At 39.5% G+C, this 54,657-nt stretch carries 40 protein-coding genes; 28 read left to right on the forward strand and 12 right to left on the reverse strand.

Features of this window, described 5'->3' with window-relative positions; translation table 11 throughout:
• Window positions 1-41 precede the first annotated feature (41 nt).
• Entirely contained in the window at window positions 42-1,031 is a 990-nt protein-coding gene (locus tag B2107_RS21625; protein WP_293957825.1) for a hypothetical protein, read from the reverse strand.
• 600 nt (window positions 1,032-1,631) lie between these two features.
• Between B2107_RS21625 and B2107_RS21630 the strand changes: the two genes are divergently transcribed.
• From B2107_RS21630 to B2107_RS21640, 3 genes are all read left to right on the forward strand, one after another.
• Window positions 1,632-2,525: a cation diffusion facilitator family transporter gene (locus B2107_RS21630; RefSeq protein ID WP_293957827.1), complete on the forward strand. Its 894-nt coding sequence runs from the start codon at window positions 1,632-1,634 to the stop codon at window positions 2,523-2,525.
• Window positions 2,526-3,379: 854 nt separating this feature from the next.
• Window positions 3,380-4,156, forward strand: a complete 777-nt coding sequence (locus B2107_RS21635; RefSeq protein ID WP_293957829.1) for a GLPGLI family protein — start codon at window positions 3,380-3,382, stop codon at window positions 4,154-4,156.
• Window positions 4,137-6,827 carry a TonB-dependent receptor gene (locus tag B2107_RS21640; RefSeq protein WP_293957831.1) on the forward strand — a complete coding sequence of 897 codons (2,691 nt, stop codon included), beginning with the start codon at window positions 4,137-4,139 and terminating at the stop codon, window positions 6,825-6,827. The genes B2107_RS21635 and B2107_RS21640 overlap by 20 nt, the downstream gene beginning before the upstream one ends.
• A 40-nt stretch (window positions 6,828-6,867) precedes the next feature.
• Here B2107_RS21640 and B2107_RS21645 read toward each other — a convergent pair whose 3' ends face one another.
• Window positions 6,868-8,409, reverse strand: a complete 1,542-nt coding sequence (locus tag B2107_RS21645; protein WP_293957833.1) for a protein adenylyltransferase SelO — start codon at window positions 8,407-8,409, stop codon at window positions 6,868-6,870.
• A gap of 223 nt (window positions 8,410-8,632) precedes the next feature.
• On the opposite strand from B2107_RS21645, the gene B2107_RS21650 reads away from it, so the two are divergent.
• From B2107_RS21650 to B2107_RS21675, 6 genes are all read left to right on the forward strand, one after another.
• Window positions 8,633-9,616, forward strand: a complete 984-nt coding sequence (locus B2107_RS21650; RefSeq protein ID WP_293957835.1) for an L-histidine N(alpha)-methyltransferase — start codon at window positions 8,633-8,635, stop codon at window positions 9,614-9,616.
• Window positions 9,617-9,628: 12 nt separating this feature from the next.
• Window positions 9,629-10,822 carry an ergothioneine biosynthesis protein EgtB gene (egtB, locus tag B2107_RS21655; protein WP_293957837.1) on the forward strand — a complete coding sequence of 398 codons (1,194 nt, stop codon included), beginning with the start codon at window positions 9,629-9,631 and terminating at the stop codon, window positions 10,820-10,822.
• 1 nt (window position 10,823) lies between these two features.
• Window positions 10,824-11,744: an ABC transporter ATP-binding protein gene (locus B2107_RS21660; RefSeq protein WP_293957838.1), complete on the forward strand. Its 921-nt coding sequence runs from the start codon at window positions 10,824-10,826 to the stop codon at window positions 11,742-11,744.
• Window positions 11,741-13,309 (forward strand): ABC transporter permease/substrate-binding protein, encoded by a 1,569-nt coding sequence (locus B2107_RS21665; protein WP_293957840.1) that lies wholly within the window; start codon window positions 11,741-11,743, stop codon window positions 13,307-13,309. Before B2107_RS21660 ends, B2107_RS21665 begins: the two co-directional genes overlap by 4 nt.
• Before the next feature lie 108 nt (window positions 13,310-13,417).
• A complete protein-coding gene (locus tag B2107_RS21670; RefSeq protein WP_293957842.1) occupies window positions 13,418-13,963 on the forward strand; it encodes a putative glycolipid-binding domain-containing protein in 546 nt (181 codons plus the stop codon).
• 118 nt (window positions 13,964-14,081) lie between these two features.
• Window positions 14,082-15,428 (forward strand): L,D-transpeptidase, encoded by a 1,347-nt coding sequence (locus B2107_RS21675; RefSeq protein WP_293957844.1) that lies wholly within the window; start codon window positions 14,082-14,084, stop codon window positions 15,426-15,428.
• A gap of 74 nt (window positions 15,429-15,502) precedes the next feature.
• Here the strand turns inward: B2107_RS21675 and B2107_RS21680 are convergent, their stop codons facing one another.
• Complete coding sequence (locus B2107_RS21680; RefSeq protein ID WP_293957846.1) at window positions 15,503-16,501, reverse strand: OmpA family protein; 999 nt, start codon at window positions 16,499-16,501, stop codon at window positions 15,503-15,505.
• A 69-nt stretch (window positions 16,502-16,570) separates the two neighbouring features.
• Between B2107_RS21680 and B2107_RS21685 the strand changes: the two genes are divergently transcribed.
• From B2107_RS21685 to B2107_RS21710, 6 genes are all read left to right on the forward strand, one after another.
• Window positions 16,571-17,659, forward strand: a complete 1,089-nt coding sequence (locus B2107_RS21685; RefSeq protein WP_293957848.1) for a hypothetical protein — start codon at window positions 16,571-16,573, stop codon at window positions 17,657-17,659.
• A gap of 232 nt (window positions 17,660-17,891) precedes the next feature.
• A complete protein-coding gene (gene bla / locus B2107_RS21690) occupies window positions 17,892-18,839 on the forward strand; it encodes a class A beta-lactamase, subclass A2 (RefSeq protein ID WP_293957850.1) in 948 nt (315 codons plus the stop codon).
• Between the two features lie 87 nt (window positions 18,840-18,926).
• Window positions 18,927-19,517 (forward strand): Crp/Fnr family transcriptional regulator, encoded by a 591-nt coding sequence (locus B2107_RS21695; protein ID WP_293957852.1) that lies wholly within the window; start codon window positions 18,927-18,929, stop codon window positions 19,515-19,517.
• Window positions 19,518-19,595: 78 nt separating this feature from the next.
• Window positions 19,596-19,994 (forward strand): response regulator, encoded by a 399-nt coding sequence (locus B2107_RS21700; RefSeq protein WP_293957854.1) that lies wholly within the window; start codon window positions 19,596-19,598, stop codon window positions 19,992-19,994.
• Window positions 19,995-20,166: 172 nt separating this feature from the next.
• Window positions 20,167-20,871, forward strand: a complete 705-nt coding sequence (locus tag B2107_RS21705; RefSeq protein WP_293957856.1) for a hypothetical protein — start codon at window positions 20,167-20,169, stop codon at window positions 20,869-20,871.
• A 673-nt stretch (window positions 20,872-21,544) separates the two neighbouring features.
• Window positions 21,545-22,597 (forward strand): AI-2E family transporter, encoded by a 1,053-nt coding sequence (locus B2107_RS21710; RefSeq protein ID WP_293957858.1) that lies wholly within the window; start codon window positions 21,545-21,547, stop codon window positions 22,595-22,597.
• A 133-nt stretch (window positions 22,598-22,730) separates the two neighbouring features.
• Here B2107_RS21710 and B2107_RS21715 read toward each other — a convergent pair whose 3' ends face one another.
• Genes B2107_RS21715 through B2107_RS21725 form a run of 3 tightly spaced genes read right to left on the reverse strand, consistent with a single transcriptional unit; the run spans window position 22,731 to window position 29,415 of the window.
• Window positions 22,731-24,782, reverse strand: coding sequence for a family 16 glycosylhydrolase (locus tag B2107_RS21715; protein WP_293957860.1), 2,052 nt, complete (start codon window positions 24,780-24,782; stop codon window positions 22,731-22,733).
• Window positions 24,783-26,333, reverse strand: coding sequence for a RagB/SusD family nutrient uptake outer membrane protein (locus B2107_RS21720; RefSeq protein ID WP_293957862.1), 1,551 nt, complete (start codon window positions 26,331-26,333; stop codon window positions 24,783-24,785).
• Window positions 26,334-26,358: 25 nt separating this feature from the next.
• On the reverse strand, window positions 26,359-29,415 hold the full coding sequence (locus B2107_RS21725) for a SusC/RagA family TonB-linked outer membrane protein (RefSeq protein ID WP_293957864.1): 3,057 nt from the start codon (window positions 29,413-29,415) through the stop codon (window positions 26,359-26,361).
• Between the two features lie 178 nt (window positions 29,416-29,593).
• Here B2107_RS21725 and B2107_RS21730 point away from each other — a divergent pair, with 178 nt between their 5' ends.
• Both B2107_RS21730 and B2107_RS21735 read left to right on the forward strand, forming a co-directional pair.
• Window positions 29,594-32,497: a two-component regulator propeller domain-containing protein gene (locus B2107_RS21730; RefSeq protein WP_293957866.1), complete on the forward strand. Its 2,904-nt coding sequence runs from the start codon at window positions 29,594-29,596 to the stop codon at window positions 32,495-32,497.
• A gap of 191 nt (window positions 32,498-32,688) precedes the next feature.
• Window positions 32,689-33,144 carry an FAD-dependent oxidoreductase gene (locus tag B2107_RS21735; RefSeq protein WP_293957868.1) on the forward strand — a complete coding sequence of 152 codons (456 nt, stop codon included), beginning with the start codon at window positions 32,689-32,691 and terminating at the stop codon, window positions 33,142-33,144.
• 80 nt (window positions 33,145-33,224) lie between these two features.
• Here B2107_RS21735 and B2107_RS21740 read toward each other — a convergent pair whose 3' ends face one another.
• From B2107_RS21740 to B2107_RS21750, 3 genes are read right to left on the reverse strand one after another with little or no spacing between them, the layout of a single operon-like run.
• Window positions 33,225-34,061, reverse strand: coding sequence for a glycosyltransferase family 2 protein (locus B2107_RS21740; protein WP_293957870.1), 837 nt, complete (start codon window positions 34,059-34,061; stop codon window positions 33,225-33,227).
• 4 nt (window positions 34,062-34,065) lie between these two features.
• Window positions 34,066-35,178, reverse strand: coding sequence for a glycosyltransferase (locus B2107_RS21745; RefSeq protein ID WP_293957873.1), 1,113 nt, complete (start codon window positions 35,176-35,178; stop codon window positions 34,066-34,068).
• The gene (locus B2107_RS21750) at window positions 35,123-36,208 is read right to left on the reverse strand and encodes a glycosyltransferase family 4 protein (RefSeq protein ID WP_293957875.1); all 1,086 of its coding nucleotides are present in this window, start codon (window positions 36,206-36,208) and stop codon (window positions 35,123-35,125) included. Before B2107_RS21750 ends, B2107_RS21745 begins: the two co-directional genes overlap by 56 nt.
• A 370-nt stretch (window positions 36,209-36,578) precedes the next feature.
• On the opposite strand from B2107_RS21750, the gene B2107_RS21755 reads away from it, so the two are divergent.
• Both B2107_RS21755 and B2107_RS21760 read left to right on the forward strand, forming a co-directional pair.
• The gene (locus B2107_RS21755; protein ID WP_293957877.1) at window positions 36,579-37,436 is read left to right on the forward strand and encodes a helix-turn-helix domain-containing protein; all 858 of its coding nucleotides are present in this window, start codon (window positions 36,579-36,581) and stop codon (window positions 37,434-37,436) included.
• 75 nt (window positions 37,437-37,511) lie between these two features.
• On the forward strand, window positions 37,512-38,228 hold the full coding sequence (locus B2107_RS21760) for an FAD-binding oxidoreductase (RefSeq protein WP_293957879.1): 717 nt from the start codon (window positions 37,512-37,514) through the stop codon (window positions 38,226-38,228).
• 246 nt (window positions 38,229-38,474) lie between these two features.
• Here B2107_RS21760 and B2107_RS21765 read toward each other — a convergent pair whose 3' ends face one another.
• Window positions 38,475-38,849: a winged helix-turn-helix transcriptional regulator gene (locus B2107_RS21765; RefSeq protein ID WP_293957882.1), complete on the reverse strand. Its 375-nt coding sequence runs from the start codon at window positions 38,847-38,849 to the stop codon at window positions 38,475-38,477.
• An 86-nt stretch (window positions 38,850-38,935) separates the two neighbouring features.
• On the opposite strand from B2107_RS21765, the gene B2107_RS21770 reads away from it, so the two are divergent.
• The 9 genes from B2107_RS21770 to B2107_RS21810 all read left to right on the forward strand — a co-directional run bounded on the left by B2107_RS21770 (window position 38,936) and on the right by B2107_RS21810 (window position 53,321).
• Window positions 38,936-39,484 carry an NAD(P)H-dependent oxidoreductase gene (locus tag B2107_RS21770; RefSeq protein ID WP_293957884.1) on the forward strand — a complete coding sequence of 183 codons (549 nt, stop codon included), beginning with the start codon at window positions 38,936-38,938 and terminating at the stop codon, window positions 39,482-39,484.
• A 280-nt stretch (window positions 39,485-39,764) separates the two neighbouring features.
• Entirely contained in the window at window positions 39,765-40,358 is a 594-nt protein-coding gene (locus B2107_RS21775) for an RNA polymerase sigma factor (protein WP_293957886.1), read from the forward strand.
• Window positions 40,359-40,445: 87 nt separating this feature from the next.
• Window positions 40,446-41,531, forward strand: a complete 1,086-nt coding sequence (locus B2107_RS21780; protein ID WP_293957888.1) for a FecR family protein — start codon at window positions 40,446-40,448, stop codon at window positions 41,529-41,531.
• A gap of 67 nt (window positions 41,532-41,598) precedes the next feature.
• Window positions 41,599-44,640 (forward strand): SusC/RagA family TonB-linked outer membrane protein, encoded by a 3,042-nt coding sequence (locus B2107_RS21785; protein WP_293957891.1) that lies wholly within the window; start codon window positions 41,599-41,601, stop codon window positions 44,638-44,640.
• A gap of 11 nt (window positions 44,641-44,651) precedes the next feature.
• Entirely contained in the window at window positions 44,652-46,343 is a 1,692-nt protein-coding gene (locus B2107_RS21790; RefSeq protein ID WP_293957893.1) for a RagB/SusD family nutrient uptake outer membrane protein, read from the forward strand.
• An 11-nt stretch (window positions 46,344-46,354) separates the two neighbouring features.
• Complete coding sequence (locus B2107_RS21795) at window positions 46,355-48,355, forward strand: FAD-dependent oxidoreductase (protein WP_293957895.1); 2,001 nt, start codon at window positions 46,355-46,357, stop codon at window positions 48,353-48,355.
• Between the two features lie 4 nt (window positions 48,356-48,359).
• The gene (locus tag B2107_RS21800; protein WP_293957897.1) at window positions 48,360-50,009 is read left to right on the forward strand and encodes an FAD-dependent oxidoreductase; all 1,650 of its coding nucleotides are present in this window, start codon (window positions 48,360-48,362) and stop codon (window positions 50,007-50,009) included.
• A 30-nt stretch (window positions 50,010-50,039) separates the two neighbouring features.
• On the forward strand, window positions 50,040-51,878 hold the full coding sequence (locus tag B2107_RS21805; RefSeq protein ID WP_293957899.1) for a carbon starvation CstA family protein: 1,839 nt from the start codon (window positions 50,040-50,042) through the stop codon (window positions 51,876-51,878).
• A gap of 321 nt (window positions 51,879-52,199) precedes the next feature.
• Window positions 52,200-53,321, forward strand: coding sequence for a TonB-dependent receptor plug domain-containing protein (locus tag B2107_RS21810; RefSeq protein ID WP_293957901.1), 1,122 nt, complete (start codon window positions 52,200-52,202; stop codon window positions 53,319-53,321).
• A gap of 76 nt (window positions 53,322-53,397) precedes the next feature.
• On the opposite strand, the gene B2107_RS21815 is transcribed toward B2107_RS21810, so the two are convergent.
• Window positions 53,398-53,646, reverse strand: coding sequence for a hypothetical protein (locus B2107_RS21815; RefSeq protein ID WP_293957902.1), 249 nt, complete (start codon window positions 53,644-53,646; stop codon window positions 53,398-53,400).
• 572 nt (window positions 53,647-54,218) lie between these two features.
• Window positions 54,219-54,455: a hypothetical protein gene (locus tag B2107_RS21820; RefSeq protein ID WP_293888430.1), complete on the reverse strand. Its 237-nt coding sequence runs from the start codon at window positions 54,453-54,455 to the stop codon at window positions 54,219-54,221.
• Window positions 54,456-54,657: the final 202 nt, after the last annotated feature.

A 54,657-nucleotide genomic window follows, 5' to 3' on the forward strand; every position in this document is an offset into this window, starting at 1 on the left:
CACAGTTCAGTTTACACCCTCACCTTTCTTCATCCTCGACACTAACAAAGCAACATGATTTCAGCATATGGTTTTGTTCCTGAATGGTAATGTAGCTTTATTTTTGTTGTCTTTTCATTTTGGTATAATTTAAAAGATTGCAATAGAAACTCATTTCTATTGAGCAGCGGTTTCGGTCTTTGAGTGAATAGGGGATGTCGACTTAATTGTAATAGGGAAGCATGTGAAAATTTAGCTGATTTTTCACCGCCCCATTTTTCCACTTTATAGTGTCGACTACCATATTCTCCCATTATAGATATTGTTTTTAAATTGAATTCATTTTGAAAACCATTATCATGTGGTAATCCGAATAGATGTCCCATTTCATGTGCTATACCTCCGAGGTACCAACTATTGAACTCTCCTACAGAACATGTTCTGTTTGTAGCGAACATCTCTGTGTAAGTCATTTTAGTGGTTGCGTTAGCGAGTAGCAACGGGTCTAGGAGATCACAGTCTGCAACCATGCACACGCCGGAGGTGGCTGATCCCCTGCCATAGTAAGGCGAATGGAAGATGTAGGTGCCATTTTCATCTTTCTCGCTTAAAGCTGTAATAACAAGTATATGTTCTTTACTTGGTGTGATAGTAGGCGCCAATTTCTCGAAAATCTCATTTTCTATTTCATTACCTGAATGTATGGTATAGTCATTTGAGGGTTTCGATCCCTGTACCACATGGTACTTGTAGCCCAAATTGTCTTTTTCAAATGGAATACCATCATTATCATAACCAGCATTTTCAAGTTCAGTTTTATAGAAGGCTGAGATATCTTTTAGCGTTCGGTCGAGACGGTTTTTCCAACTTGAAGACAACCTTGAATCGGCACCAAAAAAATAAACTATCTTAACAGTATGGTGATTTTTATTGTTAACTTTTAAACTTGCACCATAAGCGACTCTGGTAAATGTAAAGAGTGTGATGACAAATATCATCCAGCAGACATCTCGCTGAAGTTTTTTTCTGAATTCTGTAATAGTGATTTCCATTTAACAAACTTTACGTAGTCTGATTTCCTTAGGTTTAATAAGATTTTTAAATGTCAATTCTTTAAATTGAATCATTGTAAATGCATCGCAATTGATCCTATTTTAGGCTAAAACTTGATTTGTATTGTTCTAATACTAAGTTAAATAAAATTATTATAGTTATCTAAAATAAAATGCATAACCTTACTTTGTAATTATATGAAACCTTTACGCTTTTAATTGCGTCTTTGATGGAGATTTGCTTAATTAAAGGCATCCGCCTGGAATGATTAGTCTTGGATGTGGCGTTTTTGTAGTTTATTTATTGTCAAGTTGCATGTCCGATCAAAAAAGTAAGACACGAATGTTTTTCAACCCATTAATGAAACATTGTAAATCGCTAGATTCCGAAACTAAACCATCTAGATCGCTGTTTAATCCTGAAAGCTGATCAGTTTTTAATGTTGGAATTAATGCCGAAAGGTTATTATAGAATTTCGAGAAAACATATGGTCTTCGTGCTCGAAAAATATTAAGAATGCAAATGCTAAATATGACTATAGCAAAAAGGTGCATATCGTCAAAAAGAATGAGATAAGATTGTTTAAAAAGTTATTAAAAATGAACAATAATAAAAAGTCGATCTATAGTGCTCTTGTAGCAAATCTTCTAATAGCACTTACCAAATTTCTAGCAGGATCTTTTACAAACAGTTCTTCCATGATCTCGGAAGGTATTCATTCAACAGTCGATACTATGAATCAGATACTGATATTATATGGACTGAAACGTAGTAAAAAGGTACCGGATCAGTCCCATCCTTTTGGCTATGGCAAGGAGCTTTACTTTTGGTCTTTTGTCGTTTCTATTCTGATATTCGGTTTGGGGGGAGCGTTGTCTATCTATCAGGGTATTATTCATATACGAAATCCGGAACCGATGAAGGATCCTTTTTGGAATTACGTCGTTTTAATCCTTTCACTTATTTTTGAGGGCACTTCCTTTATCATTGCCATGAAAGAATTTAATAAGACCCGGAATGGTATGGGCTGGTGGAAAGCTATGATCAAAAGTAAAGACCCTTCAAGTTTTCTTGTACTCTTTGAGGATGGAGCAGCGGTGGCGGGGCTCATTACCGTCATGATTCTGATGGCATTAAGTCATGCACTGCAGATTCCTGAATTGGACGGATTGGCATCTATAATTGTCGGTTTACTATTGGTTTTTGTTTCCTTTATCCTTGCTAGGGAAAGTAGGAGCTTACTCATGGGCGAAGGCATTGCTTCTAAAACAAGAAATGAAATTGCCAGTCTGGTGGAACAAGACGTTTGTGTGATAAAAACCAAAAACATTTTGTCTACTTACCAGTCTCCCGAGGACGTTATATTAATGCTTATTATCGATTTTAAGGATCACCTAGATACTGAAGATATTACTGAGGCGATCAACCGGATTCGTACAACCATAAAAAACGAATTTAAATTTATACATTATGTAATTATCCAGCCCGAATAGATGGGATTGTATGTGCCCTTTATATCTCAACTATAATGCATACTGGTTTTACTTTGCTTAGGTATATTGGCGCAGGAGAATCATCAGATAGAGCTTTACACGCCTGATTGCCTCCAGGCATAAAGCGCGCAATTTTACGTTGACCATTTAAACGCTCTTTCTATTTTTTTCGAGTTCATAATTTTACGGTTTCTCCATTAACGGCTAGAATTCTCTTTTCGATTTTATGAGAGTCGTTTCACCTGCTTTTTGAGCTAACGACCAAATCCGCTGAAATTAGCTCTCACGCTTACAGTTAGGGATGCGATATTGCCTAAATCGAATAGTAACTCATCTGCTACGAATTCTAAGTGATCGGATACAGATATTTAATTATCATTTCAGTCATTGATTGTGTCTTTATTTTTATAGTCATATTCAAGATTATGCCACGAAAGCATAACATGGTTTAACAAATAAAGGCAAAAACAATGAAAAAATTAATGGTAAGTAAGCTGGCCTTGGTCATGCTAAAATTTGCTAGGTCTGCTAGGACATTTGGAATAGCAGTCGAAGGAAATTCAAATTTGAAAACATCTCGTTATCATATCGCCAAAAATATGGTTAATGTTACATAATAAACCACTGAAGCAGATACGGTATCCTTACGTTAAAATTCTTAAAGGTAACCTTTACAGTATTTGTGATTTTCATTTGTTTGACACAGAATTCACAAATGATTTTTCTTCAACTAGGGGTTGTGTCATCTTCTTTTTAGTAATGCACGACTTGTTAAAGATCAAATAACATTTCATTCAATTTTTTAAGAAAAATAAAAGCGGTGCTTAGGCACGTTACTTAAAACACAAATTATCATGCATAAATATTATATATTCTTTTTCGTTCTATTCCTTTCCAGGTTATCGTTTGCGCAGCGGATTCACGCCGTTTACGAATACATACCATCAGCAATGGCTACTTTTAAGGAAAATGTTTATTATGATGGAATGGTGAAGATCGCTGTTCGGGATTCAACCCCGCAGCAGATGCAATTACTTGATAATGATGTGGACGATGAAGTAACGCCTTCATTTTCTATCACCATTGGTTCTGGTAAGAGGTTTAGTAGAGTTGTAATGCATCAAAATAATGCTAACCAACAGTTGGAAACCCGTTCCATCCAAGGGGTCAATTATTTGGTGACTGACAAATTTCCGGTATTAGTATGGAACACAGCGTATGACGATGTTGATACTTTGGGTAACTATGTATGCCACAAGGCAACAGCATCTTATCGGGGAACAACTCTTGTAGCTTATTATACCAATACTATTCCCGTACCTGTAGGCCCGTCGAAGTTTGGTGGTCTACCGGGACTCATTGTTATGCTATATAATGAAAGCGCTAATCCAAACTACTGGTATCTAAAGGAAGTCAACTACCCTTATAATGGAAGTATTCCAATTGATTATAAATATATACATTCCTTAAGCAAATTGACTCTTGAAGAGTTTGTGAAGAAAGAAGACCAATTTAACGAAGAGCATATGCGTATGCTGTATAGTAAAATGCCAATGATGGAGGGTGTTAGTGTAGAGAAGCAAAAAGTTAGAGGCAGTGTAGAACAAAAGTATGAATGGGAAAATCAATAAGCAGATAGCGACCTTATTCATTATTCTACTATTGGCAATGGCAGCCCATGCTCAGGTCGCTATCCATGGAAGGGTAAGGGCTGCCGGAAAAGCTGTGGGAGGAGTCCGTATTGAACTACTGGGTGACGGCGACAACAAAATGTTGGCATATACGTTCAGCGACGGACAGGGAAAGTATCGTTTGCAATCTTTGCGGAGTGGACCATTTTCTTTACTATTCACTGCACTTAGCTTTAAGCCTGTCTCGGTTCCTATCATGGCGGTGCAAGCAGATACGTTGGTCGATGTCCAACTATCGGCTGGAGGTGTAGAGCGATTGCAAGAAGTAATAGTTCATTCCAAACGTCCTTACCGTCTAGGCAAGGACACCATCGAGCTTGCGGTCAAATCTTTTTTGCAGGGCGACGAACGTACCGTAGAAGATCTCCTTAAGAAGATTCCGGGTATTCAGGTCGGGACCGACGGCAGCATCAAAATAGGAGATAAGGAAGTGCAAAAAGTAATGGTTGAGGGAGACGATTTTTTTGAGAAAGGCTACCGCTTGCTAACGCAGAGTATGTCTGTTAGGCCCCTAAAGAAAATTCAGATATTACAGCGCTATTCTCATAACAAGCAACTTAATGGTATTGAAAATTCGGACAAGATTGCGCTAAATTTGGAATTGGAAGAGGATAGTAAGGCACAGTGGATGGGGTCTTTAGATGCTCAGATGGTCCCAATTGGTCCCAAATATTATCAGGCTAATACGAATTTGATGAACTTCGGGAAAAAGAATAAGCATTATCTATTGGGAGCCGCCAATAACAATGGATTTGATGCCGTCAGCAGTATTAATTACCTGTTGCAATCCGGATCGTCTGATGAACCGGGCCAGATCGGTATTGGAATAACAACACCTACCTTGATAGATAATACTCCAAATCTTCCTGGATTTGATTACAAGCGGACCAATTTCAATAATGATAAGTTGCTGTCGTTAAATACAATCTTAAATCCAAGTGCGCAGTTAAAGATTAAATGGCTCGGGTTTGCAAATCCTACCAAAAAGACATTTTACCGTAATACTGTGCAAAACTATCATCTACAGGATAATCAATTCACCAATACAGAAGATCACCATTTTAAGCGAAAAATCGATAATTATTTCACGAAACTAGAGCTCCAATTTGAGCCTAACAAGGATGCGATATTGACCTATACAGGTACGCTCGGATCCCTTAGGAAAAATGATCTCGCTACATTAATATTCAATGGTATTCAAAGTGAGGAAGGAACCAAAAACACGGGTTATGCCACCAACCAAAATATAAGTTATAGCCACAAATTTTCTAGCCGTGACGTGCTAGTTAGCTCATTACGCTGGATTAAGCAGCGGTCGCCAATAGATTATAATATTAATCAATTTTATTACGAAGACCTGTTTGGAGTCGAAGACATTCATGCGGTGCAACAGCATATTGCGAATAATTTAATGTTCATAGGTGCTACTGCTCATTATGTAGGCCGTAAAAGAAATGGCGATTCTTTTCAACTAGCTTTCAATATGGATTACCAAAAGCAGCAGCTCAACACCGAATTGAAATTGCTGTCTAATCCAACAGGTTTAGGTGATTCAGTATCCTCTCCCTCGGGATTTTCTAATGCAATGGATTTTAACGTTTTTCAGACTAACATTATTACGAAATATACTTTCAAACGAGCTGGATGGGAATTAACGCCACATTTGCAGGCAGGTTTGGTACAAAGCATATTGATAGATTTTGGAACATCAAAAAGTAAAAATAACGTATTGCTTTCTCCTGGATTGTCGGCTAAATGGGGGCTTCATGCGAAAGGGCGATTAGAAGCAGACTTTTATTTTCTGCAACAGAATGCTACAAGCACTCAACTGGTTCCCAATTACTATACAACAGGTGTACGCAATTTTATCCGGGGAATGGATAATCTCGCTCCTCTAAGTAGTTCAGGCGCCGCTCTAACCTATACTTATGGTAGTCTGACAGATCGTTTTTTTACCAACATGTCTGCCGGACATCAAATTTTGTTTGACTATGTGGGTATATCAAGCAGTTTAAATCCGAATTTCACCCTTATTCAACAAGTGTTGCTTAAAAACAAAAAGAGTAGCTATTTTAAGGTCGATCTTAATTATTATTTGAAAGCTGTACATGGAAATTTTCGATTAGATTTAGGAACGAATGCCACAGATTATGCGAACTTGGTAGAAGGAGTGGGCAGTCGTCGAATCCGTACAGCGAATTATGATTATGGATTATCGTTTAGAAGCGCGTGGAATTCTAAATTGAATATCTATATGGGATATACCGTTCAGCGTATTACCTATAGAACAGAAAGTAAACTTATACTAAATAATAGCCGCGGGTTCTTGAATGTATTTTTCAGCTTGTCGAAAAATATCCAGTGCAATTTAAAAAATGAATCTTATCGCTTTGGAAGTTTAATGGGGCAGACATCCAAGAACTATTATTTTTCGGATTTCACTTTATCGTATAAAATGAAAAAGCACAGAGCGAGATTTAACATTATAGCAAAAAACATTTTTAATACGAAGTTTTTTAGAAATGTTGAGTTGACTGATCTGTATAATTCTAACACTGAATACAGACTATTGCCAGGATACATCAGTTTTGGCTTAGACCTTAGCTTCTAAAATTTGCATTTAATATATTAAATGGCATATTTGTTTGCTATTAAGAGCTGCATGAAAGCGTAGAGCATCCTGCGATATTATCATAGATGGGCGGACGCTTAGCTGAAAATTCTGGAAATATTTCTTGATATGGTTTTTCTAAAGCTTGTGTTAGTTTTAATAACATTGCTGTGTTTCCGTTACTGATTTCTTCAATACATTGGTAAAGCAAATAGTTTCTTAGTACGAATTTCGGATTTGTTTTTCTCATTAATTCTAGTGACTCTTCTTTTGAAATTGAATTTAAACGTAAACGGCATCGGTAATGGTCAATAAAATCTTTTAGTTTTTTGAGCTTTTCTTCATTTAAAGGTGTGTATGTAATCGGACTGAAATGATCTTTAACATCAGTATCCGTTGTTATTTTTTCCAATTGATTGAAGAATAAGGTATGATCCATTTTAAGGTCCTGCATCAAGCTTTGCCAGTTTGTGAAAAACACTTCGTCTTCTTTTCTGAGTTCATTAAATCCAAATTTTTTGCAAAGCATTTTATTATTGGCCTCCAAAAAATATACACCAAAATTTCTTAACGAATTTTCAAGGAATTTTTCATCATTGATGACCGGGTGGAGCGCATTTGCTAATTTCCATAGATTCCACTGTCCTATCTGTGCTTGTCTACCGAACGCATATCGTCTTCCAGGCAGATCGGTGGTGTTTGGTGTAAAATTTAAATTATATTCCTCCATGATTGCATAAGGGCCATAATCGATCGTCAATCCCAAAATAGACATGTTATCTGTATTCATTACGCCATGTACAAAGCCGACTCTCAACCACTCTACTATTAGGTCTGCTGTTGATCGACAGACAGTTTCAAAAAAGTCTTTATATTTACGAGTGGTAGAGGGAGCTATGGTGGGAAAGTAATTATCAATAGTAAAATCAAGCAGATCTTGTAATAATTTGTGTTCTCCTTGAGCAAATAGGAATTCAAAATGGCCAAAGCGAAGGAACGTGTCTGCAGTTCTTACTACTACCGCCCCTTTTTCGTATTGCGGATTGCCGTTATACATAATATCCCGTATTACATCTTCACCTGTGAGGGAGAGGCTCAATGCCCTGGTAGTCGGAACGCCCAAGTGATGCATAGCTTCACTCATTAGGTATTCCCGCACAGAGGATCTTAATACAGCCCTTCCATCGGCACGTCTTGAGTAGGGCGTCTCACCAGCACCTTTCCATTGTATTTCCGTTTTTTTACCCTCAAGATTAATGATTTCTCCCGCGAAAATTGCTCTGCCGTCACCGAGCTGACCAGCCCAATTACCAAATTGATGCCCTGCGTAAGCTGTGGCATACGTCTGAATATTTTTAGGTAGTTGAGAGCCCACCAGAAAGTTAAGGTCGTTTTCTTCAAATCCTCCAAGGCCTATTTCCTTCGAAAGAGCATCATTAAAAGCAATTAGTTTGGGTTGTTCAAATCCTGCTGTTTCAATCGTGGAAAATAAGACTTTTGGCGTAGCTCTCGGTATCGGGCTATTGGAAAAATCGCCAGGAAATCTTTTAAGGAAAGGTTGTTTGATCTGCTCAATATTCATACATCAAAGATATTAATTATTAACGAGAAGTCCTTTCAGTGCTAAAAAGCCCTTATATTTTAAATAGCAATAGAAAGTGAATTAGTGGTTAATGCTATTGTCATTTCTAAAATTTGCTACTGCTTTCTTTTTTAATAACATAAAAGCAGAGACAATTATGAAACTATTCTTTTGGTTTGAATGTTATCTTTCCGTAAGAAACCATAGGAAAATTTAGCGAATTATGAGTCTACAAGTTGATAGTGTCGTCAAAGAGATCGGAAATTATGAAGGTAATTTTCATAAGGACGTGATGGAAGGTTTAAATACTTATCCCAAGAAATTATATTCAAAATATTTTTATGATCCTATCGGCGACCGGCTTTTTCAGGACATTATGCAGATGCCGGATTATTACCTGACAGACTGTGAACTCGAAATTTTTAGCACAAAGACATCGGAAATGGCTGAGCTCATCTCTTCCGACGATTCTGCTTTCGACCTCATTGAACTGGGGGCTGGTGATGCGCTTAAATCAAGTCATTTATTAAGACATCTTAGTAAAAATGATATCGATTATTCCTACATGCCAATAGATATATCAGGCAATATCCTTAAGGTATTGTGTGAAAAATTATCCAAAGAAATTCCAAATTTAGAGACTTTTCCTTTAGAGGGTGAATATTTTGAGATGCTGAATGAGGCAATGAAAATATCCGACCGTCGAAAAGTAGTCTTATTTTTAGGGGGCAACATTGGTAACATGGATATGGAAGAAGCACAACTGTTTTGTGCTGAAATTCGTCGCAGATTGAGTCCCGGCGATATATTTATTATTGGTTTTGACTTAAAAAAAAATCCTCACACCATTCTCTCTGCATATAATGATAAATCTGGAATTACTTCGGCATTCAATATTAATTTGCTTAGTCGTATAAATCGGGAACTCGGCGCAAACTTCGATACGCAATATTTTCAGCATTATCAGACTTATGATCCTATTTCTGGCGCTTGTAGAAGCTTTCTGGTTAGTTTAACTAATCAATATGTACACATTAAAGGAGATTCTATTTTTTTTAAGGAAAATGAATTGATTGACATGGAAATTTCACAGAAATATTCGCTTGAGGAAATTCAACGTCTTTCTTCTTTGGCAGGATTTGAACTGTTGGTAAATTTGAATGATGACAAAGGTTGGTTTGTAGATTCCATTTGGATGGTAGCGTAATTATAATCTTTTATGAAAAATATAAATTTAGCAGTTAGCGTATTGCCAGAAAAAGAAGTGTTAAATGCCAGATATCTTACAGTAAGAGGCTATTCCGAAGAAATCTGCCAGCCATTGGAAATTGAAGACTATGTAGTTCAGCCAATGGTTGATGTTAGTCCACCAAAATGGCATCTTGGGCATACTACTTGGTTTTTTGAAACCTTTATATTGATTCCTCACCTGCCAAATTACCAAGTTTTTGATAAGGAATACAACTTCGTTTTCAACAGCTATTACGAAACCATAGGTTCGCGGGTGATTCGAACGGACCGAGGTAATCTTAGCAGGCCATCAGTAGCAGACATCTATAATTACCGACGATACGTTGATAGGTATATGATCGAATTTTTGAATGGAGGATTTTTGACGCAAAATCTTATTGATATTTTTGTTTTAGGTTTAAATCACGAGCAGCAACACCAAGAGTTGCTACTCACTGATATAAAATATATATTGGGGCATAATCCTCTTTTTCCTCCCTATAGCAAAGAAAATAAAACAGCTGAATGCATTAATTATGAGAGGGAGTATGTTAGATTTGAGGCCGGAATTTATGAAATTGGATTCGAGGGACAGGGTTTCTGTTTTGATAACGAACTGGGAAGACATAAGGTCTACCTAGATGATTTCGAAATTGAAAATACCTTGGTCACAAATAAACAGTATCTTGATTTCATAGAGGCTGGGGGATATTTAGACTTTCAATTTTGGCATGCGGAAGGATGGGATTGGGTGAAAAAACATCAAGCAAAAGCGCCTTTATATTGGCATATGATTGATGGGAAGTGGATGAACTATACCCTCAACGGGTTGACAGATATCGACTTAGAAGACGCGGTTTGCCACATTAATTTTTATGAAGCTGCTGCGTATGCATCTTGGAGAGGTGTGCGACTCCCGACAGAGGCGGAATGGGAAGTTGCAGCCGACCACATTAGGTGGGGAGAACGTTGGGAATGGACAAGTTCCGCTTATCTTCCTTATCCGAAATTTAAAAAAGAGGCGGGTGCGGTAGGTGAATATAATGGCAAATTTATGATTAATCAAATGGTGTTAAGGGGAGCTTCTATCGCTACACCAAAGGGCCATAGCCGTAAGACTTACAGAAACTTTTTTCAAACCGCACATCAGTGGCAGTTTACAGGAATTAGATTAGCCAGGTAATATGGTCGAGATCGACTCAGTATCCAAATCATTTAACGGTAAGGCGGCCGTTGACGACATCTCAATAGAAGTGAGAGCGGGTGAAGTTCTTGTTATTTTGGGTACCAGTGGTTGTGGTAAAACCACTACTTTAAGAATGATTAATAGGCTGATTGAACCCGATAAGGGCAAGATTTTTATCCGAGGTAAAGATATATCCAAACGGCGGCCGGAAGATTTGCGTAGAGAAATTGGTTTCGTAATGCAGCATGCTGGCCTTTTCCCCCATTACACCATAGCCAAAAATATTGCTGTTGTTCCAGAATTGCTGAACTGGCAAAAGAAAAAAATTAAGGATCGCACGGTTGAGCTTCTTGGCAAATTAAATTTAGGAGAGGATCTGTTAAAGCTCTACCCACATCAATTGAGCGGAGGGCAACAACAGCGCGTAGGTATAGCAAGGGCGTTAATAGCCAATTCCCCTATACTGTTGATGGATGAACCCTTCTCGGCACTGGATAACATGACTAGAAGTGGCATCCATGCCGAATTCAAACTGTTGGAAGAGATCCGAAGCAAAACTATTGTCTTGGTTACACATGATGTGCCTGAAGCTTTTGAACTTGGACATCGTATCTGTTTGATGGATGAGGGAAAGATTGTACAGATTGGAACGCCTAAAGAGCTACTGTATCGTCCAGCAAATGAATTTGTGTTTGATTTTTTTTTAGAAAATCGCTTGCTGTTGGAGTATAAAGTAACGATCCTACATGAATTAAAAGGAATTATAGTCTTGGATCATTTCATCAATACCTATGGTTTTTCTGAAAACACAGACCTATGGCGTGTTTTACAGGTATTAAGCGCACGTGCGGATGCCATATTAGACTATGAAAAAATATTGGTTGCATTCAACACGTATAGAAAACAGCAGGTGGTATGACGGAACAAACTCTTTGGCAATTCGTACTTGAGCAGCGGGAAAAGTTATTGATACAGGTCTGGCAGCATTTAGAACTTACATTTTTATCTTTGACATTTGCCATTCTTATTGGAGTACCTTTGGGCATATTGATTTCGAGGAAAAAGAAATTTGCTGCTATTGTTTTAGCTTTTGCAGGGATTTTACAGACTGTTCCTAGTATTGCATTACTGGGGTTTCTTATTCCAATCCTAGGTATTGGTCCAATTCCAGCTATTGTTGCACTTCTTATTTATGCACTTTTACCCATTATTAGGAATACTTATACCGGAATTATTAGTGTAGACCATAGTATCTCGGAATCGGCGAAAGCTATGGGTATGACGGATTGGCAAATACTATTCAAAGTTCAACTTCCACTGGCGATACCGGTGATTGTCGCCGGAGTTCGGACAGCCGCAGTGATCAATGTAGGCGTCGCAACCTTAGCATCATTCGTTGCGGCCGGCGGATTGGGTGAATTTATCTTTGGCGGTATATCACTCAATAATTCCAATATGATCTTAGCGGGAGCTATTCCCGCTGCTTTATTGGCGATACTTTTAGATAAAGGTATTGGATTGCTACAAAATGCTTTCGCTAACTTCAGACTTTTGCTCATCTTTATTTTGCCTAGCTTTCTTCTTATTCTTGCTATCATCTATATAAGAACAAACAATGTTAATCAGCAGATAAAGGCTGGTTTTACACCCGAATTTATGGGACGCCAAGATGGTTACTTAGGTCTCCGCAATGTTTATGGGCTACAGATAAAGCCGCTTATCATTAGCGATGCGATTATGTATAAAGCCGTTTTTGAAAAGGATATCGATCTTATTAGTGGATATTCAACTGACGGTCGCGTCAAAGCTTATGATTTGCTTGCATTGGAAGATAACAGGAAGATTTTTCCGCCCTACTTTGCCGCACCGATTGTAAAGGTAGAGACGCTCAAGAAATTTCCACAATTGGAAGGGGCAATAAATCTATTGGCAGAGAAGTTTACTGATTCGGTGATGATTAGCCTTAACTATAGGGCTGATTTCCTAAAGCAAACTCCTGAAAATATTGCCAAGGACTTTTTAGTGCAAAACAAACTCTATAGACCATCACGCCGAGGTCAGGCTGGCACCATCAGGATAGGTTCTAAAATTTTTGGGGAACAATACATTTTGTCGGCCATTTATAAAATTCTCCTTGAAGGGTATACCGATTATAAAGTGGAGACAAAGACAGGGCTCGGCGGAACCAAAATTTGCTTTGATGCTTTGATACATGACGCCATAGACTTTTACGTGGAGTATACAGGGACAGGGCTTCTGGTATTACTGAAACCGGAGCAACAAATTATATCCCATGTGTCCAAAGATCCTGCTGACACCTATAACTATGTAAAGGGTGAATTTGAGAATAAATTTGGCATTACTTGGTTAAAACCTCTTGGTTTTAATAATTCATATGCTCTAATGATGCGGCGTTCTCAAGCTGAACAAAATCAAATCCGAAGTATTAGCGACCTAAAAAAATACGAACAACTTAATAAGTAATTCCAGCATTTACTTTAAAATGTAAATAATTGAAACTATCAATGCTTTAGCATTGTTTCAAGAACATCGCAATAAAGCTTATTGTGGGATAAATTATATGACATAGCTATGAAAATTTTATTATGGAGAGGATTGATCAACAAATCCTGGGAGCATTGCTCCGTTGACGAAAGGGATAGCGGTTTCAAAATAGCTTCTGAAATTGTTGGGAACTACGAAAGCAACACTTATATGGTAAATTATTTGATCAATACAGATAATCAATGGAATATACAGGATTTCGAAATTCGATGCGACATTCAAGGTGAAATTAAACGATTTTATGGGCAAAAAAATGGTTTAGATTGGCTAATCAATGGACAGATTGAACCGTGTTTTGCAGGATTTAATTATATCGATATCTCAATAACCCCATTGACAAACACGTTGCCTATAAAAAGACTCGCGCTTAATGTCAATGAATCAAAAGATATCAATGTTATTTATATCGATATCTTGAACGGATCAATTAAGCCTGTTAGAGAACGGTACACAAAAATTTCCAAAGACCACTACCGATACGAAAACTTGGAGTCAACATTTGCGTCGGCTATCCTTATTGATCGAAATGGTATAGTAAAAACCTACCCAGGCCATTTTGAGTTAGTGGCTTAACATCGTGTAATTGAATGATAATTGAGTCGCATTGTTTTCTATTGAGAGCATGTGGTGAATTTATTTTATATTTCTACGTGTTCGAACTATTTCCTTGTTAAGCTTGTTGATAAATTAAATGAAAAATATTATTATGTTATCTAATTATAAAAACGTTATCCGGCTCTCTTTATGGGGCATATTGTTGATAAGCTTTGTTTTTACTGGTTGCCGGGACCGAAACACTAAAAATCAGCCGGCAGAAAAAGAAGTCTCCACAATGAAGGAGCAGGCTGAGAATACAGATTTTACACTGGCGTTTCTGAATGCTCTCTTCTACGAGGAGGATTTTGAGCCCTCTTTAAAATCCCAATTGCAACTCAGTGAAAGGCAGATTGGTGATTTAAAGGTAGCAGCGACTACAGCTGTGGAAAAACTTAGCGAGGAGGATGAACCTTCCAGTAAATCATTTAAAGAATCTATAAACCAGGCCACGACTCAAATTGTAAAGATACTCGGTAATCAAAAGGCTGCTCAATTCTTTCATTTTCTAACTGCACGTTATGCTGATGGAGAGAATACGCTACCAATTGAGCCAAATCATATTCCTGAAGACACGCGTATTATTGTAAATGGACCAGCTTTTCGAATGGATGTATTTCAGCAGGGTAAACTAGTTAAGACCTACAGTATTGCTATTGGATATCCCGAGTTCCCGTTGCCTACTGGCGTGCGTAAAGCGACCAACATCATATTTAATCCTACATGGACACCTCCGGATGAGCCTTGGGTGAAAGGTAAGGTTAGTCCGGGCGAGAAAGTCCCTGCCGGAAGTAAACTAAATCCTCTTGGCCCCATTAAAATTCCCATTGGTATGCCGTCTTTGATTCATGGTGGAAAAGATGTATCCAAATTGGGAGCGTTTGCTTCTCATGGTTGTGTTGGTCTTACGGACGGTCAGGTGCAGGATTTCACAAAATTTTTGTCCTTAGTAGCAGGAAATCCAATATCAGCAGAGACAATCGCTAATTACGAAAAAAAGGATACAAAAACTGAAACTGTAAAATTAAAGCAACCTGTATTAGTAGAACTTCGATATGAAACCATAGTTGCTCAGGATGGGGGGCTGCATATCTTTCGGGATGTTTATGAGCGTGGTACAAATACCATTGAAAATGCGACCCGCGTGCTAAATAAATACAATATCAAGCTAGAGCAGCTCAGTGAGCAAGAACGCACTAGCTTAACGAAAGGTTTAGAAGATATGAATCAGGATGCACGAGGTAATAAAATAGCCGGCATTGACAACCCGGAGTCTTCTTCAACAGGCGATAGTTCCAAAGAACGAGCCGCTGATAAGGAAAGCCGAAAAGACAAAGGCCAAGTAACGAGAAAGGTAATTGGTCAAAAAGAAATCATCGTTAGAATTGCAGCATTGAAAGGTAAAGGTTATCCACTTCCTGTAGACATGAATTCAGGGAAATAGAGAAATTCTTATTGCTTATTCGAACCCCATGAAACTTTATGCTACAAGTATCATGGGGTTATTTACATAGTTTTTTATTTAATTTTGACGAGTTCTACACGTCTGTTTTTAGACCTGTTGTCTTCTGAGTCGTTAGCGACTAAAGGACGGTCTGCACCGTAGCCCTTTGCTGATAATCGGGATTTATCAATTTTCTGAGCAATGAGTGCATCCATCACAGCTTTTGCACGATCATTAGAAAGCTTTTTGTTGTGTGCAGCATCACCAATATTGTCAGTGTGCCCTTCTATTGCTATTTTTAATGAGGGATCATTTTTTAGCGCCTCGGCAATCTGAATGACCAAATCTATTCCAGCCGTAGTAATACTTGATTTATCCGTATCGAATGTAATATAAACAATCGATTTACCTGTTTCAGAGAGATCTTTTGTGATTTCATCTGCTGTAATTTTTTTTATCGTTTGTTTGAAATCATTCTCTTGAAGAATATTGAGCTTGGCTCCAGCATTGGTGCACGTATATTGAATAAATATATTACCTTGATCTTTAGTTTTAATAACATAAACTCTGATTTGTTCATCAGCATATCCGATGTCCCCTTCATCACCTTTGTGTGGATCCTGTTTATTGTACCGATCATACTCTTCCCTTGTAATGGTGCCATCAAAAACTTTTACAGCGCCGATAGAGGCTAAATAATCCTCCATGCTTTTTTCAAAATAGCGCTGTGAAAATTGAGTGCCTTGCTCATTTGTTATATTTGCTTTATAGAGTCTACCTTCGAATGGCTTCATAACTCCATTGACGGCAAAATAGCAAACATCAAAGTCTTTTTTAATGGGCTGATTCATTTCCTTGTAACCTTTTGGCGGAGTAAAAAACGGGAACACACCGATATCACTTTCTGAGTACGGGATACTTGCAAGATCAAAGCTTGTTGTTGTGTCAATTTTTGTAGGCGCTTCGTCAATCGTTTTCTCCTGTGGAGCTGGCGGCGGGGTATTATCTTTTACTTGTTGGGTGCATGAGGCAACTGCCCATGCTGATGTCAATAAAAGTATTGTGCTTTTCATATTTTCTTTTTTTGTAGCTGTGGCAAATTTTATGCCTAAACCGTTGACATATTTGTCAATTGGATTGAAATGCGGAGCAATTCCTTTTCTTTTGCTCAGCTCATATTGAAGTCTTTAGGAAGTTGCAGATGCGCTGTTTTTTTAGTTGGCAGTTTGGGACTGCTATTATTTAGGAATATTCGAAAAGCTTTAATCGCTGCTAAATACTGGCAATTTATTGTCGTTGCTCTTCTCATACTTTTACCAAATATGGTATGGCAATACGTAGATGGCTTTCCAGCTTTGCATATGTTTAATAGACTTTACCTGACGCAATTGGATGATCTTACTTTCATTGAAGTAGTATCTGGTCTTTTTTTAGATATCAACCCGATTACATCTATCATGTTAATTCCTACATTGATTTTCATTGTAGGAGGTCAAAAAATGAAACATCATTACCGGCCCTTAGCGACTTCAATTTTATTTTCTGTTCTATTTTTAGCGTATTCTAAAGGCAAAGCCTATTACTTTTTCCCGATTGTTCTAACATTATTGCCATTTGTGGGTGTTTTTTTTGAGCGTATCATTATGCCCCAAAGAAGGTGGTTGTTATATCCATTAGGTTTTATTCTATTATTAGGAAGTATGTTGATTCCTTTTGGTCTACCCATTTATTCTTATGTCCACTATATAGATACTATTCACAAATACCTTCCTAAAAACGTGAAAAATGGCAAGGAGGTTCTTCCTATGCAAGAATACATTACAAAGCAAAAGTGGGAAAGTACTATGCAGGAGTTACGATCCGTTTATGACAGTTTGCCTGCAAATGAACAGTCGCACTGTCTCATTTGGGGTAAACATTATTCTCAGGCTGGCGCTATCGAGCTGATGAAGAGTACATACAGGCTTCCGAATGCCTTTTGCTACCACGGTAGTTTCTACAGTTGGGCACCATTTGGACAAATGCCAAAAACTCTAATAGCCATTTGTTACAACGATACCAGCGAAGAGTTTTTTTATCCTTTTTTTGAAGAAATCATTCCTGTGAAAAAGTTATATAGTCCATATGCCAGTAACGAAGGATGGGTGCTACAGACGATTTATATCTGCAAAAAACCTAAACAAAACTTTGACAAATTGAAAGATCTTTTTGCCACGAGAATATTTGAATAAGCAAACCTATAGATAGGGATGTTATATTTTTTCCAACAATCATTTGTTGATAAATTTAAATCCTCTTTAATTTTCAAAACCGTATTGTCACAATCTCAAATAGCGATGGCCATTCTGCTATTTCTGATTATGATCACGTCACTGTTATTTTCTTATCCCAAAATAACACTAGAAAATTTTTTTTTATTTAAATTTAGCTGAATCCAGGTAAGACAACTAATAATCTCGGGCAATGCATACTTCGTATCTACACCTTTTAACATCTAAAAAGGATATTAAGTGTTATTTTTTTATAGCTATTTTTCTTTTATGTACTAATTTGAATCAGCTTTTTGCGCAGAAAACAACTGCTCTATTAAAAGAGAAAATTGAACGAATAATTTCAACGAAGGATATGAGGGTGGGCGTTTCAATTTTAGCAAATAATGGTCAGGATAGCATTTCAATAAACGCTGAAGAGCATTATCCTTTACAAAGTGTTTTTAAACTGCATATTGCTCTCGCAGTGCTCTCTGAAGTAGACAAAGGTAAGTTGTCATTAAACAAAAAGATAAAAGTTACTGAAAAGGAACTTCTCCCTGACTTTTGGAGCCCGCTTAGAGACGAACATCCAAAAGGGGGAGATTTTACAATAAAAAAACTAATTCAATATTCTGTTTCTCAAAGCGATAATGTGGCTTGTGATGTGCTAATTCGCTTGTTAGGCGAACCAAAAACTGTAGAGGACTATTTCAAGAAAAACCATATTATTAATAATTTTGAAATTAACTATACCGAAGAGGAAATGCAGTCTAAATGGGAAAATATGTTTCAAAATTGGACAACAGCTAACGCTGCAAGTGAGCTTTTGATGAAATTCTATACTAATGGAAATAATCTACTATCCCAGCAGAGTTATGATTTTATTTGGAAAACTTTGAGAGAAACAAATACTGGTGAAGACAGACTGAAGGGAGCTTTACCAAAAGGAACGGTAGTAGCGCACAAGACAGGATATTCTGGCAAAAACAGCGAAGGAATTACTGCCGCTTTTAATGATATCGGAATAGTGTTTCTGCCTAATGGTAAGTATTTTATTATCAGTGTTTTTGTGGCGGATTCTAAAGAGAGCAATGAAGTTAATGCACAAATGATTTCAGCTATATCAAAGGCGACTTGGGATTTCTATTTGGAGAAATAAATTGGAGTGTACGAAATTAATGTTAAATTAAACCTATTTTTAGGAGAATGGCTAGGAAATAGATGGATGTTATTCTTGTGCTAAGAAATGAAAAAATCAGCTGTAAACCAATATGTTATCGATAAATTTTCTCATTTTAATTTGAATGAGGAGGAACTTTTTGAACTTAACAAGATTTTAATCTTTAAAAGATTTCGTCGAAAAGAAATTATTTTTTCATATGGCGAACGCGTCACTACAATCGCTTTAATTATTGAGGGCGCTGTATATTCAAGTATCCTACAGCCGGATGGTTCCACCCGTATTACCAGTTTGCATTATCCTTCATCTCTGGGAGAAATAATTTTTAATTTTGAAGATTACCTTCAAGATCGACCATCTAAGAAAGATTATCGGGTACAGGATGACTGTTTGCTATTGATGCTGGATATTCCAGCAGTTAAACGTCTGTATGAGCAATTTCCAAGATTTTATCAATTAGAACTAATGATTATTCAACCAAATTTCGTCACCGCCTTGAAAAATATCGAGATTCTACAATCAAAAAATGCAGCAGATAAAATAAAACTACTAAAATTTCATGCGCCCGAAGTATTTAAATTATTTCCTTATGGTCATATCGCATCATATCTTGGAATACATCGAAATACGTTCAACAATGTTATATCAATTTTATAACTAGTATACTATAAAATGCACAATTTTGTGCATTTTTTTAACGCTATTGTGATGTTAATTTGCTTCATGATTTGTAAAATGACTGAAAACAGTATTGGTATCGCAGTGGCAGATGATTCGCCAATTCATAGAAAGCTCATTTCTATTATTTTAAAAAGGGATCCACGTTTCCATCTTCTTGGCGTTTTTAATAACGGGAGCGATTTAATTTTGGCAACCGATCAAATGGATCTCAAACCTAGTGTATATTTTCTTGACATTTTGATGCCTATTAAGAACGGAGCTCAAACTACTATTCTGCTGAAAGAGCTGAATCCGAATGCTTTAATTTTTGGATACAGTAGCCTGTTTAGCAGCCCAATGGTGGACCAGATGTATGATAATGGTGCGAAGAAGGTATACCAAAAAGGGGAAGAATCTCTTCAGCTAATTTTCGATGAAATATACAAATTCTGTATCTTAGAGTTTGCAGAATGATGCCTACCTTACGGCAGTATTAATAAATAAAAAAATACGATAATTATACTTAGTCTAGAAAGAAGTATTTGTTGATTGGTCGTGTCCTACCAGATTATATAACCGTCCAATGCGGAGAGGTTGAAATTAAATTTTGCAAAAAATGAATGTTAATAAATATGTAAAGGTTTATATGAATTTAATAGATCCAAAAGCGTATATTCTAAACTTGACGAATAGCGCAGACCGAGATAATAGGGGTGGTTTCAATAATAGCTTTTATCATTTCATTGCATTTATTTTGGTGTTAGTACCGTTAAACTTATTTTCTCAAAATATTGTTAGTAAAAAAAAATACACTTATCTGATTAGAGAAGAGATTGGGGATTTAAATAATGACGGTAAAATGGATAAAATTACTGTTAATATGGATACAGCCGATGATTCGCAACCGTTGAGATTACAAATCTTGCTATCAGGACATCATGGAAAGTTAACCATAGCATTAACTTCAGATCAAGCTATTGAACCGCAATATCCAGTCGAAAACCAAAGAAAGTACAATGGTTTTCAAGTGCCCGATTTTATTATTGAAAAAGGAATTTTAAAAATGTGGCAAGAAATTAAAGGTGGAAATATAACCTATCACTTCAAATACAATAGAGGTAATTTCGAATTGATTTATGTTGAAAAACTTACTAGTGATATCGCCAAAAGCTATTTTGATGAAAACACAATCTTTACAGAAACTAAATTTGATCTCATAAGCGGAATCAGAACCGAAACAGATGAACACTTTGGATCAGGCAAAGTACTTACTGTACGAAAGAAGACCGTTTTGATAAGGCCTTTGCCAAGATTGCAGGATTTCAAATTTTCTGATAAGAATCGATATTGAGGATTGCTCGTTATTTCCCAAATAATTCGACATTTGGAGTGGTTTTTCGTATGAATGACCGTATGGGTTCAGAGTCAGTTCAATGTTTGAAAATTGGAGCGCTCTAATCACTCCATAGAAAGAGAAATTTAGGCCTTTGATGTTCTAACGCGACTTTCCAAATATAGCTTTCATAATAAGTATTTGTAGTAGGCCTCAAATAGGTGCCTGTTCTTTTTTGAATGACAGCACTTTAATGTGGTTAAATACATTTTCAAATCCAATAGCTGTGAGCGTAGCCTACTTTTATTCCTATACAGCGATCAATAGTCAATTGCATTGTTTCAATTGAATAAAATTTTTGAAACATTTGAAACCAAAACGGATCTGGGGTTGTTAATTTAATACTTTTCATAAAATAGGTTAATAATTAGAAAAAGCCTTGAGTTCTCCACTCAGGGTTTTTCTATGTTTTTTAACACATGAGGCTCCCTTCGTTTTAGCAGTGATCAGGTCGTTGGATGTTATTTTAAGGTATACAGTATTGTGCAAATAATCGAAACTTTTGTAAGGAGGCGACTGTTACATTAAGTAACATTTGAAAATTACATATTCGAATAAACTATGCGATTATTACATTGTTAATGATGCAAATTTAAGAGCAAAGCAAAATTAATTTTAGAAATATAAAAAATTGGAAAATAAAGATCCTTTACCACAGATAAACCATCGATTTGCGTCAAGAGTATGGATAGCCACCGGCATCATATCATTGATAGTCGTCGCCCTCCTGCTATCTTGGAAAGCCAACCAGGTTTTCTTGTATACTTTAGCTGGTGCCATCATTGCAATATACTTTCATGGATTTGCAGGTTTAATTGCCCGAAAAACAAAAATACACCCAAAATGGTCACTTCCACTATCTATCATTTTGTCGATCAGCTTTTTATTCGGAACTTTTTTTCTAATTGGAGCCCGCGTAACAGGGGAGGTGGTTCAGTTTACCAAAGAAGTTCCTAGTCTAATTGAAGATACTAAAAACTTCATCGAAGGCAATAGTAACATAAAATTGATTTATGAAAAAATAGCTTCTTCTAAAATAGTCGAGAAAGCGTCACTATTATTTGGTGGATTTTTTAATAGTACAGTCGGCGTTTTTGGAGATATCTATATTGTGCTATTTATTGGAATTTTTTTCACTGCGGCTCCCGACCAATATAAGACTGGAATTGTAAAGCTTCTTCCAGCCGATATGCGTTCTCAAGGCAATAATTTGATAGAAAAAATCGTAAAAAATCTCAGGTCTTGGTTAAAGGGAATGCTATTCTCAATGTTTGTTGTGTTTGTACTTACGAGCATTGGACTTGCTATTTTGGGTATAGATTTGTGGCTAGTATTAGCTCTTATTGCAGGGCTATTAAGTTTCATACCCAACTTTGGTCCGATTATATCTATTATTCCAGCAGCTCTTGTTGCCCTTTCAAATTCCCCATCTGCTGCTTTGTGGGTGATTGTGCTTTATTGTTTTGTTCAGTTGGTAGAAAGCAATTTTATTACACCCTTGGTGCAACAGGAATTGATCAAAACGCCCCCGGCGTTAATTATCATTTCGCAAGTCTTTGTCGGGATCTGGCTTGGAGCGTGGGGTGTTATACTTGCTACACCAATATTGGTCATTGTTATGGTGTTGGTACAAGAACTTTATATTAAAAAGCAGGATCAAAAGCAGTCACTTGCTAAATATTAAGTCCGTCTCCACATAATTATAGCAGTACTATTGCTATCGACTAACTTTGGTAATTCAGGCAAGGTACTGGAGCAAAAAAAAATCGCTCGTCAAGCTGATATGACGAGCGATTTGAGATTTAGATTGGAGAGTTTTAATCCAATAGACCATATACACGCACATAATCTATTTCGAACGTTGCTGGGAATATTGTATCATCTACGCCCTCTTTGCCCCCCCAGTTTCCACCGACAGCAAGGTTAAGTAACCAATGGAACTTTTGGTCAAATGGCCATTCTTTAAAGCTCCTCTTTTCATTGACAAAGTGAAAGGTCTCTTGTCCATCAATGAAACCTTTGATATATGTCGGTGTCCAGTCTACACGATAGTTGTGAAATTTCTCAGAAACACCAGACACCTTTTTTTTACTCGTTTTCTGTGTGTTTATGCTATGGTTATAGGCTTTGGTATGCACTGATATATGCACCATATCCTGATCGTATCCGACATGTTCAAGTATATCTATTTCGCCCGACTTGGGCCAATTACCATATTTCATATCAGTGGGAAGCATCCAGATCGCCGGCCAGGTACCAATCCCGCTCGGCAATTTTGCTCGCGCCTCAAATCTACCATACCTGAAGTCTCCTTTATTCTTGCTGGTCAGCCTTGCAGAGGTATAGGCTTTGCCATCTTTATTTCTTTTTCTTGCCGTAACCTTCAGGACACCATTTTCCACGATGGAATTTGATGCTGATGCCTCCATGTAATACTGCTGCTCATTGTTGCCCCAGCCGTTGTACAAAGAACCGACATCATAAGACCATTTGTTTTTATCGGGCAATCCGGAATAATTAAATTCATCAGCCCATATCGGTGTCGGCGAAAAATGATAGGTTATCTTATTTGCTATAGCTGAATTTGGCTTTACAAAAAAGGGAATGTTGGCTGTTGCAACCTTGTTGTTTCCATCGTTTGCATAGACAAATAGCCGATAGGCGCCTTCCAGAGGAGGAGCCGTCAAGAGTGTCCTGTCAACTGCGTTATTATCTATAAAGCCACTTAATCCCTGCGGACGTTCTTCGCGGTCGCCACCTTCTTTAAGATCTGTGCTTTCCTTGAGAAGCTCCCAACGTATCTGTAATTTGTCGCCGTTGGGATCACTTACAAAGGCTTCTATAGGATAGGATTTACCGGATTCTAGGTAGATAAAATCTTTCGCATGCTTATGATTCAATAATAGAGAGTCTAACTGTGGGGCCCGATTATGGGGCCATTGGCCCGACCAAAGGTATTGCATAACATCGACAACCTCATTTTCCTCACCTTGCTCAGTAAATAATCCATACCATGTTGGTGTACGTTCCTGTTTTTGTCCCCACAAAAAGACATAAGAGCCCAGACAGTTTTTATCTTGTTCGATAGCGGCTTCGTATCGACTTTTGTAAACTTTCGCTTTCTCGTGGCTAGTCTCCTCAATAGGAGCTCCCCAAGGTGTTTGCAGGACTTCCCAATGGCCTGTAGGCCCCCATTCTGTCACAATATAGGGTTTACTCCATCCCGTCTTTTTTAATTGCTCAGGAACAGCGGCAAGGCCACCATATACTTGTACAGAGATCAGGTCCAGTGCTGTGCATCTGGTTTTAATATAATCAATTTCCTTTTGATTCACACCGGCCAGCATGGTAGTTACCAGATGATTGGGATCTAATTCATGGATCATCTCGGCGATCGAATTGACAGCATCCCATACTTTTGGGTTACTGTAATGTAGGTTGAGTTCATTGCCGATTCCCCATGCGAGCAGTGCCGGATGATCCTTATATTTCAGGATAATTGTGCGAATATATTCTTTTTGTTTGGCAACAGCTGCCGGATTATTGTAATCGAAGCCATGGCGTTCTGTTTTCACATCGAGCCCTAAGGTTACCGTGAGGCCCAGCGTTTGTGCTTTATTTAGGATTTCACCAGCTTGCTGGGGTGTCCATGTGCGTATGGAGTTGCCTCCATACGCTTTTAATTTTTCCAGATTGCTTGTTCCGCCTGCTCCTTTAATGAAGTAAGGCTGTCCATTACGCATTAGTGTAAAACCATTTTCATCTTTAACGATTGTCGATTTAACGGGTTTGCCTTCCTTTCCCAATGCATAGGAAAGGAAAAGTACGTTTAGCAATATGAATATTAGTGGTCTTGCTGCTGTCATCATCTATCGAAAGTTAGGGTTTGCATCTATCTGAGTTTGCGGAATAGGTATGTATTCGCTGACACCAGGGGTAAATTTTGCGCCGAAGACTTCTTTGGCACGCTCGGTACGGACCAGGTCATTAAAACGCTCACCCCACCATTCGCAGGCAAATTCCGCTCGACGTTCATCCAAGATCTGATTTAAATTTACATTTGTAATCGGTGCTAGTTTTGCGCGTTCACGAATCAGACGAAAAGGCTCATCCCCATTCTGTCCCTTCCTGACCTTCGCTTCGGCATTTAATAAAAGAACATCCGCATAGCGCAATATACGTACATTATTGTTTGCTCCATATTCCATTCGGCCAGCTGTCATCTGCGATTTTGGGAGATAGGCTTTACCATTGAAATATTTTACGCCAAATGGATTTCCATAAACGGCATCACCACTTGGAGTTAACGATGTAGTCGCCGGATTGCCATCTACGCCACAATATAAAATCGTTGTCTTTAAGCGTTCCGTTTCACCTCTATTGGTTAAGAAATCAACGATATTTTGAGAAGGTGGTACCCAGCCTGCTCCGGAGATTGGACTTCCTTTTTGATCCCCAGAAGGGCCCTGCCATTTAAAAAAGGTACCCCAATCCACGCCTGGTCGAACGATGTCGCCCGTTCCCAATCCAAAATCAGAATATTGTAGTTCAAAGATAGACTCGTTCGACAACTTTCCTGGTATTTTAAAAAGCTCGTAATAATTTGGGTATAGCGAAAATCGACCGCTCGCAATAATTTTGTTTGTTGCATCCAGAACGTCATTCCAATGTGCACTGCCGTTATCATTCCCGGCCAAATCTGCAGCGGCTTTCGCTTTCAAAAGAAGGGCAGAATATTTAGTTACCGCCCCAATGTGCTTCGACTGATTTGGACGGGCATCTTCAAGATCTTCCGAGCAGGCATTCATTTCATCAATTATAAACTGACGTACTTCTGCTACCGTACTTTTCTGGATGGTAGCCAAACGGCCAATGTTATCGCTGTCAATAAGAATAGGTACATTGCCAAACAGGCGTGAAGCCATCAGGTGAGCATATGCTCTTAAAAACCTGACTTCGGCTTTGTACTGCTTATTCAGTTTTATATCCGCCGCATTGGAAACTGGAATTTTTTCAGCAAAATTATCCAATTCGATCAAAGCATTGTTTGCAGCGATGACGAGGCTATAATAACTGATCCATGATTGATTTAGGCCCCAGTAGGATTGAATGGTAACATCATTTTGAAAATTTTTAATACCCATTAATTCGGGATTATCATTTGGATTAGGTGCGGCCTGTTGGTAGTCGTCATCACGCATACAGCGAATGGAAAGATCAATCCAATGCACTAAGTTATCGTCTGAAGCCGAGCGATATACACCAGATACTGGGCCGTACATTAAGGCGGTATTGCTATAATCAATCTCCTCAGATCGCTGCTGGTTTTCTAAAGGTTTGTCCAAAAAATTACTACAACTGGATAGGCTACAGGAAAGACCTAAGCAGCTTGCGATTAGGATATATTGAAGAGTTTTCATGCAGTTTAAATTAAAAGGTTAATAATTAGAATGATACTTTGACCCCCAGGCTGTAGGAAGAAGCAATCGGATACACATTGGCATCGAATCCCATTCCAGCTATTTCGGGTGTAAAACCATTGTATTTTGTAAATATAAAAGGGCGGTCGGCAGTTGCGAACACACGCGCGGGTATTTTATTGAGTTCAAAATTATAACCCAATTGTATATTTTGTATCCGTAGGTATGCTCCACTTTCCACAAAAAATGAACTTGCCTGAAGATTCCAAGGGGCAACGGATCCTTTGGCAGATGGGTGCGTATTACTGCTTCCTTCTGCAGTCCAGAGGTTTTCGACGAATGCGGCATCAACATTCATCTGATTGTATTTTCGGCGCATTGCACGGTTAAGATTATGTATCTTGTTGCCGGATACGCCTTGAAAGGCAATACTTAGATCAAATTTTTTATAATCAAACGCGAGGTTAAATCCGTAGGCTATCGTAGGAAGATAATTGCCGAGGTTTACCCGATCTTTTTCATCAAGCTCGCCATTATTGTTCTGATCCCTATATTGAAGATATCCAGGTAAAATAGGTGTGTTTGGATTCTGTTGATTGTATCTTTTTGCTATGGGATCTGCATCAATCTCGGCTTGATTTTGATAGACACCAGCTACTTCATAACCGTAGAAAAAGTTTATGGGTTGATTCAGTTCTATACGTGCGGGGAATTCAGCAGACCATTCTGGATAACCATTCATTATGCTTTCTAGTCCACCGAGATTCGTAACGCTGTTTTTTAGGGTAGTCAGGTTTCCGCCAATCGCATAGCTCAATTCGCCAATTTTGTCTTTCCATTGCAGACCAATTTCCCAACCACTGTTTGTTACACTTCCCCAATTGCCATATACGCGATCCCACGAAAAGGGGATAGGTCGGCTAAAAGCAAGGTCATGTGTAGTGCGGTGATAATAATCTACCGCGCCGGTCAAACGATTATTCAGCAAGGCAAAGTCAAGTCCGCCATCCCATTCTTCCACAACTTCCCAGCGCACTTGGGTGAAAAAACGGCCGACGCGATATCCAGGTACGCGCGTTCCATTGGTAGTTCCTTCGCTTCCAAATATCCCTGAGTAGTTATTGCCTGAGTACACTGTAGCATAGCCTGCATTAGGCTGAATACCATCGTTCCCCAATTTACCCCAGCTTCCACGCAATTTAAGCTGGTTGAAAAGTTTTTGATTTTCCATAAACTTCTCCTCGGTCAATACCCAGCCTAGGCCCACTGACGGAAAATAACCCCATTTCGTTTGGTATTTTGAGCTGCCGTCTGCACGGAATGTTGCTGTTAGCAAATATTTGTTGTCATAATCGTAGGTGCCTCTGGTAAAATAGGATATTCCGGCATTTCGGAATCCCTTCTCTCCATATCCTGTGGCGGAACCCGTACCTTGCGCATCCACACCAACATACCAAAACTCCTCCGATTCTGGCACATCATTGGCTTGTACCCAAGTTTCCCGCCAGCGTTCCTCACGTGATGATTGTCCGAGCAAAAATGACCAGTGATGTTTACCCGCCTGATCTTTATACGTTAGGAGATTGTCCAAAATATAATTGGTGTTGCGTGCTTGCGCTGAACGTAAAAAGGAGCGGTCATTGCGCTGATCATTGTCAATGTAGTAAACAGGATTATAGTTTATATTATGTGTGGACTGATACCTCTGGCTCAGCTGCGAACGAACAGTGATCTTGTCCTTCCATAATGTTGCCTCGAGATAAATCGTCGGAAGAATCTGGAACCCCTTTGTCTGATTCGTATTATAAAAAGCTGTAGCTACCGGATTGTTATACCAAAATCCCGATTGCATACCGATGGCGGTACTTGATCCAAATTTTTCCGGTTTGGACAGTTCCAATGATTGGTCATAAACAGGGTAGAGTGGCGATGCGAAATAGGCTTGTCTAAAAGCAGCATTATTAGGCGAGTAGGTTTTAAAGTTATTGATGTGTGCGCTAAAACCCGCTTTCAGCCAATCTGTTACTTTGGCATCAGTTTGTAAGCGGATATTGTATTTTTGATTCATATTGCTGGCATCCATGATGCCATCCTGTTTGACATAATTGAGCCCCATGGAATAGGTAATTTTATCAGATCCACCCATAATATCCAGGTTATGATTGGTGATCAGAGCCTTGGAGCGCAAGAGCTCTTTGAACCAATCGGTATCCATCGCCGGGTTGGTCGTTGTCCCACCATATTTTTCCACCGAACTTTTTACGAAGGCCTCATTTCCAATGGCTGTTGCATATTCCGCATATTGCTTTGCATTAGCCATTTTCAAAACATGTGTTGGGGCTTGGAAACCAGCGAAGCCATTATATGTAACTTTCCCTTTCATATTTAAACTTCCTTTTTTGGTGGTCACCAAAATGACACCATTTGCGGCACGTACTCCATAGATTGCTGCGCCAGAAGCATCCTTTAAAACCGAAATGTCGGCAATATCATTAGGATTGAGGAAATCAATATTGTCCATGAACATGCCATCCACCACATATAGAGGACTTTCATTATTAAAAGAGCCAACGCCACGTACACGAACAGCGGGCGAAGATCCGGGCGCGCCCGAACTTACGATTTGCACACCAGCAACAGCGCCTTGTATTGCATCCATTGGGTTGGAAACAGTACGTTTGGCCATTTCTTCCATATTTACTGTTCCTATGGGCGCTGTGAGGTCGCCCTTTCGTTGCGTACCGTAGCCTACAACTACCACTTCATCTAGATTGAAGTCACTGTTGTTTTGCATGAGCTGAATCGTTAAGATATCTCCATTTATGGGTACTGTCTTCGCCTCATATCCTAATGATGAGATGATAAGGTATTTGACGTTTGTAGGAATAGCGAGTGAAAATTCCCCGTTTTCATTGCTGCTTGTCCCAATCTTTGCATTTCCTTGCACAGTAATGCTTGCCGAGATAGGAGCACCTTTTTCGTTTGTAATCCGTCCAGTCACTGTTTTAGTCTGCGCACTTACTATAGTGGATAGGCAAGAGAACAGTACAGTACTGGCAATAATACTGATATTATTTTTCATGTGTAATGAATTGAAATTTAGGAATTGTTTATAATTATCAAGAATCAAAATTAGGCTTAAGCAGCTTATTGTCGAATTTTAGGGGTACAACAACACTACATCATGTTGGTTTTTTCGGCGGCAATTCAATATATTTGGGGTACGTCAAGTTTACGTCAGCCAATTGAAAGGAATTATTATGAGGTGTTTTGCCATTCTGTTTTTTATATTGTTTTCTGTTTTTTCAAAAAGGCTATCCGCGCAGGAGTTACTTGGCTTACCTTTGGTTTATAACTATGGTAAATCGGTCTATCAAGGGGGAAGTCGCACTTGGGATATAAAACAAGATAGCCAGGGCATCATGTACTTTGGTAACAGTGAAGGGCTACTGACCTTTGATGGACGATATTGGAAAACATTTTCCCTCCCCAATCATACCAACATCCGTTCTATCTGGATTGATGATGAAGATCGAATTTATGTTGGCGGACAGGGTGATTTTGGCTATTTTGAGCGTTCGCCGCAATTTGGCCTTGTTTATCATTCCTTACACGATCTTGTTCCAGAAGGATATCGGAATTTTGCAGATATCTGGAATACGGTTGGCGTCGGGCAATCTGTTTTTTTTCGCGGTACCAATGCGATATTTGAATTGAAGGGACAAAAGATTCGAGTACATCCAGCGGCGGATGAGTGGTATTATATGGGGCAGTCGGACGGCATACTTTATGCACAGGATAAAAGCAATGGTTTGTTGGAGTTTCGCGACAATAAATGGAATCCCTACGTAAAAGACTTACCCTTTAAAGATGTGAAGATCGCATCCATGCTCTCCCTTGGCAAAGGCCGTTTGTGGCTGTCTACTTTAAATAACGAAACTTACAGCTTACAGAACCGGAAACTGACAATACTACGTACGCAGGGTGGCGACGGCAGCTATACACCGTCTATAGGGAAAATAGATGACTCAACCTTCGTTGTCGGTAATGCCAAAGAAGGTTGCCAGATCCGTAGCCTAAATGGCAAAACAATTCAAAATATCGGTGTCAGGGAAGGCTTGCAAAATAGAAATGTAACTTCCGTCTTTGTGGACAGACAGAAGAATATATGGGTGGGTACAGACAATGTCATCTCTGTGATCAGCTATGGAAGTGCCATTCGCTATCTTCGGCCCAATATGGAGAATGATGTGACGGGATATTCTACACTCCTCTTCAATAATAAACTTTATCTTTCCTCCTCGAACGGAGTTTATTATGCTAGAATAAAAGAAGGATTGACCGATCAAAGCCGTTCACCAGCTTTTTTTTTCCTCCTTCCGGGTAGCGATGGTGGCGAAGCATGGCGCCTTGAACAACTTAATGGTCAATTACTACTTGGACACAACAAAGGTTTATTCCAGATTACGGATCATTCCCTCAAGCCAGTTCGGCAGGGGATAGGAACTTGGAAGTTGCTTCCCCTTAGTATGGTTTATCCGGTAAAGGAAAGTTTAATAGGGACCTATAATGGCCTCGAGTTGCTTGATTTTAATCAAGGCTTATTCTCGATAAAAGGCCCGCTAGATGGACCTTCTGATTCTTTCCGATTTCTCGAACAAGATGACAAAGGGACTATCTGGGCATCTCACCCATATCGGGGTATTTACCGGATTACGCTGTCGGACGATAAGAAATCGTATCAGGCCAAACTCTGCAATCATAAAGATGGGCTACCTGCCGATTATCAGAATTACGTATTTAAAATAAAAAATCAGATTGTCTTTGCGACGGAGAAAGGGCTTTATCGCTATGATTATAAGATAAATCGTTTTTTGCCTGCAGAACAGTTCGCAGCCTTTAAAGACTTGACCATACGTTATCTAAAAGATGACCAGCAAGGAAATATCTGGTTTTGTACAAGGAAAATGGTTGGGGTAGGGCGATTTGATTCCAAGCTTGGAACCTATCATCTTATTAATTTTCCTGAGATAGAAGGGATGAACACCACAGGATTTGAACATATTTATACTATTGACCAATACAATATCTATATAGGAGCAGAGAAAGGGGCAATTCATATCAATTATGATAAGTATTTGAAACATAGTGTAAGGCCTGTAGCCATGTTATCTCAAATTATTGCAACAGGAAAAAGGGATAGTCTTATTTATGCAGGTTTTCTTTCAAATGCCTTTGAGTCAAAAGAGGATCCACTCAATGCTAATAAAGGCAACGTCCTAAGGTTACCTTCCATTTTTAACTCTTTCCGATTTAGCTTTTCCTCACCAAGTTATGGGATAAATCAGCATCTTGAATTCAGTTATAAATTATTGGGTTATGATGACGAATGGTCTTCATGGAACCCCCAGTCTGAAAAGGCCTATACCAATCTGCCGGATGGACAGTACACGTTTCTTCTGAAAGTAAAGAATAATTTAAACCAGCAATCCGATGTGGCCGAATACCGATTTATCGTTTTACCCCCATGGTATAAGACCCTATTAGCCAAAATTGCTTATTTTCTATTGGCTATACTCGCTGTGTTTGCCTTGATTCATTTGCGTAAAATAGAGAGACACAAACAGCAGCTGAAACATGAGCAACAGTTGGCGCAACTCCGTTATATCCATCAGCTGGAAATTGAGAAAAATGAGAAAGAAATCATGAAGTTGAATAACGAGAAATTAGCACATGAAGTGATGTCCAAAACAAAAGAACTAGCGAGTACTAGCATGCAGTTGCTTGAAAATTCGGGTGCATTAATTAAAGTTAAGGATGAACTCGCAAAGCTTGATACTGGCGATCACGAAGACGCTAATTTGAAACGTATTAACATGTTATTGAAGGATATTGAAAAGAATAGTGCAAACTGGAACCAATTCGCGAGTCATTTTGATGAACTTAACGACGGATTTTTAAACAATTTGAAGGCAAAGCATCCAACATTATCTCGAAATGATCTCAAAGTATGCGCGTATTTAAAATTGCATTTTACATCCAAACAGATCGCTCAGCTGCAGAATATTACCGTTAGGGGAGTAGAAATTCATCGGTATAGACTACGCAAAAAATTGCAGATCGAAACGGAGTTGTCTTTAAATGAATATTTAAATACAATTTAATTTGAGACATTATCTTATTCCAAAACGCGATTATATCTTATTAATCAATACGTATCTGTTTTGTTATCTTTAACAACTTCATGTGTGGTGGCAAAATTAGGAAGGAAAGTTAACGTATCAACTGAATGTAACTATGAAAAATGAATTACAATATTGAGTAGTAAAACCTAACAGCCCATTAACGGAATTTGTTGAAAGTCTTTGCATTTAGAATTGAACAATCCATTATTTTAAGTGCAAAGGGAGAGGAAAGTTTATCATTTTATACCGGTTGTAAAGTGTCTGAAAATTGGGTGCAGGACTGCGGTATTGACTTTAACGATAAACAACAGGTTTTCGAGTGGTTTAAAATCGCTTTCTCGCCATGGGGTAAGCAAAGGCAGGAACTTTTTTCAAGTGATGAAATTTGGTGTATCCCACGTCCACAATACCATTTTCCATTAGACCAAACTTGGATGACATTACCTAACTTGACATTGCTTGGCGATGCGGCGCATCGTATGCCACCATACGCCGGTGAGGGAGTAAACCAAGCAATGCAAGACGCTTTTGAATTAGCAGAAAATTTAACAAACGATGGCTTTCCCGACATTCAAACTGCCATTGCACATTATGAAAAAAAATACAAGAAAGAGTTTCATTGGTAATTAGTGATACGTTGAAAAATACTGAAATATTACACAGCGAAAATGGGCTTATTAAATTACTTCGTATGTTTAAATAGTTTCTATTCCGTTAGACTGGCCACAATTTCTTGATTTGATGGTTCACGAATAATGATAATCTCATTATCTTTAAAAATTATAAGGCCGCTTTCACTAAATTTATTTAGCCATCCCATCATGGGCCAGACTCCCCACTTTTGAAAAAATTGAGTAGCGTTGTTGACAATGGATTTAAAGTGGTTTAAAGGTGGACTATAACTTGGGTGATACTGGTGATACGCCAATGCATCGATTGTAATATGAGCTATACTATTTTTCCTTGCGCTGAAGCCAAAATCTGTATCTTCAGCGCCATATCCAATATAGTTTTGATCGAATCCACCAATTTTATTGAAAGTATCTTTGCTACACCCAAAATTGAGTGACCAGAATAGTTCGTAACTAAATTGATTTAACTCTTTCCTGACAGGGTCGGCCCTACTGTTTTCCATTAATTGCGACATCCAGTCAGGTTTATCTGCAAAGCCTTTTTTTAAATACCTAACCCTACCGCTTAGTAAAGCATTCTTTTTATTCGAGTAGGGCAGATACTGTTCGATTAAATTTTGCGCAGGAATGCAGTCTACGTCTAAGAAGATATTAAAGGAAGAGCTAGAACTTTTTATGGCCATATTCCTTGCTTCGCCCAAATTTAGATCCCCTTCTGTTTCCATTTCTACGGTGTTTATTCTAAAGGGATATTCATCATCTTCAAATGGGTATGCACGTTCATTGATAAACACGATCACTATTTCTGCCGGTAAGATAGAATTTTTAGCGAGTCCGTTAAGCAGGTTTATCAGCGCATGATGGCGTTTATGTACAATTGTCAATACGGAGACCGGAGCAGTGGAGCACATATTTCTAATTCGATAATGTTTTAAATAATTGTGAGTGCAGTTTCTTAAGCTGTGTTGCAATTTCAGAAGTCGCTTTTGGGTTCATCAATTTTTCCCAGCCTTCGATCTTCAATTTTTTTGTCTTTTCAATGATATGTAACCAGTTTGCCTGATGTAAATCTTTCTCTTCTACCACCTTGGCTACTCCTGCATTTTCCAATATTTTGGCCTTTATTTTTTGTTCTTCAAAAGGCCTTTCTGCAGGTATACAAATAATCTTTTTCCTTAAATCACCCAATTCCATTATGCAGTTATGCCCCGCATTGCTAATTACGATCCCGCAATTTTTAAGTATAGGGTATGCATTCTTTGAATTGCCATAATAACTGACTCCATCAATAGCCTGATAATTTTGTATGGTACCAAGTATATGTAAATTGAATGTTTGCGGTAGATCCCTCCTAATTTGAGCAATAAGCGGCAGGTCAAAACATGTGCCACCCTGGCCAAAGAAAATAGCTATCTGATCTTCCGAACTCGAATGCTCTTCAATTGACATTCCGCTATATTTGGAGAACCCACCTGAATAAAATGTCTTTTGTATAAACTCCTTTTCGATAGGCTGCGCCATTAATTTTGCGTAGGGTGCCAGCAGAAGAGATGCGCTTTCATAGGCCAGTAGGTGCGGAGTATCAGACCGGTCACCGTGCTGCCTCACCACTACGGTTGGTATCCCACAGAGACGGGCTAGTAATGCGATCTCGACAGACACATCAACAATAAGTAGGCAACGGTTATTTTTTCCGAAAAAATTTATTATACGATCGTTTCTCTCCACTATTCCCTTCACATTAAGAGGGGCATAATGTAAAAAATTCAACTCACTACTTGCCCAATCCTGATCGCTATCAGTAGGCGTGTCAAATGGCAATTCGATTGTTAAGATATCTTCCGGTAATAGATCTTTATAAGTTGCCAATGAACTACCAAAAAATACCACTTCGTTATGGGGAAGTTGCTCTGCTATGGCTAAGGCTCTCGTCAAATGACCCGCCCCGTGGTGATGGATATAAAAAGCGTACTTATAGGGCATACTTACTTTCGCAATTTTCGATGACTTGGGCAAATACATTTTCATAGGAGGATACCATTTCTTTAATATCCAAAGCTGACTCAGCATGTGCTCGACAAGCTTTTCTACTAAGCTGCGCCGCATCGTTTATGCATTTTGCCAATTCAACCACCGAGCACGATGCGGTAAGACATCCCGTTTCGTTATTTACAATCTTTGGCAGTGCTCCTCTCGCGAAACCCGCAACTGGTGTTCCGCAAGCTAAGCTTTCGGCGACAACCAAACCGAAAGGTTCTTCCCAACAAGGCGTAATAACACTTACTGCTGCATTCCCAATAAGTTCATTAAGTTCTTCGTGTGTACAGTGCTCTACCCACTCAGCGCTTTCATCCAGAAGCGGCTTAACAAAAGTTTCAAAATAGTGCTTGTCGGCAACTGAACCCGCTATTTTGATAGGCCTTCCGGCCAATTTTGCTGCTGCGATTGCAAAATGGGTTCCTTTATCCGGATGAATTCTACCGAACCATAAGACATAATTTCCGGCATTTTTAGCTGTAAATATCCATTTGTCCAGATTGATACCATTTTGTATAACCTTGCATTCGGTGATATAAGGCTCCCACGAAGAAGCATTTGTTTCCGACACAGAGACATACGTTATTTTTTTGTAGCGATTTGCTGCCAAAATAGCCCTTTTCATCTCAAAGATAGGAGGAGTATGCAATACGGTTACCATTGGTGTTTGCATAAGGGTTGCCATTGTAATCGGTACATAATTTAGGCTATTGTTAAACACCACATCAAAATCATATTGGTCTATCTCCTGCATCAGTTCCAGATAAGCGTGATGCGTAGAGATAAAATCCTCACTTAACTCGTGAGAGCGAAATCTGCTCAATGTTTCCATATCATAATCAACATCGCTAAGGATAGAATGTACATTTAGATTAGGATCCGAATGCTCACTCGCAAACAAGGTAACCTCATGCCCCCTTTGCAGTAAAAGTTTAGTTACTTCGTATGTAAAGGCTTCCAGTCCGCCCATAAATGGTTTGCGGATGGGATGTTTTAAATGAGCAAGCACTGCTATTTTCATAATATATTGAATGTATATATGCTGGCGACGTCACCATGCTGATTAGAACACGGCCAAGAGAAATTGGTTCACCACTATTTAAAATTATTTTTGGACTATCCCGGGCCAGTTGCTTACATGGTTAATACTGCGATGCAATATAGGGTTGTCTGTAGTTTAGTTAGTCGAGTTGTAAGGTCAATATTTGTATTTTGATAATTAGAAACAAAGACTGTTAGCTGTTGTTATATCTTTTTTTACGCTTTAGGTATGTTTACATTAATTTTATAAGACTCGAGATTATCCTATCTATTGCCGTCAATAACTATGGCAGTTGATTTCGTTGTAGGCATTTATTGTTACATTTGTATTTAATAATAGTTTAAAATCTATGCGCAAACGGACGGTATCTATTCCTATTAGAACCTGGGGTCGAGATTACGGTAATGGCATAGCTGTCATTAATATGGAGTCGGAAATTCCAGGAAGTAAAGAATTCAATTATGCACATCGACACGATTATCACCTTTTCGTATTGCAGGAAAGTGGCATCTCGCATACCGAAATTGATTTTAAGCAATATTTCATAGATCGGCCTACTATTATCTATCAATCGCCAAATCAGGTACACAGGGCTTTGAAAGTTAAACAGTTAAGCGGTTTTATAATGACCATGTCCAATGAAAACTTACATGCGGATTATTTGAAAATATTGCAGATGAATACACCTGTCGAGCCATTAACTTTATCCTCAAAGACAGATTTAGCAATTATACGAGAAGCTTTTTCTTTATGTAAAAAGCTATTCGATCGAAGAGATGACAAACTATACGATCGCCAGGTAAGAGACAGTTGCAATACCTTAGTTGGCCTATTTATGTCGCAATTTCTCAAACAAACAAAAGACGCAGAGAAACTTTCGCGTTTTGAAATAGTTCATAAGGCATTCACGGGTTTACTTGAGCAAAATTTTGTGAGCATGAAACGTCCCGCAGACTATGCCGCAGCATTAAACATCTCCGTTGCTTATCTGAATGAGTGCGTGAAGAACGCAACAGGTGTATCCGTTTCATATCAGATACAACAACGAATTATTTTAGAGGCTAAGCGCCTGCTTTATCACTCAGATAGATCCGTAAAGGAGGTTGCAATTGAATTAGGCTACGATGATTATCCTTATTTTTCGCGACTATTTACCAAAGTTGCAGGAGTTACCGCTTTGACATTTCGTAGAAAAAACCACGATTAATCCAATACTTACTCTCTTCTGTTCTTTTTTATACGATCGAATCTCGTGTACTTTGCTTAAACAAAATGTAATATTATGCCAAGTGCACCAAAATGGTTATTTGATACTTTAGAGTTCTTAACGCCCAAGCTACCCTTGATCGAAGTTGTTGAAACGGTCTTTTTATCAAAATCTGTTAAGAAGATTTGTTTTAAAGGTGATTTAAAAGACATACAATTCGCGGTCGGCTCCTTTATCGACTTTAGGGTGAACGATACAGAAGCGCGAAGATATTCGGTTTCTTATTCAGAGATTGAAAAGGGTTTGTTTGAATTCATCATTTATTTGAATGGTAAAGGTTGCGGAAGTAGTTTTATGGCGAACGTAAAGGTGGGCGACAAAATAGTTATGTATAAGCCGAGAGCGATAAGTAGGTATTATGATAAAACAGCGCGAAGGTTTGTGATTTTTGGCGATGAAACTTCATTAGCACTTGCTGTTTCTTTTCTTCCGGTTTTAAAGGAGAATAAACGACAATTTCTGTTCATTTTTGAATTAGACGAAGAGAACAAAGAAGTTCCAAAATTATTGGGTTTGGAAAACTGCCTTATATTTCCCAAAAACTTTTTGTTCAGTAAAGAGGACTGGCTAAGCGGAACACCGATAATTAATTGCTCGGATTGGCACGAAGCCAGTTTTGTGTTGACCGGGAACGTAAAGTCGGCTCAAACGTTTCGAAAAATCATTAAAGAGAAATCAAATGGTAACATTTATTTACATGGCTATTGGCTAGAGGGTAAAAAGGGATTATAGCATTAGCACTTTAGCATTGCTATCGGGTACGATGGAGAAATGTCAACATGGCCAATATCACATGATCTCCAGCGCTTTATAGTAAACTGATCTTATGAAGCTGCCTAACCGTAGAGAACTAGATGTATAGCGAAATTAATGTTACAAAAACAAGCTGTAAGTTCTGATGGTAATCATTCTCGAAAAATAGATTTACAGCCGAATCTTAGTGTGATAGTAAATACGGGCGATGCAAAAGTATAGTTGTTATGAGACTTTTATAAACTCACCATTTTCACTTACTACTTCATTACCCCATTTCGTGATGGCTTCCAGAACTGGAAGAAGACTTTTTCCTAAATCGGATAGGCTGTAAATTGTCATTATAGGAGGCTTATCGCCATATGACCTCTTCGTGACTAAACCATCTTTTTCCAATTTCTTTAATTGCAAACTCAATGTCATTTCCGTAATTGCAGGCATTTCTTTCCGAAGCTCATTATACCTTTTTGGTACATCTTTTAAATGATACAGGATAACGGCTTTCCATTTTCCACCCATCAAATCCATTGTCAGACTAACCGTACAAGGGTAACTTTTCCCTTTAAGTGTCACGTAATCGCCGGTACATTCTGTTTTCATGCTACATTTATTTCGACCTATCCATCTTGATAGTTATTGCAAATGCAATTTACTTAAAATAGTTTTGTTACTAAAATAATTATAGTATGTCATTAGTAATTTTAGCACACCCCAATTATGATAAATCTTTTGCTAACAAAACGATTATTGAAGAGCTAAAGAGCAACAACATGAATATTGAAATCAGGGATATCTATGCATTATATCCTGATTATGATATTGATGTAAGAGAAGAACAGAAAGCTCTTTTACGCCATAGGAACATTATTTTTCAATACCCGTTTTATTGGTACAATATGCCGGCCATTTTAAAGCACTGGTTTGATAGGGTATTTGAGTATCAATTTGCTTATGGTTCAAAAGGAGATAAACTAAAGGATAAAAACTTTATACCGAGTTTTACAGTAGGTTCATCAGAAAGAAGTTACACCGCTTTAGGCTTTCAGCATTTTCGTGTGTATGAATTTTGTAAACACCTTGAGCAGACAGCTTACCATACCCAAATGAATTACATTGAGCCGATTTATTTTCATGGTACTTCGCTAGCTGCGGGCTATACTGAGGAAGAAATAAGAGCCAATGCAAGACTGCACGCAAAAAAATTGATACAGAGATTGATAGAATTGGAAAGATAGCGACTTCTATTCACGAATTCATGCTAAAGGTCAAAGTTGAATGAATAAAAATAAATAGTTTTTAGCATCTTTGTTGCAATTCCAAAATACAGGTTTTAAATTTATTTAGTACTAAAAGGGAAATTACATAATTAAAATGATCATAATGCCTACAAATTCACTTCATAATAAATAATCCGAAGGGACTATAAAATTTTATTTGGGGTACCAATGATTTTGATTTAGTAAATTTATCACTATATTAATTTCGTCGTTCGTACCAATTATAAGAATTTGCCAAATGAAATCTCCTAAAGAAGCTGCTACCCTGGAAAAACTTAAAAATGGAGACTTAAATTCGTTTAATGAAATTTATTTCCATTATTCGCCGAAGATCTATATTAGATTGATTAAATTGGTGAAAAATCAAACTATTGCAGAAGAAATCCTACAGGAAGTATTTACCAAAATATGGCTCAAACGTGAAAAAATTGACCCTAATAAAGGATTTGTCTCATTTCTCAATCATATTTCGGATAATTTGGCCATGGATTTTTTTCGAAAAGTGCAGAGAGACAAGGCCCTTCAGTTGGAAATTTGGGCTTCAGCAATAGAACTCTATTATCATACCGAAGAAAAACTGTTTTTCAAAGATAAACAACAGATGTTAACCAATGCAATTGACTCCCTGAGCCCCAAACGAAAGGAGATTCTGTTGCTCAATAAATTTGAAGACAAAAGTTATAAGGAAATTGCCGATTTATTGGGGATTTCAGTCTCTACAGTGAGTAATCAACTCGTGAGCGCACTCAAAGATATCAAAGAATATATTCAAAAAAATTACCGAGACGAGTATATAATCAGTCTTTTTGCAGCCTTTTTATTTAAGCTATAAAAAAAATAAAAAAGCAATAGTGTGTTTCTCTTTGCCAAACGTATAGAGTAACAAATACAGCAATGTATTGAACTAATTATAGAAAATTTGAAAGAGCAATCCTTTAAAGATCAATTGTTGGCGTATATCCACAACCGCTTGGATGTGCAGTATTATGAGTCATTTTTTGACGAAATGGCGGAGATAGATGCTGCAATTCTGGAATTATGGATCGCTCAGATGCTGGATCAGGATGAAGGACAGGCATTACAACAAATTCCCTTACCAGATTTAAACATCGTTCATCTGAAAGTGCTCGATCATATCTATGCCGTAGATCCGCCCAAACCTATGCTAGTCCGAAGAATAAGCCCGTGGGCCTGGGCTTCTTGTGCTGCTGTTCTATTCTGTGTACTTTCGGTTCTCTTTTTGAAAAATTTCTCAAGCTCAACAAAAGAACAGGTCATCTGGTATGAAAATAAAAATGCTTACACGATCAATGTTCAGCTTCCTGATAGCACGACCGTTATACTTTACCCCCATGCAAAAATCGGATTTGAATATAATGGACAAGGCCACCGGGATGTACAGCAGGTGCAAGGTCGAGTTATTTATAAGGTGCACAAAAACAAAAATGCGCCTTTTCAAGTCAATTACAGCGGATATTTGACTACTGCCTTAGGAACAATATTTAGCGTAGACCCCAAGGATGCCGATCATGTACTGATAAAATTAATGGAGGGCAAGATCTCGGTCGGATCAGTGGCAGCGGAAAGTCGAAACTTAATATACCTCAAACCAAAAGAGGAAGTATTGGTCAACTTAAAACTGCTGCAGATGATTAAGTTTTCGGAGCCCGAATTGACAAAATCTCAGCCTGCTCGTGTGGATAAGGAGTTAAGAAAACTCATTCCACATCTAACCACCGCCAATGTCGAATGGACCAATCAGTCTGTCAAATTTAACCAAACCAAAAACGTTCAACTATTAAGAGTAATCGAAAGCCTTTATGATGTTTCGATTATATGCGATAATCCTGATTTGCTCAACAGTTCCTTTACAGGAAGTTTAAATAGCAAAGAATCGCTAGCCAATTTTTTGACCAGCTTCTGTCAATTGAACGGTTGTACATTCCAAGTGAACAATGGTATTGTCAACATCAGTAATTCGGGAAGAAAGGAGGACGTACAGTAAGAGAGAATCAAGCCAACGCGGAAAAATAAACCAAAATATAAATCAGAATAACCAACTGTAAACAATTATGAAGCATATTCTAATCAAATTAATGCTCGTGGGATTGCTATTTCCATACTTTTGTGTAGGATTTGCGCAATCAAACCTAAAAGTAACTGGTAAAATAGTAGACAATGAAGGGAATACATTACCCGGCGCAACTATTGATCTTGTCCACGAGAAGAGCAGTAAAAAATTCCATTTTGTGGCCGATAACAATGGATTGTTTGTTTTAACTCCACTTGTTGCTGGCGAAAATTATACAATCTATGCCCACCATCTCGGCTACGATACCGATTCTGTTAAGCATTTTGTGGCAACCGCTACCAGCAAAAACACCGTGCTTATCCGTCTGAAATCACACACCGGAATGATAGACGAAGTTGTTGTCGTCGGTTACGGTGTTCAGAAAAAGGTCAATTTGACGGGGGCTGTTTCCGCCGTATCGGGTGAAGATCTGAATAATAGACCTACTGGGCAAACTTCTTCGGCCCTTCAGGGCATGGCCTCTGGAGTAACCGTGACGCAGCGTTCCGGTAAGCCGGGAGCGGACGGTGCGGATATCCGTATTCGCGGTATCGGTACACTTGGCAACGCAGCACCGTTAGTGTTGATTGATGGGATCGAAGGTTCTATCAATAATATCGACCCCAATGTAATAGAAAATATTTCAATATTAAAAGATGCCGCATCTGCATCGATCTATGGCTCGAGAGCTGCCAATGGTGTTATCTTGGTCACGACCAAAAGGGGAAGTTCTGATAAAGTCGCTATTGCCTACAATAATTATTTCGGCTGGCAGTCTGCGACTAATATGCCCAAAATCGTCAATGCCCTGGATCATATGCTGCTGACGAATGAGGCGTATACCAATGTTGGTGCGAGTCCATTATATCCAGAAGATATCATTGCCGCTTATCGTAATCAGGGCAACGACAGCTCGGACGAGTATCCCAATACTGATTGGCAAAAGGAATCCTTGCAGGGGAATGGATTTCAGCAAAGCCATTTTCTGACAGTCAATGCAGGCACAAATAAAGTAAAAATGCTGACTTCGGTCGGTTATTTCGACCAGAAGGGCTTGACACTGAATAGTTCGTTTAAGCGCTATACCATCCGCAACAACGTGGATGTTAAATTCTCAGATCAGCTCGCCGTTAAATTTGACTTTCAATACGTCAATCCGATCGTCACCTCACCGGCAGCGAGCATCGAAGAACTTTTTCAGTGGATGAGCAGTATTCCTGCCAATCAATCCTTCAGAAATTCCAATGGTACCTGGGGATTGGGCTGGAATGGTAATAATCCCGTCTCTGCCGCGGCTGATGGTGGTGTTGCTACCAACAAAAGTCCATTTGGCAGTATCAATGCATCATTGATCTACAGACCCAAAGAATGGTTGACCGCCGAGGTCAATTATGCACCTAAATATGCGACTCAGGTAAATAAGAATTTCCGAAAAGCAGTGCAATCCTATTTTCCAGATGGTACGCCGAGCTTCTCGGTCCCTGTGCGGACAGCACTTACGCAATACAATAGCCAAGAACTTTTTAATAATATGCGGGCGACCCTTACGCTAAACAAAGATTTTGGTCGGCATCAGGTGAAAGCATTGATTGGTGGTTCGAGGGAAGACTACAAGATTGATTACTCCCAGGGGTTTAGGGACACCTACGTTCTCCCTGACTATGAAGTGCTCAATGCCGGTTCGGCATTAAATCAGTCAGCGACAGGAAGTGCTTCCGAGTGGGCATTACAATCTTTATTTTCCCGGATCAATTACATTTTCAAAGATCGTTATCTTTTAGAACTCAATGCACGCTACGATGGTTCCTCCAGGTTTGCCAAAGGTAAACGCTATGGTTTTTTTCCATCGGCATCCGCCGGATGGCGTTTTTCTGAGGAGCAGTTCCTAACAGCATCCAAGGGCTGGCTTACAGAGGGAAAAATCAGGGCATCATGGGGTAAACTGGGAAACCAGAATATCGGTACCTATCCAGCCGTGGCCTCTTTAAACCTAGGTTCTTACACATTGGGCAATGGCATCGTCAATACGGCAGCGCTAAATGATATGTCCAATCCTGATATTACATGGGAGTCTACCGAAGAGAAAAATATCGGAATTGATCTTACCTTATTTAAGCGATGGACTATTACAGCAGATTTTTACAATAGAAAAACCAGTGATATATTATTACAGCTGGATATCCCGCTCATCATTGGTTTAAATAAGCCTTATCAAAATGCAGGCGTCGTCGAGAATAAAGGTTGGGAGCTTTCCATGGGCTATCGAAGCGATCCGGCCAAAGACTTTAAATATAATTTTACATTCAACCTCTCTGATGTCAAAAACAAAGTGCTGGATATGCGGGGAATCAATCAGACTGGTCTAACGGTTAATCGGGAAGGCTATCCCATTAATTCGATCTTTGGCTATGTTTCCGATGGCTATTTCCAAACAGTGGAGGAGGTAAAAGCTCATGCCACACAGTTTGGTACCTTAGCTCCAGGTGATCTCAAATACCGTGATCAGAATGATGACGGAGTGATTAATGAGTCCGATAAGGTTATCATTGGTAGTACCATTCCACGATATACCTATTCGCTCAACTCCAATTTTAGTTTCAAGGGCTTCGACCTCAGTTTTCTTTTGCAAGGTGTAGGCAAAGCCGATGGCTACCTATACGGGGCCGGTATTCAGCCCTTTACGACGACCGGGGCAATTGGTGGAACAATTCGTGAGGATAATAAAGATAGATGGACACCCGATAATACTACAGCGAAATATCCCCGATTGGCTTTCGGACAGAACAACAACCATCAGTCTTCCCAATTTTGGATGAAAAATGCCGCCTATCTTCGCCTGAAAAATTTGCAGCTCGGCTATACCTTTCAGGCTGAGCTACTAAAGTCCATCGGGCTGAATAAACTTCGGGTATTTGTTAATGGTTCAAACTTATTCAGCATAGATAAATTTTGGGACGGTTATGACGTCGAAGCACCAGTAGGCTATGGTAACTTTTACCCACAGGTAAAGGTGTATTCTTTTGGATTTGATATTACATTATAAACTTGGCTTGTATGAAAACTCTAAATAAACTCGCGTTATATATGCTCTCGATTGCAGTTCTCCTTTTGGTGGGGGCATGCGAAAAATACTTGGACAGATCGCCCTTGGATGGCCCTTCGGACGAAAATTATTTCAAAAATCAGGATGAGCTGACATTGGTTGTCAATGGTTTGTACAGTGCCCTGGCATTTCATCCCACGGACGACATGCCCATTAACCTTACCCTTGATGATGCCACCGATATTGGGTGGGACCGTAATATCTCTGATTTACAGGCTGTGGGAAGGGGAGATCACGACAGCAATAATGGCTACATTCGAAATATCTGGACCAATTCTTATAAGGTCATTGGCAAATGTAATTTCATCCTGGACAATATCCAGAAGTTGGATGGAAAGATGGATGCCAAACTCCAACAGCGTTATAAAGGCGAGACACAGTTTATCCGGGCTTATGTTTACCAATATCTGATCGATTACTTTGGAGGAGTACCTTTGGTTACGAGCGGCCTAAGCCTTGCTGATGCCAACGTTCCGAAAACGTCTAAGGCTGAAATTGCTAGCTTCATCCTCAAAGAACTCGATCAAGCTGCCGCTATTTTACCGGTAAGCTATGGTTCGGCAGATATTGGGCGTGCAACCAAAGGGGCAGCATTGGCCATACGTGCTCGGGCAGCACTTAATAACGGACTTTGGGAAGAAGCAGCCCGTTCGGCCAAAGAAGTCATGGACCTAAACGTATATGCCTTACACACCGATTTCGGCCAATTATTTACGTATGAAGGGCAGGCTTCCAAGGAGATTATTTTTGCTTTTCAATATCTGCGATTGCAAAAAACAAAGACCCACAGTGCTACGCGCGGATTTCTGTCGCGCAACGCGCAAGGGACTTCCAACAAAATCCCATCTCAATCCATTGTTGATAGCTATCTCTGTACCGACGGATTGGCCATTGACAAATCTTCCAGATTTGATCCTAAAAAACCATTCGCCAATCGAGATCCGCGTCTGGGATATACTATTGCACTTCCCGGTAGCACGTTTTTTGGTTTTCAGTTTGAGACCCATAAGGATAGTATAACCTGTTGGAATTATACATACAATACATCTACGGCAGTACGTATCCAAAATCAGGATGCGATCAATGCTTATGCGACCTTTTCTGGTTATTGTTGGAAAAAATATGTCGATATAAAGGACAAAGATTTTACCATGGAATCGGAGTTAAATATTATTCAGAGCCGCTATGCCGAAGTGTTGTTGATTTACGCCGAGGCGATGGTCGAAAACAATACGATCGACAAAACCGTCTATGACGCAATCAACAGCATCAGGCAGCGCCCTACCGTCGATATGCCGGCAATCGCGAGTAATAAAACGCAAGCTGAGCTGCGCGAGATCATACGGAAAGAAAGACTTTACGAATTAGCCAATGAAGGCTTTCGCTTAGTCGATTTGAGACGGTGGAAATTGGCCGATAAATTTATGAATTCGACGCTCTATGGCCGCATTCCAAAAAGCTTGCTGGCCAATGCGCCGACGATCGATGGAGATAATTACGTGAATTATAAAAATGTCGCTAATCAGAAAGACATGCGGGTTATCGAGCTCCGCAAGTTCGATCCCGGCAAGAATTACCTTTGGCCGATCCCGAATATTGAAATTGTAACCAATAAAAACCTGGAACAAAATCCAGGCTATTAAATCCGAAGATGATGAAAAAGACACTCCTAATGACCCTTGGACTTTTGACGATGTTTTGGCATTTAGTCAAAGGGCAAACCGACAGACAGGTAGATCTATGTATTTATGGTGCCACCTCAGCGGGCGTAATAGCCGCCTACACCGCTTCACAGGCCGGAAAATCAGTACTACTGATCGATCCTGGTACACGGGTGGGCGGGCTCAGCTCCGGTGGATTGGGGCAGACGGATATCGGAAATAAATATGTCGTCACGGGGCTCGCACTTGATTTTTATCGCAAAATGGGCAAGCACTATGGCGGTTTTGAACAATGGATTTTTGAACCCAAGGTAGCCGAATCTATTTTTAAGGACTATCTGGCACATTCTGGCACACCAATGTTAATGGGACATCGTTTGGTAGCCGTAAAGACTGACAATCGATCGATTAAAACCATTTCACTGCTTCCGAGTGAGCACAGGGATGGCAAAATGACAACTGTCAGTGCCAAAGTGTTTATGGACTGCAGCTACGAGGGTGACCTCATGGCCAAAGCTGGTGTGTCCTATCACGTTGGGCGAGAGTCAAATAGTACCTATGGAGAGACAATTAATGGTGTGCAATTACTTGACGGTCATCAGTTTCCGGACGGTGTAGATCCCTATAAGAAAAAAGGTGATCCTCAGAGTGGTATTTTATGGGGGATCAATACGGAGCCTTTAAAAGAAAATGGAACGGGTGATGCTAAGGTTCAAGCCTATAATTATCGGATCACATTGACCAATGTCCCTGAAAACAGAAACGCAATCACCAAACCCCAAAATTACGACGCAACCAAATATGAACTCTTAAAGAGGCAAAAGGAGATACAGCCTTGGAAGAGTATCCAGGACGTATTTATCTGGAGTCTGATGCCCAATGGAAAGACTGATATCAATAACAGGAATGGATTTTCAACAGATATGATTGGCATGAACTGGCGTTATCCCGAAGCCGATTATTTCGAACGCAAAGAGATTATCAAGGCCCATGAAGATTACACCAAAGGTTTATTATATTTTGTTGCCAACGATAGTTCGGTACCAGAGGCGATCCGAAGCGAATTCAAAAAATGGGGATACCCCAAAGACGAATATCTCGAAAATAGCCATTGGTCTCCACAATTATATATTCGCGAAGCCCGAAGGATGATTGCTGATGTCGTCATGACACAACACCACTGTCAGGGGCGTGCGCGAGTATCCGATGGCGTAGGCTATGCTGCATACACCATGGACTCGCACAATTGTGACCGTGTGATCGTCAATGGCATGGTCAAAAATGAAGGTAACGTTGAGGTTGGCGGATTTTCTCCCTTCCCGATTTCCTATAGGGCTATTGTGCCCAAAAAAGAGGAAATCGACAATCTTGTGGTTCCAGTATGCCTGTCGGCAAGTCACATCGCCTTTGGTTCCATCCGCATGGAGCCTGTATTTATGGTATTGGGTCAATCAGGTGCTGTGGCCGCTTGCCAAGCGATCGACAACAAAATAGCCGTTCAAGATGTTAATATTACGCGCGTTCAACAAATATTGCGTGACAACCCGAAGGCAGATGGCCGCAGGGCCGATTATATTATTCATGTCGAAAATGAAGATCAGGTCATGTTGAAAGGAACTTGGCGTAAATCCGCAAAAAAAGGTTATGGTATGAGTTATCAGGAAGCCGACAGCAGCCCCGGGACCGTGGCCCGTTTTACTCCCGGCAAAGATTTTGCTGGCGGAAAACATATGCTATACAGTTATTTTCCTAAAACCGCCGAAAGCACCCCGAGCGGGACATTCATTATCCATACAGGGAATACAAAGATTGAAAAAACAATAAATTTTAAGGAAGTCAATATTCTGGGACAGACCACAAGTACTTGGGTAGCGCTCGGCGAATATGCGTTTGAAAAGGGAGTCAATACCCCTTATGTCGAGATTACGTCGGAGGCAAAAGGCATATTGGCAGCAAATGCCATCTTGTGGGTTCCCGTTTCAGATCAAAATTAAACGTATGAAAAAGATCAAAATTGGATTAAAATTAGTGCTTATCTTGGCTTTTCTACAGGCAGAAGCGCAGCATGTAACCAAAAAGGTAGATGTTTTGGTTTATGGAGGAACTCCTGCGGCGATTACTGCCGCATTGCAAGTGAAGAAGGCCGGTAAGTCTGTAATCATCTTATCGCCCGATCAGCATTTGGGAGGTCTGAGTTCGGGCGGACTTGGCTTTACCGATACCGGGAATAAAGCAGTTATTGGTGGCCTTGCCAAAAAATTCTATCAGGACGTATACGATCATTATTCGAAAGAATCGAGCTGGAACTGGCAGTCCCGTACGTCGTTTGGCAATCGGGGGCAGGGCACTGTGGCGATGGACCGCGAGCATGGGACAATGTGGATTTTTGAGCCTCATGTCGCTGAAGGTATTTTTGATGCCTGGGTGCGGGATCATCAGATTGATGTGGTCCGTGGAGCATATTTAGATCGGCAGGAAAGTGCCATTCAAAAAGAATCCACAGCCATCAAATCGATTAAGACCTTAGATGGAACAGTCTACGAAGCAAAAATATTTATTGATGCCACTTATGAAGGCGATCTAATGGCGCTGGCCAAAGTAGGCTATACGATCGGGCGGGAGGCCAATAAGACTTATGGGGAGCAGTGGAACGGTGTACAGACCGGAGTCTTTCAGCACCGGCATCACTTTATTGCGCAAATTAGCCCCTATAAACGCGAGGGCGATCCTGGCAGTGGCCTGGTGTTCGGCGTTTCTGCAGAAGATCCCGGGGAATATGGCGCTGCAGATCAGAAGCTGCAGGCCTATTGCTTTCGGATGTGCCTGACCAATGATGCCCGAAATCGGAGGGCCTTCGCTAAGCCTGCTGGCTACGATCCACAGCACTATATTCTTCTGCAACGTCTATTCCGTGCCGGCTGGGACGAAGCCTTTCAAAAATTTGATCTGGTGCCCAATCATAAGACGGATGCCAACAACCATGGTCCGTTCAGCACCGATTTTATTGGGATGAACTATAGCTATCCTGAAGCGAGCTATGCGGAACGCAAATCCATTATCGATGCCCATCGCCGGTATCAACAGGGCCTGTATTATTTTATGGCCAATGATCCTTCGGTCCCAGCAGCAATCAGGACAAAGATGGCCGAATGGGGGCTGGCAAAAGATGAATTTAAGGATAACGATAACTGGCCTTTTCAGCTGTATATCCGCGAAGCAAGGCGGATGATAGGGCAATATGTGACGACCGAACATAATATTCTAGGGAAGAGCAGCGTAGAAAATCCGATCGGCATGGGCTCCTATACGTTGGATTCCCACAATGTACAACGCTATGTGACCAAGGAAGGATACGTTCAAAATGAAGGTGATATTGGCGTTCACGTACCCCAGCCTTATGCCATTTCCTATGGATCGATTATCCCAAAAAGCGATGAATGCACTAATTTGCTTGTCCCTGTCTGCGTATCGAGTTCACATATTGCCTTTGGTTCCATTCGTATGGAGCCCGTATTTATGGTGCTGGGGCAAAGTGCTGGTGCCGCAGCAGTATTGGCACTTGATCATGATCTTGTTGTGCAGCATGTCGACTACGGGCTATTAAAAAAGCAGCTGTTGAAGGCAGGACAAGTATTGGAACAAAAATAATATTGCGCTAGAATTAGACCTAGATATACGATGGATTTAGATCATATGAATGCCCTCACACTGGTTTTTGCGTCGATTTTGATATTTGCGCTCGCATACCGCTTTTACGGAATTTTTATGGCGCAGAAAGTGCTACGGCTCAATGATGCGGTAGCGACTCCAGCAGTCGAGTTTGCTGATGGGCATGATTACGTTAAGACGGATCGTAAGGTCTTGTTTGGGCATCATTTTGCTGCAATAGCAGCAGCGGGACCATTGGTAGGCCCGGTGCTGGCGGCACAGTTTGGTTATCTTCCAGGGGCACTCTGGATTTTGATCGGCTGTGTCTTGGGCGGTGGTGTTCATGATATGGTTGTCCTGTTTGCTTCCGTACGGCACAAAGGGCAAAGTCTCGCTACCATTGCGTCCAAGGAGATCGGCCGCGTTGTCGGTGGGATAGCCGGTATAGCCGTTCTGTTTATTCTAATCCTGACCTTGGCCGGACTGTCACTGGCCTGCATCAGCGCTATGCACGAGGCTCCATGGTCCCTGTTTACTATTATTCTGACCATGCCAATTGCGATATTTATGGGACTCTTGATGCGGTATAAAACAGGATCTGTAACGTTGGCAAGTGTATTGGGAGGCGTTTTATTGATCGTTGGCATCATAGCAGGGCATCGTTTGATGGAGATTCCGGGCGTACATAACCTGTTCGATTGGGATGTCAAGACCATTTCAATCGCGATTGCTGTTTACGGATTTTTAGCATCAGTCTTACCCATCTGGCTGCTTCTGGTGCCACGTGATTACCTTTCCACCTATCTCAAGATCGGTACGATCCTGATGCTGGCCATAGGCATTGTCTTTGTTCATCCGACCATACAGATGCCAGCGCTGACGGATTTTATCCATGGTGGTGGGCCTGTGATCGGCGGACCTGTGCTGCCATTTATTTTTATCGTGATTGCTTGCGGTGCAATTTCGGGTTTCCATGCGATTATTGCCACCGGAACTACGCCTAAGATGCTAGGAACCGAAAGGGAGATTCTTTTTGTAGGGTATGGTGCAATGCTGGTGGAGGGATTTGTTGCTTTAATGGCATTGATCGCTGCCTGTACCTTACTGCCGGGCGACTATTTTGCGATCAACACACCAGTCGGTGATTATGCAGGATTTTTGGCACGACATCTTGAATTAAAAGCGGTAGATCTGCAGCATTTTTCAGATCGGATAGGCGTAGACCTCCACGGCCGTACTGGGGGCGCCGTGTCTCTCGCTGTCGGGATGGCCCATATTTTTGATAAGGTTCCGTTTATGGACAATGTGATGGCTTATTGGTATAATTTTGCTATCATGTTTGAAGCCGTGTTTATTCTCACAGCTATCGATGCCGGTACGCGGGTCGGACGGTTCTTTTTGCAGGAAATGCTGGGAAATATCTTTCCTGCATTCAAAGATAAGGATTGGAAACCGGGTGTTTGGCTATGCAGCGCTATTTTTACTTTTTCATGGGGCTATCTTGTTTTTACGGGAAATGTAAGCAGTATCTGGCCCTTGTTTGGAATCAGTAACCAGCTGTTAGCTGCCTGTGGGCTTATTGTTTGTACGACGATGCTTATTCGGATGAATCGAGGGAAATATGCCTTAATTACGGCAATTCCGGGAGTATTTATGGCTGGAATTACCTTTTGGGCGGGCTATCTACAGGTCATGGATATTTATTTGCCCAAGGGACAGCTGCTATTGGCTTCATTGGCGATATTGGCTATGCTTTTGATGCTGCTTGTTTTTATAGGTACGTTCCGAAAGTGGTATCAGTTGTTTAAAATTGAGACCAAATTTATCGACCAAAATGGAGAATCTGTAAAGGAATTGGTTGATCGTTAAGCGGAAACTTCAAACCACACTCAACATCGTCATAAAGCTATTTTTATTTCTTGATATTTACTTTTAAAATCAAAAGTAAGTTTTAGAGGGTGTGAACATTTTTTTGTGGATTTTTATTACTCTTAAATTATATTGTGAGTTGCTTGATGGGAAATGTGTTCCTAATTAAGTGCTATGTTACGTACGAAAGTGGCTGTGGTTTTCGATAACGTTACCGCTACTTTATCCGGTAAAAGTGTTGGATTTTTAGGCTTTTAGGTCTTTCTTTGGGGTATAACGCAATTGAATAAACTAAAAATCTTAACCCTAAATGGATAAATTATGATAGTTCGTATCCACAGTAATCCAACATTTTCAGTAGGCACGATGCTGAGCTGTCTCTTCCTTTGGACAGGTCTCGCTACGGCACAGACTGCAACAGTACAGGGGCGTGTCACCAATGCGACCGATCATGCCGCATTGGAAGGTGTAACGATCACTAATCTGAGTATGCCTGTTGCAGCACGGACAGACAAAAAGGGGAATTTTAATATCAGAGCGAATGCAGGGGACAGGCTCAAAGTTTCGCTGCTTGGTTTTAAGACCATCGAAATTGCTGTACCCTCAACCGGTAATCTCCAGATTGCGCTTAACGAAGAAAGTCGACAGATTGATGAGGTGGTTGTTACTGCGTTGGGTATCAAACGTCAGACCAGGGGGCTGACCTATGCGACACAACAACTGGATGGAAGTGCAGTCAATGATGTCCACGACAACAGTGGCAACGTACTGAGTAGTCTGACGGGTAAAGTTGCTGGTGCTGTGGTGACGACTGCAGCTACGGGGCCCGGTGCCTCTGCCAAAGTGGTGTTGCGGGGCAACAAATCCATCTCCGGTAATAACAACGCGCTAATTGTGGTAGATGGTGTACCTTATGATAATTCCAGTGCACAACAAGCTACCGGAACAACCTACAATTATGGGACGAGTGATGGCGCTGCGAATATCAATCCGGACGATATAGAATCCATCAATGTGCTCAAGGGTTCTTCGGCTGCTGCACTATACGGTAGCAGGGCCGCAAATGGTGCCATATTGATTACAACTAAACAAGGTAAGGCTGGTCGGTATAATATTGATTACAATGGTAGTGCATCCTTAGATCAGGTCAACTTGCTCAGTAAATTCCAGAATACCTACGGGCGGGGAAATGGAGGTGTCAGTGGTACGAATGTCGGTGAGAGCTGGGGACCACAAGGGCAAACCTATAAAAATAATGTCCGCGATTTCTTTGAAAATGCGACCTCCTTCAACAATAGCATTAGCACCTATGGAGGGACGGAAAAAGTGCCGGGTTATGTTTCCTATACAAACAATAAAATCGGAGGAATTGTTCCTGGCAACGACTTGAAACGTAATAACTTGAATCTTCGTATGCCTAAAGGATTCTTCATATTTAGATAGAGTTAAAGAATTGCGATACAAAATACTAAAAACTATCGAAAATTGCCCATTTTACTGTGGTCTACTAGTATAAATTTTAATAATTATTGGATTTATCGGCAAAGTAATGGCTTAGAGAGCTGAAATTTTCATCATCCAAACAAACCATTATATCCACACTAGCGCCACCAAATAAAGAGTTGTTTGCAACGCTTACCTTTGTATCGAATTGGGTCGGAGTGATGTGTACTTTAATAATGTTTATTATTTTGTTCATTAGGTTTTCAATACGGTCAGGATTGGTATCTACTATGGGGATTGTGCCTATATTTTTTTTAGTTGCCAAGGTACAAGATAAAAAGAACAAAATACTGCTGACAAAAGAAATTTTATTTTAGTCATTTTTTATCTTGATTTAAGCTCTGAAGTATACTAATTTAAATCTCGAAAAAATTAAAAAAAAGATTCTGCGGAGATAAAGTACCTAGAAAGATATGGTGCCTATTTATTACTACGGACTACCCATACGATGCCGATAATTTCCGTTTTTTGAAGCTATCGTAATTTATATCTTATTCCAAAGTTTAAATAATTAGGACGGAATGCGCATTCATTAATATAGTATTTAACTTATAACCGGGATAAACCTATAATTTTTTTACAGTGAAAGTTCTATCCCAACTCGGACATTCAGTGGGATGAAATTTTTTCCAACTCCCTTTTCAGATTGTTTCCAGTTCTCGCTATAAAATTCTTCCCCAATACATTTGTGTAAACTTTGAAGATGTTGTTAAAATTGATTAGATCATTACTATAATCAGCACCAATAAAATGATAGCTTGTTGAAAAAGGTAAAAAAAAAGGCTGATCACACTGACCAGCCTAGAAAATAAAACATTACAATAAAACGTATTAATCTTAATCGTGTCCTTCGGTTTTAACTATCTTATTGTAAATACCCAATAGTAAAAATGGTGCCGCCCATTGACCAACGAATAGTGCCGTATTATCATTTTTAGTTTTGCAACATTTTAAAGCTGCTGAAATTCCCATTGCTGCTAACGAAGCTGCTAAAAATACAATAGAAGGAATTTTAGATGTTTGGGTTTCGACCTCTTTTGTTACTTTGTCCTCATTTCCTGTTGTAAGTGCCATAGTATTTATATTTTAGTTTATTAGTGAACTACTTTCAAAATAAAATGGTTTTAAAATATTTTTTTTCTTCCTCACTTTGTCCCCAATGTGATCTTATTATAGTCCACATTGTTTTAAAAATGCTTTATAATCGAATTAAGGATTTTTCTTCTTTATTACAAATAGTTTATAAATCGAAATGTGGACTTGCAAATAAAATCGG

This window comes from Sphingobacterium sp. UBA7855 (genome assembly GCA_002500745.1).
GTDB lineage: Bacteria > Bacteroidota > Bacteroidia > Sphingobacteriales > Sphingobacteriaceae > Sphingobacterium.

Excerpts from the sequence above, each read along its gene's own strand:
- B2107_RS21650 (WP_293957835.1), top strand. The coding sequence starts at position 8,633 with ATGAGTCTACAAGTTGATAGTGTCGTCAAAGAGATCGGAAATTATGAA.
- egtB (WP_293957837.1), top strand. The coding sequence starts at position 9,629 with ATGAAAAATATAAATTTAGCAGTTAGCGTATTGCCAGAAAAAGAAGTG.
- B2107_RS21665 (WP_293957840.1), top strand. The coding sequence starts at position 11,741 with ATGACGGAACAAACTCTTTGGCAATTCGTACTTGAGCAGCGGGAAAAG.
- B2107_RS21760 (WP_293957879.1), top strand. The coding sequence starts at position 37,512 with ATGCCAAGTGCACCAAAATGGTTATTTGATACTTTAGAGTTCTTAACG.
- B2107_RS21630 (WP_293957827.1), top strand. The coding sequence starts at position 1,632 with ATGAACAATAATAAAAAGTCGATCTATAGTGCTCTTGTAGCAAATCTT.
- B2107_RS21730 (WP_293957866.1), top strand. The coding sequence starts at position 29,594 with ATGAGGTGTTTTGCCATTCTGTTTTTTATATTGTTTTCTGTTTTTTCA.
- B2107_RS21645 (WP_293957833.1), bottom strand. The coding sequence starts at position 8,409 with ATGAATATTGAGCAGATCAAACAACCTTTCCTTAAAAGATTTCCTGGC.
- B2107_RS21740 (WP_293957870.1), bottom strand. The coding sequence starts at position 34,061 with ATGTGCTCCACTGCTCCGGTCTCCGTATTGACAATTGTACATAAACGC.
- B2107_RS21810 (WP_293957901.1), top strand. The coding sequence starts at position 52,200 with ATGATAGTTCGTATCCACAGTAATCCAACATTTTCAGTAGGCACGATG.
- B2107_RS21785 (WP_293957891.1), top strand. The coding sequence starts at position 41,599 with ATGAAGCATATTCTAATCAAATTAATGCTCGTGGGATTGCTATTTCCA.
- B2107_RS21695 (WP_293957852.1), top strand. The coding sequence starts at position 18,927 with ATGAAAAAATCAGCTGTAAACCAATATGTTATCGATAAATTTTCTCAT.
- B2107_RS21680 (WP_293957846.1), bottom strand. The coding sequence starts at position 16,501 with ATGAAAAGCACAATACTTTTATTGACATCAGCATGGGCAGTTGCCTCA.
- B2107_RS21625 (WP_293957825.1), bottom strand. The coding sequence starts at position 1,031 with ATGGAAATCACTATTACAGAATTCAGAAAAAAACTTCAGCGAGATGTC.
- B2107_RS21705 (WP_293957856.1), top strand. The coding sequence starts at position 20,167 with ATGAATTTAATAGATCCAAAAGCGTATATTCTAAACTTGACGAATAGC.
- B2107_RS21745 (WP_293957873.1), bottom strand. The coding sequence starts at position 35,178 with ATGAAAATGTATTTGCCCAAGTCATCGAAAATTGCGAAAGTAAGTATG.
- B2107_RS21800 (WP_293957897.1), top strand. The coding sequence starts at position 48,360 with ATGAAAAAGATCAAAATTGGATTAAAATTAGTGCTTATCTTGGCTTTT.
- B2107_RS21660 (WP_293957838.1), top strand. The coding sequence starts at position 10,824 with ATGGTCGAGATCGACTCAGTATCCAAATCATTTAACGGTAAGGCGGCC.
- B2107_RS21805 (WP_293957899.1), top strand. The coding sequence starts at position 50,040 with ATGGATTTAGATCATATGAATGCCCTCACACTGGTTTTTGCGTCGATT.
- B2107_RS21770 (WP_293957884.1), top strand. The coding sequence starts at position 38,936 with ATGTCATTAGTAATTTTAGCACACCCCAATTATGATAAATCTTTTGCT.
- bla (WP_293957850.1), top strand. The coding sequence starts at position 17,892 with ATGCATACTTCGTATCTACACCTTTTAACATCTAAAAAGGATATTAAG.
- B2107_RS21715 (WP_293957860.1), bottom strand. The coding sequence starts at position 24,782 with ATGATGACAGCAGCAAGACCACTAATATTCATATTGCTAAACGTACTT.
- B2107_RS21820 (WP_293888430.1), bottom strand. The coding sequence starts at position 54,455 with ATGGCACTTACAACAGGAAATGAGGACAAAGTAACAAAAGAGGTCGAA.
- B2107_RS21725 (WP_293957864.1), bottom strand. The coding sequence starts at position 29,415 with ATGAAAAATAATATCAGTATTATTGCCAGTACTGTACTGTTCTCTTGC.
- B2107_RS21750 (WP_293957875.1), bottom strand. The coding sequence starts at position 36,208 with ATGAAAATAGCAGTGCTTGCTCATTTAAAACATCCCATCCGCAAACCA.
- B2107_RS21670 (WP_293957842.1), top strand. The coding sequence starts at position 13,418 with ATGAAAATTTTATTATGGAGAGGATTGATCAACAAATCCTGGGAGCAT.
- B2107_RS21795 (WP_293957895.1), top strand. The coding sequence starts at position 46,355 with ATGAAAAAGACACTCCTAATGACCCTTGGACTTTTGACGATGTTTTGG.
- B2107_RS21755 (WP_293957877.1), top strand. The coding sequence starts at position 36,579 with ATGCGCAAACGGACGGTATCTATTCCTATTAGAACCTGGGGTCGAGAT.
- B2107_RS21635 (WP_293957829.1), top strand. The coding sequence starts at position 3,380 with ATGCATAAATATTATATATTCTTTTTCGTTCTATTCCTTTCCAGGTTA.
- B2107_RS21765 (WP_293957882.1), bottom strand. The coding sequence starts at position 38,849 with ATGAAAACAGAATGTACCGGCGATTACGTGACACTTAAAGGGAAAAGT.
- B2107_RS21700 (WP_293957854.1), top strand. The coding sequence starts at position 19,596 with ATGACTGAAAACAGTATTGGTATCGCAGTGGCAGATGATTCGCCAATT.
- B2107_RS21790 (WP_293957893.1), top strand. The coding sequence starts at position 44,652 with ATGAAAACTCTAAATAAACTCGCGTTATATATGCTCTCGATTGCAGTT.
- B2107_RS21775 (WP_293957886.1), top strand. The coding sequence starts at position 39,765 with ATGAAATCTCCTAAAGAAGCTGCTACCCTGGAAAAACTTAAAAATGGA.
- B2107_RS21675 (WP_293957844.1), top strand. The coding sequence starts at position 14,082 with ATGAAAAATATTATTATGTTATCTAATTATAAAAACGTTATCCGGCTC.
- B2107_RS21640 (WP_293957831.1), top strand. The coding sequence starts at position 4,137 with ATGAATGGGAAAATCAATAAGCAGATAGCGACCTTATTCATTATTCTA.
- B2107_RS21685 (WP_293957848.1), top strand. The coding sequence starts at position 16,571 with ATGCGGAGCAATTCCTTTTCTTTTGCTCAGCTCATATTGAAGTCTTTA.
- B2107_RS21720 (WP_293957862.1), bottom strand. The coding sequence starts at position 26,333 with ATGAAAACTCTTCAATATATCCTAATCGCAAGCTGCTTAGGTCTTTCC.